The sequence below is a fragment of the Pseudoclavibacter sp. 13-3 genome (genome assembly GCF_021168475.1).
Taxonomy (GTDB): Bacteria; Actinomycetota; Actinomycetes; order Actinomycetales; family Microbacteriaceae; genus Pseudoclavibacter_A.
The window spans coordinates 114599-172269 of the sequence record NZ_JAJOZT010000002.1 but is presented as its reverse complement, the minus strand read 5'-3'; the positions used below and the strand labels follow the sequence as shown (position 1 = coordinate 172269).

Sequence of the window (57671 nt, the reverse complement as noted above, 5' to 3'; positions counted from 1 at the left end):
GAGACCACACGCATCCGTGCGCGCACACCGCTGGACGTGCCCGTGCGGTCGCAGATGCTGCATCGTGACACGCATCGTTCGATCGGCGGGGGCGGCGACTCGTGGTGCTCGCCCACGTCGCTGGTCATGCTGCAGGAATTCTGGAGAGGCTCAGCGGTCGACACCCCTTCGACTGCTCTCGAGGGATCCGCTCCTGACTTCTCCTTGAGCCCGGGTTCCAGGTGCAGCCCGGGTTCCAGCTCCAGCCTGGGTTCCAGTTCCACAGCTGGCACAGGCACAAGCTCCAGCACCGGCCCCAGCCCCAGCCCTACGGCTGTCGCAGACCCAAACTCCAGCTCCAGCTCAAGCCCCAACTCCGGCCCCAGCCCCACGGCTGTCGCAGACCCAAACTCCAGCACCTGCACCAGCACCAGCTCCACGGCTGAGCATCCAGTGCCATGGACAGCTCGCCGCACCTACGACGCCGCATACACCGGCACCGGCAACTGGTCGTTCAACGTCGCGCATGCCGGCCGCCGCACGCCTGACGGCCACGGACTCGAAGCGTTCGTCACACGATTGCGCAGCCTTCGCGAGGCGCAGGAGCTGACCGAAGCCGGGATCCCTGTGGCAGCATCCGTCTCATTCAGCCGCACGCAACTGCCCGAGGCAGGCTACTCGACTGCGGGGCACCTGCTCGTGGTCACCGGTTTCACCGCCGAGGGCGATGTCTGCGTGAACGACCCCGCGGCCGAGACCGATGACGGCGTGCGGCGAATCTACCCGCGGGAACGCTTCGATCAGGCTTGGGTCCGCAGTGGGCGCACGGTCTATCTCGTGCATGCGTTGAACGCCTCGTTGCCGTTGGCTCGTGCCGACGAGCCAAACTGGTGAGTTCGAGCCCCGACAGACGGGGCTCATGAGCAAGACCGGGCTGCAGCAGACGAGACAAGCCAGCAAGACCGGGCCATAACGAGTGGACTCAGTGCAGCCGCGCTGCATCAGCGCGTGCCCAATGAGGTCGACCCACCAAAATCACCGCAGCACCTACCAAATCACCGCAGAATCGCTGCTTCTCTGCGGGGTTTAGGCGAGAGCTGCGCAGATCTTGGCGGGGCTCTTCAGGCAGCCGACACCCGAGCATGGGCCAAACCGGTAGCCGGCCGGCTCACTTCGCCAGCAGCGCCGCCAGCAGCTCGATGCGCTGATACAGCGTCGGCAGCACGATGTGCTCGCTCACGGCATGTGCACCGCCGCCCAACGGCCCGAAGCCGTCAATCGTCGGCACACCCAATGAGCCGATCAGGTTGGTGTCCCCCGCTCCGGCGGCCGGCCGACCCGTGACCTCCAGCCCCACCGCCTCACCCGCTCGCGCGGCCCGACCGCAGAGCGCCGCGTCGGCATCCCCCGCCAGCCAGGCCGGCCGGTGACTGAGCATCTCGACCTCGACCACCGCGCCCTCGCGCACCGGCGTCAGCTGCTGCAGCGCGTCGAGCACTGTGTGCTCCGACTCTCCGTCGATGAACCGCAGCCCCAGTTCGGCCTCGGCGTGCGCCGCCACCACGTTGGCGCGCGTGCCGCCGCTGACGGTGCCCGAGTTGCAGAGCACCTCGGTGCGCTCGCTCGCCGAGGCCACGATGCTCCGCACGCGCACGAGTTGATCGACCAGCTCGTCGATCGCGCTGATGCCCTTCTTCGGGTCGAGTGCGGCGTGGGCCGCGCGCCCGGTGACCGCGATGCGCACCCGGGTGCTGCCGCGACGCCCGACTTTGAGCGCGCCGTCAGGGTGCGGCGATTCGAACCCGATCGCTCCGGCGACGCCCTGCAGCGCACGCCGCATCAGCTGCTGCGAAGTCGGCGACCCCACCTCTTCGTCGGCCACGATGATGATGCGCACCGGGCGATGCTCCCGGTCGTGCAGCACCTCGAGCGCCGTCAGCATGCAGATCAGGCCGCTCTTCATGTCGTAGACCCCCGGGCCGCGCACGATGTCGCCGTCGACGACCCAGGGCACGTCGCCCTGCAGCGTGCCGAAGGGCCAGACCGTGTCAGAATGGCCGATCAGCAGCAGCGGCCGTGAATCGCTCGCGCTCGTCGCGCCCTCAGTGACGGCTGCGTCTGCGGCGGATGCTGCAGCGGCCTCCGGCGATGAATCAGCGGTCGTCGGGGCGAAGCGGCCGGTTCCCGGCACCTCGATCAGCAGGTGCACACCGGCTTCGGCCTCGACCCGCTCGACCTGGCCGCCGACTGCCTCGAACCACTCGACGAGCAGATCGGCGATCTGTCGCGATGCCTCAACTGCGAATGAGGGAGTCTCGAGGGTCACCAGATGGCGCAGCCGCTCGAACACTCGCTCTCGCCCGTTGTGCACCCGCTCATGAATCTCACTGATCGTCGCCACCGCGTTCATCGTCGTTTCCTCTGTCTCTCGTTCTGCGATTGCCTTGCATGCTCTGCCGTGCTGCTCTGTGCCTGCTGCGTTCATGCGTGCTGCGTTCGTGCCTGCCGTTCCTGCCGAGCTTGCCGCGTCGTGCCTGCCGAGCTGTGCCGAGCCTGCCGAGCCTGCTGCGTTCATGCGTGCTGCGTCTCTGCGACTGCTGCGCCCTCGAATCGTGCACCAGCCGCATCTGCACGCTGGCGCTGCCCCGCCCTGCCCGCTGACACCAGCACCAGCACCAGCACCAGTGTGCAAGAACTGTGGTTGTTGCCGGCCTTCACCACATTGTCTGCACCTCGGCCGCGCCTTTCTCTGCGAACGCCCGACGAAGCCAGACCTGGCCGACAGCGTCTGCCGATCCATGCAGTCCGTGATATCACCCCGTCACAGACGATGTGACACATAACCAGAGGATACCCTCCCCGAAGAAATGCGACAGCCACCGTATATTTTGCTAACACGCCTGAAACATAGGATACGTATACTCGTCTCTTGTGAACACCTGCACGACTTCTCAGCCTGGTTCGGAGCCAGCCGCCGACGCCTCGGCGCCGGCCCCGCAAGATCTGGCACTCTGGAGCGGCACGCTCTCAGAGCACGCCGAGTTCATCGAGGCCAGTGAGCTCTACAACCGCGTCTTCCGCTATGGCGACAAGGGGCTGGCGCTCAACAGCAACCTGCTCAGCGCGCTGGTGCACAATGGCGGCTCAGCGGTCGGCGTGCGAGCGCCCTCCGGCGAGCTGATCGGCTTCGCCTATGGCTTTCCCGGCACCGATGGGGCTCACTCGTTCCATTACTCGCAGGCGGCCGTGGTCGACCCGGGCTTTCAGGGGCACGGCATCGGCCGCATGCTCAAAGAGCAGCAGAAGCAGGTGGCGCTGGGCTGGGGCTCCCACCGCATGCACTGGACGTTCGACCCGATGCTCTCGCGCAATGGGCACTTCAACTTCAACTCGCTCGGCGGTGTCGGCGTGCAGTTCGTCGAAGACTACTACGGGCGCGAGCGCACCGACCGCGTGCTCGTCGAGTGGATTCTCGACGATCGCCCCGACCCCTACGCCCGATACCGAGGCCTCGCCCCGCAGATCGAGCTCGGCGAGAGCGACTGGGGGCACGTGATCGCCGACGCCGAGAAGCGCTGGGTGCCGATCGACGCGGGCATCAGCGCGGGCGACGACGAGACCGAGGCGGTCAGCTGGGGCCGCGCCAACCTGCGTTCGAGCCTGCGCGATCTGTACGATCAGGGCTACGTCATCGTGAGCTGCCGACGCCTCTCAGCCGAGACCTCGGTCTACCTCGCGGTCGAGCGGGCCGATGAGCCCACGACCGGCGAGACAGCAGAGTCCCCTGCGACAGAGGAGGCCGCCAAGTGACGCCTGACACATCACAGGAGCGGGCCCAGCGCCTGCACGACCGCACGCTCTCGTCACCGCACGACCGCTTCGGCGAGCGCCTCAAGACGAATGCCACCGCCGAGGTGCTGCAGACCCGCCTGATGCAGACCGAGGTCGCCTCGCTGAACGCCACGTTCGAGCACCTGACCGAGTCCGGAGCACTGCCGGCGGCGGCGGCAGCCCTGCTCGGCGCACGCCGGCGCTATGTGATGGGCGTGGGCAAGTCGGCGACCTACGCCGCACTGCTGGCCGCAGATCTCTCGGCCGCGCTCTCGAACGTGTTCGGCGTCGACGGCCGTTCGCTGACCGAGCTCACCGTGCTCACCGACGTGCGCGCCACCGACGTGCTCGTGATCTTCTCGCTTCGTCGCTACCGCGTTGAGAGCGTGCGCTTCGGCCGTCTGTTCGCAGAGGCCGGCGGCACGCTGGTGGTCGTCACCGATTCGGCGGATGCCCCACTCGCGTCTCTGGCGTCGTGTCTCGTCATCGTGCAGACCGGCTCGGCCTCGTACGCCGACTCGCCCACGTCAGTCGCAGCCGTCTGCCATGTGCTCAGCGCGCTCACCGCCGCGAGCGCCAAGGGAGCCCGACGACGCCTGACCCTGCGCGATCGCATCAGCGCGACGCTGGGCCTGTACCATGCCGAACCATCCGCCGGCACCGCACGCACGACCCTCAGAAAGGGAGCTCCGACCGATGAAGATCACTCGCATCCAGCTGCATGAGGTGCGCCTGCCGCTCGTGCACAGCTTTCAGACCAGCTCGCACCGAAAGTCGAGCCTCGACCACATTCTGGTCGAGCTGACCGATGACGCCGGGCGCACCGGCTGGGGCGAGATCGCCTCGCCGGCAGATCCCTTCTACTGCCCCGAGACCACCGACACCGCCTGGCTGATCTCAGAACACTACCTCGTGACCCGCGCGCTCGACGCCGACTGGACGACACCTGCCGAGCTCGAGACCTCATGGGCGAAGATCCGCGGGCACGAGTTCACCAAGGCCGGCTTCGTCGGCGCGGCCTGGGATCTGTGGGCGAAGGCCGAGGGCGTCTCACTGGCATCGGCGCTGGGCGGCACCCGTCACGAGGTGCGGGCGGGTGTCTCGCTCGGCATCGAGCCGACCGTCGATGCGCTGCTCGCGCAGGTCGAGAAGCAGCTCGCCGCCGGCTACCACCGCATCAAGCTGAAGATCGCACCGGGGTGGGATCTCGAGCCTGTGCACGCCGTGCGGTCTGCGCACCCCGACATCGACCTGCACGTCGACGCCAACGGAGCCTACACCAGCGACGATCAGACGATCGACTACCTGCTGAGCCTCGACGCGGCGCACCTGACGATGATCGAGCAGCCCTTCGCGCCGCGCGACTTCGTCGGGCATTCCCGACTGCAGCAGCGCCTGCAGACCCCGGTGTGCCTCGACGAGTCGGTGGTCTCGCTCGACGATCTGCAGACCATGATCGCGCTCGACGCCGGCCGCGTGCTCAACATCAAAGTGTCGCGCATGGGGGGGCTCACCGTCGCCAAAGCCGCACACGACCTGGCGACCGAGCATGGCATCCCCGTCTGGTGCGGCGGCATGCACGAGTTCGGCGTGGGCCGCGCCGCCAACGTGGCGATCTCGTCGCTGCCCGGCTTCACGCTGCCCTCCGACGTGTCGGGCTCGGACAAGTACTATGCCCGCGACGTGATCATGCCGCCGGTCGTGGCGCATGATGGCACCGTCACCGTGCCGTCGACACCGGGCATCGGGCATGAGATCGATGTCGAGTGGGTCGCCGAGAACCGTCTGCGCCACCTCGACACTGATCTGGCTGAGTCGGCTCAGCACTGATCCGCTGAGATGCACACCGTTCCGCTGACATCGGCCTGATCTCGACGGAGCCGTGTACATCTCGACGGAATCGCGTTCAGCTCCCCCATCCACCCTGTCCTCCACCCACCAGACCCCCAGAACCCCAGCACCCGCACGAAAGAAGCACCAATGTCAGCACCAATCCTGTTCTTCGTCGACGACCTCGCCGAGGGCGTGAGCACGGCCGCCAGCGCCGGCCGCTTTCACCAGGCCGACCCTGCTGCGCCGCAGATCAATGTGATGGATCTGAGCGTCACCCGCGGTGACGGCATCTTCGAGACCGCCGGCGTGCAGCACGGCAAGCCGATGGCCATCGAGGCTCACCTGGCCCGCTTCGCGCACTCGGCGGCCCTGCTCGACCTGCCCGCACCCAAGCTCGATGTGTGGGCTGCCGCGATCGAAGCGGCCATCACCGCCCACTCGCCCGCCGCCATGCTCTCGGCGAAGTTCATCATGACCCGCGGCATCGAGGGCACCGGCGTGCCGGTCGGCTGGGTCTACGTGTTCGAGGGCGACGAGCACGAGCGCGAGCGCGAGAACGGCATCTCGGTCGTCACCCTCGACCGCGGCTACCGTCACGACGTGGCGAAGACCTCGCCGTGGCTGCTGCAGGGGGCGAAGACCCTGTCGTACGCGGTGAACAAGGCCGTGCTGCGCGAGGCCGCACGCCGCGGCGCCGACGACGTCATCTTCATCAGCAGCGACGGCTTCGTGCTCGAGGGCCCGACCTCGAGCGTCATTCTGCTGATCGACGGGCGCTTCGTCACCCCGTCGACCGACCAGGGCATCCTCGCTGGCACGACGCAGGCCGATGCCTTCGCCGCGCTCGAGTCTCTGGGACATGAGACCGAGTACCGCGAGGTCGTCGCCGACGAGCTGGGTCGCGTCGACGGCCTGTGGATGCTGTCGAGCACCCGGTGCGCGGCTCCCGTTCGCGAGCTCGACGGGCAGGCCGTGCCGATCGCGCGCGAGATCACCGACCAGCTGAACGACGCGCTGCTCACGCGCACGAAGTAGCACACGACCACGCCCCGTCGAGCACAGAGCTGCGGGCCCAGAGGAGCACCATGTCGTTCCACACCGTCGCCGACACCGCGCCGGCGACTTCACGCGCTGCGGCGGTTGAGCTGCCGCTCGTCATCGACGGGCACAACGACCTCGCGTGGGCGTGCCGCGAGCATCACGGCTACCGCGTCGACGGCGTCGGCACCGGGCTGCCCGATCTGCACACCGACCTGCCCCGGCTGCGCGCCGGTCGCGTCGGGGGCCAGTTCTGGTCGGTCTGGGTCGACGACGAGACGCTGCACGGCGCTGAACAGGTGACCGCCACGCTGGAGCAGATCGACTTCGTGCATCGGCTGGCGGCGCGATACCCCGACGATCTGCGGCTGGCCCGCACGGCGGCAGAGGCCCGCCAGGCCATGCGCAGCGGCCGCATCGCCTCGCTGATCGGCGTCGAGGGCGGAGACCAGATCGACGAGTCGCTCGGCGTGCTGCGCTCGTACGCTCGGCTGGGCGCCCGGTACATGACGCTCACCTGGGCGCAGACCATTCCCTGGGCAGACTCGTCGACCGACGAAGCGCGCAGCAACGGTCTGAGCGACTTCGGCCGCGAGGTGGTCGCCGAGATGAACCGCATCGGCATGCTGGTCGACCTGGCGCACGTCTCGGATGCCACCATGAGCGACGCGCTCGACGTCTCGACGCTGCCCGTGCTGGTGAGCCATTCAGGCGCCCGCGCGCTCTGCGACCACCCGCGCAACGTGCCTGACGAGCTGATTCGGCGCATCGGCGCAACCGGCGGCGTGCACATGGTGGCCTTCGTACCGTCGTTCGTCAGCCAGGCGCGACGCGATTGGGTCGTGGGCGGCGAGCACGGCGAACCGCCGACGGTGACCGTCGCAGACGTGGCCGATCACATCGAGCACGTTCGCGACCTCGCCGGGGTCGACGCTGTCGGGATCGGAGCCGACTACGATGGCACCGGCAGCATGCCGCACGGTCTCGACGACGTCAGCGGCTACCCGCGGCTGCTCGCCGAGCTCGCCGGCAGGGGGTGGTCGCACGCCGATCTCGACAAAGTCGCCCACGAGAACGTGCTGCGCGTGCTCGAGGCCTCCGACCCGAACCATCTCACGTTTCTCGCCGGCGAGCGCTGAGCGCATCCCGCGGCATCCGCAGCATCGCCGACCAGCATCCATCGACAGAAGAGAGAACCCCATGCCCACCACCGACCGTCTGACAGCCCGCACCGCACCCCGGGTGCTCGTCGTGGTCAACTCGGCGTCGAGTGGTCTGCGCCGTCTCGAAGAGTGGCTGCAGACGGCGGGTCTCGACCTCGATCAGCGACTCGGCAGCGAGGGGCTGCCCGAGACCCTCGAGGGGTTCGACGCGCTGGTCATGCTCGGCGGCGGTCTGATGCCCGACGACGATGATCGCGCGCCCTGGCTCGCGAGAGAGCGCCAGCTCGCCGCCGAGGCCATCGACCGCGACCTGCCCACCCTCGGCATCTGTCTGGGCGGCCAAGTGCTCGCCCAGGTGTGCGGCGGTGAGGTGAAGGCCAAGACGGGCGTGCCAGAGCGCGGCATGACTCGCATCGAGACGACGCCGGCCGGCAGAGACGACGCCGTCATCGGCGCGCTCTCTTCGGCGGCGCCGATGATCGAGAACCACGAAGACCGCATCACCGCACTGAGCGATCGGGCCGTGCTGCTGGCCAGCAGCGCCGACTGCGAGTTCCAGGCGTTCCGGCTCGGGCGGCACGTGCGCGGGCTGCAGTTTCACCCCGAGGTGAACGCCGAGCGGCTGCGCACCTGGGACGACGCCGCGCTGGCCGAGCAGAACTTCGACCTCGCCGCCCTGATCGCCGACGCCGAGCAGCACAGTGCAGAGAACACGGCGGTCAGCCGGGCGCTCGCCGACGCCTTCGCCGCCGAGGTGCGCGAGCACGCCGAGGCTGCTCGATGAGTCTGCACGTCGAGCGTCTGCGGCCCGATCGCGACGCGCTGACGGCTGCCGGTGCGGCGGCGCTCGAGCAGCGCCTCGATGCGGCCACGCTGCGTCTGGCCCCGTCATTCAGCGCTGCGGTCTTCGATGCGGATGGCGTGGTCGCCTGGGTCGGTCGAGGTCACCAGCGACGCGATGCGGCGGTGCCGACGCGTGACACGATCTATCGCATCGCATCGATGTCGAAGAGCTTTCTGGGAGCTGCCGCGCTCGTGCTGCGCGACGAGGGCCGGCTCGACATGCACGCGCCGATCACCGACTACGTGCCCGAGTTCGCAGCGGCCACCTACCGGGGGCGGCCGGTGCATGTGACGCTCGACATGCTGATGTCGAACCGGGCCGGTCTGGCTGAAGACAACCCCTGGGGCGACGATCACCTCGGCGCCTCTCGGGCCGAGATGAGCCGGGTGCTCAGCGACGGGCTTCGGCTCGCGCTGCCGCCGGATGAGGCCTACCAGTACTCCAACCTGGGCATCTCGCTGATCGGGCGAGCTGTCGAACAGGTGACCGGCCAGACTGTCGAACGGTTCGTCTCAGAGCGACTGCTGCGCCCCCTGGGCCTGCACCACACCGCCTATTCACTCGACGACATCGAGACCGGTTTGGGAGGATCGTCTCGTGCTGCGGCTGACGCAGCCGGTTCACCCGCTGCCGCAACCGTCGAAGGTGAAGCGCCCCGTGCGGCGAGCCACTCGCCCGGATCATCTCAGGCCTCAGCCGGAATCGACGCCGCAACTGGGTGGCGCAGCTTCGACTCCGGAGCGACTTGGGCTCCTGAGCCCTACGTCGGCTGCGGCGCGCTCGGCTGCATCGGGGCGCTGTTCAGCACCGTCGACGACATTGCCGCATGGGGCCGTTTTCTGCGCTCTGCCTTCACTGAGCATCCGGTGCGCGAGGATGTGCTCGCGGCCGCCTCACGCCGCGAGCTGCAGCGGGTGCACACCATCATCGCCGGCACTGACGAACGGCTGTCGAACCGGCCGCTCACCGGCGCCGGATACGGCTACGGTCTGGTCGTCGAACACCATCGACGTCTCGGGCGCATCGTGCAGCATTCAGGAGGTCTGCCCGGGTTCACCTCGCATATGCGCTGGCACGTCGACAGCGGTGTGGGCGTGGTCGTCTTCGGCAACAGCGACGCCACGAGCGCCGCAGCAATCGCGATCGACGTGCACGACCGGCTGCTCGACGAGGTCGTGCTGCGCCTCGCCGCAGACGCCTCAACCGGCCCGGTCGTCGCTGCTGCGGCGCCCGACGAGGCCCGACCCGGTGCATCGGATGCAGCCGGCGACGAGTTGGCCGGGGGTGCGGGCACAGGTACAGGTGCGGACACAGGCTCGGCGGTGCGCACAGCAGGTGCAGATTCGGCTACGGTGCTGAGCGCAGCCGGTGCGGGTGCGGCTGAGGGCGCGGGTGCGAGCCCAGGTGGTACAGGTGCGAGTGCGGCGCTGAGCACGACTACGACTACGACGCTGAGCGCAGCCGGTGCGCCAGCCAGGAGCACTGGGGTGCTCGCAGGCCAGGTGCGGCCTTGGCCAGAGACGCTCGCGGCAGCCCGAACCCTCGATGCATTCGTGTGCACCAGCACGGGTGAGACGTCGATTGCGTCATGCGCCGGGCTCTTCGCTCGCAATGTGCTCACCGACGAACCCGCTGTGGTGCGCGATCGCGCCCTCGCCGAGGCCAGAGCAGCGGTCGGAGGAGTTCCCACTCAGGCATCCCCCGTTGAAAGCCGACTGCTCGAGGCCCCGACCGAGGCCGTACTGCGCTGGATCGTACCCGGCGAATCAGGCGATCTGGTGTGCACCGTACGCATGGTCGGGCTGAGCGACCCGCTCGTCCAGGCTTTCAGCGTGGACGCCGCCGCTCGCAGCGGTCAGCAGGGACGCATGGCAGCCTTCGGCGCATAGCTGGGTCGCCTGCTCGGCACTCGGTTCGCCAGCTGGCGCCACGTTTTTGTCTACTGGTGCCCCGCTCGCCTGCCCGGCACCTCACGCACCCGCCCAGCGCCGAGATTGCCCAGCTGCGCACAAGTCGCACCCAGATTGCGCCACTGCACACGATTCGCACCCAGATTGCAGAAATTACGCGCAAACAGCCGCCCGTTCAGGCCCGCGTTCGCGCAATCTCGGCACCTCACCCGCGCGTTTGCGCAATCTCGGCACCTCACCCGCATGCTCAGACACCACGGTTTACCTGCTGCTCGTGCGCCCGGGCACCCCGGCTTGCCGAGCGCCACGCGCAGCCTGCCGAGACTGCCGGTGACGAGCAGTGACAGGGAGTGCCGGTGCCGGGAGCGCCGGGCGGGGGCTGCCGGGAGCGCCGGTGACCGGGAGTGCCGGGAGCGCAGACCGCCGAATCTGGACGGTACGGCAGCCCCAGCCCCAGCCCCCAGCGACCAGGCCAGATCAGGTCAGATCAGGCCAGCGCGCCCATGGGATCCCACGCATCGAGCACGATCGGCTCGGCACTGACCGCGGCCTGCAGATCGGCAGGCAGGCGGTCTTTGCGAACGACGACCTCGAAGACGTACTCGTCGAACCAGGAGTCGTGCATGGTGCAGAAGCCCTTGTCGAACTTCTCGATGCCCCAGCTGTTCTCGACCCGCCACCGTCGCGGCGTGCCCAGGGTCGTCGCTGACGCGGCATCTGTCTCGTCTGCGCTGAGCGTTCCCGCCGAGTCGGAGTGCTCGGCCAGGTCGACGCCGGTGAAGAGCATCGCGTGCGTCATCTCACTGTCGCCGTAGCGAATGCGGTCTTCTTTGGTCGTGCTCAGATCGACGCCGTACACGCCGGAGTAATCGAACAGGTCGGCGGCCCAGACGCCGTCTTCACGGTAGAACTGGGGGTCGACGTCACAGCCGAACCAGACCGGCTCGCCATCGGCGATCGTCGCTGCAGTGACACTCTTGATCGTGTCGATGTCTGCGTTGAGATAGAGCACCGGGTCACCGCCGACCACGTTGCCCAGGTGGGCGACGGTGAGCGTCGAGCCCTTGGGGTGCTCAGGCCGCGGGTCGTCGACGAGGCAGATGTAGTCGCGCAGGTCGACGTCGGTGTATTCCGCGAGAAACTGCTGGGGTGTGAACACGCCCGCACGATGAAACTCGTTCTTGTCGTCGTTCCACTGCCATTCGAACTCGGTCGGCGGCACGCCCAGGTGAATGGTCAGAATGGTGTGCGTGTCGGCCAGCAGGCGGTCTTTGAACGCACGGGCATCGTCGAGGCTCGCGCCGGAGCGCACGAGTTCGCGCAGCTCTTTGGCGCCCTTGCGCAGCAGGGTGCTGAGCGATGAGTTCATGCGGCTCGTATTGCCAGACGACTCGGTCTCGGGCATGACCTCTTTGGGCACCACGCCGTGTTTCAGAAAGACGCTGACCTCCATGTTCCACTGCCCGCCGTCGCTCAGCAGGTTCTTCAGCAGAAACGACATGAGGCGGTCGTCGGGCTCGCGGTCGGCCAGGGCGATGACGTCTTCGAGAAAGTAGTTGGCCCGCTCGATCTTGTCCCAGTACATCGCATGGTTCTGGCTGAACTCGAAGTTCTTCACCCCGAGCTTCTTGCGCGCATCGCTGCGCAGCAGGTTGAGCGCGGCGAAGAGCCAGCACCGCCCGCTGTTCTTCTGATTCGCCGCCTCCCAGTCGTCGAGACGGTTCGACATGCTGCGAGGCGTGTCAATCAGACGCTGCCGGTTCAGCGCGATGTCGTCGATCTTCGACTTCGTGACCGCATTCTCGGCTCGCACGCGCTCGGGGTCGGCGAGAAACTGCTGCCTCAACTCGGCGAGCCGCGCTGAGGTGAGAACACCATCGTGTGCATCTGTTGCAGACACCATTACTCCACTTCTCATTGTTCAGAGACGTCGTCTGTCACGCAGATCCGCGTGATTCACAGCCACCGCCGCCAGACATCGACATCGTATTATCTGATCGAAACTGCTCTCAGCGTACAGCGCTGCCCGCATATCGAGGTTCCATCACCTACAGCCCCGATTATTCGTCACATATCTTTAACATGTATCACCGAAGCCCCCTGAACATGCACCGCTGAAGCCCTTGAACAGTCATCGCTGACGTCACGAGCAGACCGACGCCGTCAGCCCCTCCTACAGACCGAACCGGGAGAGCGCGAACCGGGGCATCGGTCGGGCGTCGGCATCCATCGCGAGCTCGGCCAGCATCCGCCCGACGGCGGGAGTGAACTTGAAGCCGTGCCCGCTGAAGCCGGCCCCGACCACGATCGGGCCGCGCCGGTCGATGACGAAGTCTTCGTCGGGGGTGGTCGTGTATGTGCAGCTGACCGGCACCAGCCGGTCGGCGTCGGCGCCCGGCAGCCACTCGCGCACGTAACGCTGCAGCGCCGCCAGCTGGCGAGGCTCGGGAGCATACGAACGATGATCGGGGTCGACCACCGGCCCGGTGCCGTGCCAGCCGGCCTTGACGCCCTCGCCGGGGGTGAGCATGCCGTAGACGTTCGAATACCACCACTCGGTGCGGCGGTCGCCCGGGGCAGCCAGGTGGTTGAAACCGGGCCAGAGGGCTTGGGTGGCCTCGTCGGCGCCGTCGAATGCTGCGGCGCCGGCAGCAGCGCCCGCAGCAGTGAGGGCGAAGTGGGCGGGCTGCTCTTGCGTGACGCGCAGCGGCGGCAGACCGACAAGCCCGTCAAGCAGCGGATGCGCCCACGCGCCCGCCGTGACGACCAGGCTGGGTGCGGCATAGGTCGCGTCGTCGGTGCTCACACGAACGGTCTGACCGTCGGCGGCGATCTCGATCGCGCGCATCGCGGTGTCGTAGCGAAACTCGGCGTCGTGTCGGGCTGCAGCTGCCTGCAGCGCGGGAATCGCGCGATCGGGGTTGAGCCGGCCGCCGTCGGGCGTGTAGGTCACGCGGGTGTCGAAGCGGATGCCCGGCCAGCGTTCCTGCGCCTCTTCAGGGGCCAGCGTGGTCGCCGAGAAGCCGTGCAGATGCAGCAGTTCGTCGTGGTGCTCCAGCTCACCGGCGCCGTGATTGACCAGACCGACCAGGTCGAGCACACGCGTGTCTGTCTCTGCTTCGAGGGCCCGCCACAGATAACCGGCCTCTGCGACGAGATCGAGGTAGTCGGGCTCGGTGTAGGCGATGTTGAAGTTGCGGCTCGCTCCGTGAGATGCGCCGTGGTCGTGCAGCTGCGCGAAACGCTCGATCAGCAGCACCGACCTGCCGGCGCGGGCGAGCTGCCAGGCAGCCGCCGAGCCCATGGCTCCGCCGCCGATGATGATGTGGTCGTAATGTGCAGTCACTGTCGCTGATGCGCTCATCGTTTCAGCCTAACGAGGTGTCGCCACCACCTGCTGACAGTAGAAGGCGCGAGCCGCCGCAGAAGGCTTCTCTCTCGTCGATTCAACCCGTCACACGCTTGCCTTCGCCCGTGTTCCAGCACTCCAGAGCAGCATCAGGGTGATTCTGCGGGGTGAAGTCGCATGCTCCGCGTCGAGGGGCCCCGCAATTCTGACAACTTGGCGCCGCTCATTCACTGGCCTCAAGCCCGCGATTCACCCCACCACTCACCCATTGTGGGGCACCTGACGTGCGCGACCTCGGCCTCTACCATCAAAGCGCAGAGTTTCCTGCAGCATCCGCTTATGCGTATTAGCATGTGAACTTTTCACTTCAGGGAAGCTGCAGCAATCACACCGCACAGGGCCTTCCGGCCTGCGCACTCGCGACATCGAAAGGGACAAGATATTGCGACAAATCACATCACTCGGCGGAGCCCTTCGCCGAACAGGAAAGAAAGCGCTGGCGACAGGTGCCGCAACGGCGCTTCTCGTGGGCGGCAGTATCGCCGGTTTCACGGCGACTGCTTCGGCGACTGAGAGCGACGCCACGGCTGGCTGTTCATATGGCGAGGGTGGCCCCGGCGCAAACGGACTCTGCTGGATCAATTTCGCCGGCTTCGGCAGCGTCAACCCGAACGACATGCCTGTGAACAAGCCGATGACGATCAAACTCGGTGACTACGTACTGTCCTTTACCGCGATTGTCGACAAGGGCGCTGACGGCGCGAATGGTGTGACCGCCACGGCACTGCCAGCTTGGGACGGAGCTGTTCTCGGAAACACGCTCAACGGCCAGCCGTACTACACGGGAACCACCGGTCTTCCTGCGCTGTATCAGGACATCGCAAATCCTGATGTCCCGCACAATGACTCGCTGCGCGACACAGTCACCCTGTCAGACATCAAGGTCTTCGACACCAAATCACAGGCATATGTCACTTCCGGCTACGGAATCGTCATGGCTGACGCAGAGTCGTCAGGCACCGGCGAGGGCTTCACCTGGACCTCTGACCAACCGTTGAATGCTTATCAGGAAGTTGTGCCTGAAGGAGGAGAGCCCCCGTGCACGGCTGAGAAGTCAGGGCTGGGAACCAACTCGGTCACCTGCAAGTCGACTGTCAAGGTCGCCGCCGGATATCGCGGCATCATGATGGTGCAGGCGGAGAACCCGACGACGATCTCCAGCAGCTTCGTGAACGCGACAGCCAGCACCTCTCGCCAGGGCGTGGCGTTCGCAGTTGTGTTCAGCAAAGCGACCGGAACCGTCGACGTCAAGCAGGATGGTGGCTCAGACGGCCAGTTCAACATCACCATCGACAAGAATGGCGACCCACAGGGAACGTCTGAGACCACTGGAAAAGACGGGGGCAGTGAGAACACCTCGTCACCGCAGTTCATCACTGGCACAGACACCACGGTGAATTACACGGTCGACAAACCAGCGGGTAGCACTCCGATCGAGGCCTATGACATTAACTGGGTCTGCACGATCGACGGCAAAGAAGCTCCTGCTGGTACTGTGACCACTTCAGGCACAACAGCCTCTGTCAAAGTCACCGGCAACCAGGTTCCTGATTGCACAGCGACCGTCGTGGCAAAGGGCCCGAAGACCGGCCCGGGCACGGTTAAATCGAACCCGACTGACCAGGCACTCGACCTCGGCGACCTGGGCACCACACCCGGCAACGGCACGGTCAACAAGGCAGTCTTCGACAACGGTCAGACCACCAAGGAAACCGACAAGGGCACCTGGAACATCGAGCTCGTCGACGGCAAGGCCAAAGCAACCTTCACCCCGAAAGACGCCACCGTCACCGGCCAGATCCCCGTCGAGCCCTACACGATCACCGACACCAACGGCCTGACCGCAAAATCAGACCTCAACGTGTTCATCAACCTGCCGCCGACCACCGGTGACGACACGAAGACGATCAACCCTGATCAGACCGCGACGCTCACCCCGGAGACCACCAAGGGAACCGGCGACATCACCGACGTGAAGTTCGACAGCCCCAACGCCACCGACGACGGCAAGACTCTCGTCGTCCCCGGCGAAGGCAAATGGACCATCCAGGTCGTCGACGGCAAGGTCACCTCGACCTTCAAGCCCGAGACGGGCTACCACGGCTCAGTCACGGACCAGCCGTACTCCGTCACCGACAGCAACAAGCTGACCTCCAACCAGGGCACGCTCAAGGTCAACATCAACGTGCCGCCGACCACCGGTGACGACACGAAGACGATCAACCCTGATCAGACCGCGACGCTCACCCCGGAGACCACCAAGGGAACCGGCGACATCACCGACGTGAAGTTCGACAGCCCCAACGCCACCGACGACGGCAAGACTCTCGTCGTCCCCGGCGAAGGCAAATGGACCATCCAGGTCGTCGACGGCAAGGTCACCTCGACCTTCAAGCCCGAGACGGGCTACCACGGCTCAGTCACGGACCAGCCGTACTCCGTCACCGACAGCAACAAGCTGACCTCCAACCAGGGCACGCTCAAGGTCAACATCAACGTGCCGCCGCAGGCCAACCCTGATCACCAGACCATCAAGCCCGGTGAGACGGCCACGCTGAATCCTGAGACGATCCCCGGCACCGGCGAGCTGACGCAGGTCACGTTCGACAACGGCGAGACCACCAAGCACGTTCCCGGTGAGGGCACGTGGAAGATCGAGCTCGTCGACGGAAGGGTGGTCTCCACCTTCACCCCCGACGACCCGACGTACACCGGAAAGGTCACGCCGCAGGCATACACCGTCACCGATGTGAACGGTCTGACTGCAACCTCAACGCTCAGCGTCGACATCGTCACCGACCCGGTGACGCCGACGCCGAGTGACGAGCAGCCTGTTGCGCCCAATTCGCCTGACGACTCCAAGCTGGCACACACCGGCCTCGAGATTGGCGCATGGGCAGCAGGTGCCCTGGCGCTGGTGGCCGCCGGTTTGGCCGGCATCATCGCAGCACGCCGCAAACACTCATGACTCGAGCGCTGCAGCAGATGATGGTCTGACGACCATCGTCTGAGAAGGGCCGGGCCATCACCCTTGGGTGGTGTCCCGGCCCTTTCTCGTTCGAGGGCCTGTCGAAATGCCCCGGGCATGCCAAGATGCGGAATAATCAGTAAGGGGTGACCACGCCGCACGGGCCAAGTCGCGGCGTCAACGCACACCGCATGATCCACCCGCCGAACGTCCAGAAAGAACCCCACTCAGATGCCTGCATCCGCCAGCACAACATCCTCAGCCAGTGACTACGGGCGTCTGCCGTCTGACTCAGCTCGACTGCCGGAGCATCACGTGGCTCGCTCCACTCTCGTTCAACACGTCTTCGAGAGCGAACAGGTCTGCATCATCTCTGGCCCGATGGGTGCAGGAAAAACCATGCTGTTGCATGAATGGCTCACCATGCTGGCCGCATGCCCTACCTCGCCGAATACATACATCGCCGCGCCTTCATTGGCCCCTGACGAGCTAGACGGCCTCGAAGCCGCTTTGGTCGCATCGCATGCCGACTATCGAAAGGTTCATGGCACTGACGCGATTCGCCGCGATGTGGTGCTGGTCATCGACGGTTGGCCCGCCTCTCCTCGCGAACGAGCAGTCGAGTGGCTGACGATGCAGATGCGAAGGCATCCTTGGCTCGGCGCGGTCGTCACGACTCGTTCGAGCTCTCTGGCCGAGCGAGTAGCCACTCTGCTCGGGGGCTCTGTCAACGTGATCACTTCAGATCTGCTCGCCTTCAGTGAGAAAGAGAGCCGACAGCTCTACGCCAACGTGACCGGTCAGCAGCCGTTGGCGGGGTCGCGGTTCAGTGAGCTTCCCTACCTCACCCTCCAAGAGGCCAGGCGGCATACCTCGGCTTCTGACGATCAGTCTGCAGACCCTCGCCCCTTGGCGCGAGCTCTCGTGCAGAGCACGCTGATGCAGACGACGACACGACCTCTGCGAGATGAGCTCATCGTTCTGTGCGCTTTGGGAACGGTCAATGCCGCAGCGATGCAGTCAGCGCCTGACACGTCAGCGGCGTTCGCTGCCCTGCAAGGGCTCGGGCTGAGCAGGACAACCCCAGAGTCAGACCGTCTGTCACTCGTCCAGGCGTACAGCTCGGTGTTCACCGGCTATCTGCCTGGAGTCTCGAGCAAAGAGCTCAGACGCACGCTCACATGGTATGGCGAACGCTGCGCCGCCGCGCAACAAGAACTCGCAGCTTTCGAGGCGTTTCTCGCGGCTGGTGAACTCGCACGAGCGACGCGGCTGGTCACCGAGATGGCGCCTGCTCTGATCAACCGCGAGTTCGGCGAGATCACTCGACTCCTGGGGCAACTCAGCTCGGCGCAGCTCAGCGAACAGCCGCTGCTCTGTGCGCTGTATGCCAGCGGTCTCTTCTGGGCCCCGGGCAAACAGCACCAGGCCGGAGCCCTGCTGAGCCTGGCTCTGAACAAGGCTGCTCGGGCACTCGACGATGCCCAGACCCCTGACATCACCGACACGTTGTACTGGAATCTCATTCGCATGATCGCGCTGCGGCTGGGGTTTCTCGACGGCGACACGCTGACCGAGGTCGCAGCCATCAAACGCATCATCTCTCAGCATCGTGCTGAACTCATGCAGACCAAGGTGAAGATTATGGTCGAGTTTCTCGAGCGGTCGGCCGAGGCCGAGCTGCTTCGCGGCCGGCCAGATCAGGCCGTCAAGACCATTGAGCACGATGTGCCGCCATTGGATGCAGACGGAGCACGCGGCGAGACCATCGGACACGCCGTGTGCGCCAACGCGCACCTCGCGCTGGGCAACCGCAGCAGAGCAGCAGCGTGCATGCCCTCGTCGAGGGGTCTGCAACCCGTCATCGGCGACGAGCGAGAGAATTCGTTGATCGTTCTGAGCGCCTTGTACTCGGCAAACGAGCTCATCGAGGCCACCCAGTATGCCGAAGCGCAGACGGTCTTGAACGATTACTCCGACGTGATCGAGGCATACGACGGCGTGCATCTCGGAGCCCACGCCTGGGCGATGCTCGCGATCTGTCAGAATCGCGTCGCAGACGGTCTGCTCGAGCTCGAAGAGCTCAGGCTGCGAATTCAGGGCACCCGCCCGATGAACCGATACTCATTCGCCCAGTTTCGTCTCGCTGAGGCAGAGCTCACACTCGCCGATGGGCGGCCTCGCGCCGCAACGCGCATCATGCAGCAGGTCGCTGCCGATCTGCCGAGGCTCTCTCGCAATCTCTTTCTCGCCCGTGCCGCTCTCTGCCGGCGAGATCTCGACCGGGCCAACACCATTCTGAACGAGACTGCAGAGCCGCGTGCAGCCGATTCGCGGCACCGCATCGAACTCGCGCTGCTCACTGCAGCGGCACGCCTGAGCAAGCAGGGCACGCACTCTGGCAAGCAGCAGCTGCACAAGGCGGCCTTTCTGCTCGATCGCACCGATCTGACGCTTCCACTGGTCAGGCTCGACAGCCAGTCGCGGAACCGCCTGTTGGCCTTCTGCACGACCTCTGATGATCCCCTGATGTCAAAGCTGAGAGCGAGAGCCGAAGGTCTGCCTGTGCTTCTGCAGCTTGAAGGCCCGGCGGCAGACGATGACTCCTGCCCAGAGCTGACCGAACGCGAACGCATCGTGCTGACCGAGCTCGCCGAGGCGAAGGGCCCTGTTCAGATCGCAGAGAGGCTTTCCGTATCTGTGAACACCGTCAAGTCGCAGGTGCGCAGCCTGTACCGCAAGCTCGGCGTGCACGGCCGAGACGAGGCGGTCGCAGCGGCCTCACGCCTGCGACTGATCGATGTGCCCGCACGATAGCCTGAGCATATGACTGCCTCTGACCCTGCACTCACGCAACCCGATCAGATGCGCTCCCGCGACATCCGCCTGCCGGGCTTCGTGAACCTGCGCGACGTCGGCGGGCTGCCACTCGCCCACGGCGGGCAGACCCGCTCGCAGCGCCTGTATCGCAGCGCGGCGCCGGGCACGCTCAGCCCCGAGGCGTCGCAGTGGCTCGAGGCCAGCCCGATCGACACCGTGGTCGACCTGCGCACCGCTCGCGAGCGCACCGGGCTGCCCAGTGCGTTCGGCGTTCAGCGCCCCGTGCGCACGCGCAACCTGCCGCTGCTCGAGGGGTCGCTGCAGGCGAGCCTCGCCGGGCTGCCCACGCTGCCCGACCTCTACCGCGGCATGCTCGACGACGATGCGGCCGTGTTCGCCGCAGTCGCGCGTGACATCGCCGCCGATCGCGGCGCGGTGCTGGTGCACTGCACCGCGGGCAAAGACCGAACCGGCGTGACCATCGCTCTGCTGCTGCTCGCTGTGGGCGTGTCGCAGGATGCCGTCGTCGCCGACTACGCCGAGACGACGGCGAATCTGGCGGGTCGCTGGCTGCAGGGCACACTCGCGAAGGTCGAGGCCGCCGGCGCCGTGGTGACGGATTCCCTGCGCACGCTGATCGCCGAAGCCCCGCCCGCAGCGCTGGAGGCTGCGATCGACCACCTCGACACTCGGTACGGCAGCGCGGTCGAATACCTGCTGCGCAACGGCCTCACCGATGTCGAGATCGCGGCGCTGCAGAGCTCGCTGAGCGCCTGAGGGATGCTGCTGGCAGCTTCGTCTGCACCTGCGCTGAACCTGAACCTGCGCTGAACCTGAACCTGCGCCTGAACCTGCGCCTGCGCGCCCGCGCAGTCAGATGCCGCGCACGGATCCGCCCGCCAGGACACCGTTCCGCTCAAATCAGCTCAATCTCAGCGGAACGGCGCCCGCCTCAGCGGAACCGTGCACGGGCCCCGTCGCTCTCCTACCCCAGTGCGACGACGCAGGCCCCGAGCGCCCCGAAGATTCCGCCTGCAGGCCGATCGGCACGGCCTCGGCAGCGCCGAGACAAGAGACCAACCACGTCGCGCAACGCACCTCGTCGCAGCTGTCGAGACAATTCGGCGATCACTCCCAATGCACCGCGATCGCTCAAGATCAACCGACTTCGAGCGATCGGCGATGATGCCGGGCAATCCACATCAATGACGCAGTGCGCAAACGCAGCATCCGGCTTCAGGCCGGCTCACACGGGCGATGAGCGTCGAGGCCGTAGAGCTGCGGGTCGTAGCCGTCGGGCAGTTCCCCCAGCGCCAGCGTCGCCGCCCACTTGCTGAAGATCGGCGCGAACTTGAATCCGTGGCCGGAGAGCCCGGCGACGATGGTCAGTCTGCCGTCATCTGACGAGTCGATGATCGGCACACGGTCGCTCGCGTAGGCATCATGGTGCATGCTGACCCGAACCGGCTCGGGGTTGAGATCTGGCAGAAACCACGAAGCCGTCTGGGCAATGCGCTCGAGGGTCGGCAGATCGACCTCGGTAGGGGCGTCTGCGAGACGCTCGGAGTTTCCCCAGAGATCGCCCGCGCTGGCCTTGATGCTGAACCCGTCGAGCGTCGGCACGCCGAAGAGATGCGAGCTGCCCCGATCACGCAGAAAGACGGGAAATCGATCAGGGGTGAACTGATCGATGTGGTGCGGGGCGAACCAGGTGAGCGAAAGCGGCGTCACCCGCAGAAGTCCGGCGAGCTGAGGAAGCAGCTCTGCGGCCCGGCTGCCAGCGCAGACCACCACGCGATCGGCGACGATCTCACCCTCTGCGGTGATCACGGCCATGGCATCCCCACGATGCTCGATGGCGGTTGCCGGCGACCGCACCACGATCTCTGCCCCGTTCGCCGAGGCGATCTCCAAGCCGCTCAGCACGGTCAGCTCTGGGCGAAGACCGCCCCCGAGCAGGTCGAGAAAGCCGACGTCTTCTGCATCGAGGTCGTGCTGCGGGTAGCGCCGATGCAGCTCGGCGTGGTCGAGAGCCTCGTGAGGCAGGTCGAAGCGCTGTGCTTCGGATGCCGTGGTCTCGATGGCCGCAGAACCGCTGGGGCCGATCGAGAGCACGCCCGTCTCGAGCAGCAGTCTGCGCCCGACCTGCGCGCCGAGACGCTTCCAGAGTCGCCGCGCCTCGAGCAGAGCGGGCACGTAGCGCTCGCCTTCGTGCACCGCTGTGCGGAACACCCTCGACTCTCCGGTGAAGGCACCATGGCTGTGCACTGGGCCGAACCGTTCGACTCCGACGACCTTGCGCCCGGGAACGCCGCTCAACTCGGCCAGGGTCAGCGCCCCGATGGTTCCCAGGCCGACTACGACGACATCTGCACGCATCTGTCTTCGCCTCTCAATCTGTCTCAGTATCTCGGTCTTTCTCAGTCGCTCTGCCCCGCAGAGCCGTCACTCGGCCTGGTAGACGCTGACACCGTCGACGAACGTCTCGATGACCTCGACCGTCGACAGGTCTGGAGTCTCGCGAAGGTTCTGCCGCAGCAGCACGAGGTCTGCGGCCAGCCCCGGTCGCAGCGCCCCACGGTCATCGAGTCGGTTCACCCAAGCGGCACCGGTCAGGTAGGCGTCCAATGCCGCGCTGAACTCGATTCCCTCCTGCCGTTCGAGCGGATGCGTCAGCGCCTGACCTCCGATCGCGTGCACGTCGGCCGTCGGCGCGGTGCGCAGCATCCCCGTGTGCACGGCCCAGAGCGGGTTGGGGTCAGAGACCGGCCAGTCGCTGCCGGCGGCGAGGCGCGCGCCGGCTCGTCGCAGAGAGGCGAACGGAAACTGCATCGCCTCACGTGCGACGCCGAGCTGCGGCAGCTTGCGCTCGATCATCTCTTTGTCACGACGGGCCCAGAGCATCTGCACGTTGGCGGTGACGTCGAGTTCGGCGAAACGCTGCAGATCGGCTGGGTGCACGACATCGAGATGGGCGATCTGATGCCGCCGTCCCGCTCCCCCGCCAGAACGACGAACCGCTTCGACCGCGTCCAGACACTCGCGCACGGCTCGATCTCCGCAGGCGTGATAGTGGATGTCGAAGCCGAGTCGATCGAGCCGCTGCGAGATCTCGCGAAGCTCCGCAGCAGGTATGAACGAGTCGCCGCTGATCGGCTCAGTACTGTCGGCGTAGGGGGCGAGCATGGCCGCCGTGTGGTTCTCGACCATGCCGTCCTGCATGATCTTGACGGTCGACGCGCTGAGCAGGGGCTCGTCGCGCGCCTGTTCACGCCGTCTGACGAAGTCGTCGATCTGTTCCAGGCCTCGTGTTCGATCCCACCAGAGCGCCAGTGAGACGTGGCTGTGCAGCGCCCCTTCACGGGCCAGCTGCAGGTAGGCCTCGAACGGGTCGGGCCCCAGCTCGCTGACGCCGACCATGGCATCCGCCCACGCGGTCACGCCGACGGAGTTGAGCCGATGCTGCGCGGCGAGCAGCGCGGCCTTCACCCCGTCGATCGACTTGGCCGGCCGCAGGGCCGCAGCGAGATCCATCGCGGCATCGAGCAGCGTGCCCGTAGGGCGACCAGATGCGTCTCGAACGATTCGACCGCCGCGAGGGTCGGGCGTCGCCTCGGTGATTCCGGCCTCCTGCAGTGCGCGCGAGTTGCACCACATGCTGTGACCGTCGTGGCCGTTCACGATGACCGGTCGATCGTTGATCGCCTCGTCCAGAACGGCGGCGCCGGGCATGCCTCCCGGAAAGAGATCCCCATACCAGCCGTACCCCACGACGACCTCGTCCTGAGGATGCTGTTCTGCGTATTCCTGCAGCAGCCGCTGATAGTCTGTGACGTCGTGCACCGGCGCCAGATCGACGCCGAGAAGGCCGCTGCCACCGTGCTCGGGGTGCACATGCGCATCTTGGAGGCCGGGCAGCAGGCTTCCGCCGCGAGCGTCGATCACCCGCCCCTCCTGCGGTGTGCCCGAGACGTCGGAGGCATCGGCTGAAACCGAGGTGATGAGCCCGTCGCTCACGCCGACGCACCCTCTGCTCCAGCGTCCCTGCCCGAGGTAGAGATTCGCGTCGACGATCGTGAATGTGCGGTCGGTCTGCATGAGGTTCCTCTCGCTGTGAGCCGCTGATCAACGGCTGGAGTCAACCGTTCACTCACTCATTGAGCCGAATGCCGGTCGATCATTGCAAATCATCCGGGCAAGGGGAGTGAATACAAAAATCAGATATGTCATTCCTGTAAACCGTGGCGACGCTGATCCGGCTCTGCGCACGCACCACGTTGCCACCGTGTTACGCATTCATTTCTTCGTTATTACGAATGGGCTATATCAGTTATTTTGATGTTTTGGGCAATGGAAGCGCATTTGCTTGCACCCCGCCACACGTCGAATCTTGAGTCATGAAACGCACGGCAGAAGCTCGATTCCGTGCGACGAACGATCGAAGGAGCCCCTTGTTCACCATCACATCACGCCCTTCTCGGCGACGCGCCCTGGCCGCCACGGCCCTCATCACCGCTCTGTCTGCGAGCGCCCTCGTCGGCTGCAGCTCTGCGAACTCCAGCAGCTCTGACAGCGCCACCGACACCATCTCGATCGCGACGCAGCCGTGGCTCGGCTATGGGCCGTGGTACATCGCGCAGGACAAGGGCTATTTCACAGATCAGGGCGTCAACGCCAAGATCACCAGCTTCGACGACGACTCGCAGATGACCGCCGCGCTCGGTTCAGGCCAGGTCGATGTCGCGAACGCGGCCTCGCACTCTGCCCTGCAGTGGCTCGAGAACGGCCAGGACGGCTACATCGGTCTGCTGCTCGACACGTCGCTCACCGCAGATGCAGTGCTCGCATCAGATGGCATCTCGTCGATCGCCGACCTGAAGGGCAAGAAGGTCGCCTATGAAGAGGGCTCGGTCAGCAACCTGCTGCTCGACCACGCGCTGACCGAGAACGGCATGTCGATCAACGACGTCGAATCGGTGCCGATGGCCCCGTCAGACGCCGCCGTCGCGCTCTCTTCGGGCCGCGTGGATGCCGCGGTCACCTATGAGCCCTACATCACCGATTCGCTGGCTCAGAACTCGTCGATCAAGAAGCTCTACACCGCCGACAAGAAAGAGGGGCTGATCTCAGACGTGCTGTTCATCTCGAAGAAGGCCCTCGACGAGAAGCCGGAAGCGGTGCGCAAGACGATCGCAGCCTGGGGCCCCGCAGTCGACTTCTACAACTCGAACCCCGACGAGGCGCAGCAGATCATCGCCACCAACGTCGGTTCGTCGGCCGAAGATCTGAAGACCGCCTTCGCCGGCGTGAAGTTCTTCTCGCTCGACGACAACAAGACCGAGCTCGGCGGCAACTACCTCGAGAACGTGCTGCCCAGCGTGCAGGAGTCGGCCATCAGCGCCGGCATTCTGACGAAGAAGACCGACCTCTCGAAAGTCGTCGACACGCAGTTCGTGAAGTGAGACCGGCTCAGGCGAGACGGGTGAGATCGAAGAGAGAGGGCACACAGCCATGACATCGGTTGCACAGAGCAGCGGCAACAGTACCGCAGACAGCCGCAGAGCCACACGACGGTTCAATAGCGTTCTGCCGACGCCGATCGGACGAGTGAAGTACATCGGCATCGCCATCAGCTCGTTCGTCGTCGTGCTCGTCATCTGGTCGATCATCACCGGTCTCGGCCTGGTCAAAGAGATGTTCCTGCCCTCGCCGCTGGCCGTTCTCGACGTGCTCGTCAAGACGACTGAGAACGGCCAGTTGTGGGGCGACATGTCGGTGAGCATCTACCGCGTCATGATCGGCTATCTGCTCGCCAGCGTGGTCGCTCTGCCTCTGGGCATCCTGGCCGGATCAGACCCTCGCTTCGAGGCGGCCATCGAGCCCTTCGTCGACTTCATCCGGTACATGCCCGTCGTCGCCTTCGTGCCGCTGACCATTCTCTGGGTCGGCACAGACGACACGCAGAAGTTTCTGATCATCTGGCTCGGCACATTCTTCCAAGAAGTGCTGATGGTGGCCGATGCGGTGCGTCAGGTACCGCGCGCATATCAGAATCTGGGCGCCACGCTCGGCATGTCTCGATTCCAGATTCTGATTCGCATCGTGCTTCCCTCGGCCATGCCGCGCATCTGGGACACACTGCGCATCTGCCTCGGCTGGGCCTGGACGTGGCTCGTCGTCGCCGAGCTGGTGGCGGCCACCAGCGGCATGGGGTATCGCATCACGCAGGCCCAGCGGTTCCTCGCAACCGACACGATCATCGCCTACGTCATCGTGCTCGGCGTGCTCGGTCTGGTCTTCGACCAGATCATGCGCGGCGTCGGGCGCCGCATGTTCCGCTACCTGAAAGGACGCTCATGAACGCCACCATCCAGTCAACCGCCGAGCAGACCGATGTGGTCGTGCGCGTCGGCCAGGTCACCAAGCGCTTCGGCGACGTCACAGCCCTGCACGACGTGACGCTCAACCTGCACCGCAACGAGTTCGTGTCGATCGTCGGGCAGTCGGGATGCGGCAAGTCGACGCTGCTCTCGATCATCGCGGGCCTCGAACCGGCGACTGAGGGCGACGTGGCCGTCGGCGGCAGCGAGATCTCCGGCCCCGGCCGTGATCGCGGCGTCGTCTTTCAGAGCGCGACGCTGCTGCCGTGGCTGACGGTCTTCGACAACGTCATGTTCGCGCTGCGCGGAGAGCAGGGTCTGTCGAAGGCCGAGGCGAAGCAGATCACGCAGGAGCATCTGCACCTCGTCGGTCTCGACGGCTTCGAAGACAAGTTTCCCAACCAGCTCTCCGGCGGCATGCAGCAGCGCGTCGCCCTCGCTCGTTCGCTCTCGTACCGCCCCAAGGTGCTGCTCATGGACGAACCGTTCGGGGCACTCGACGCGCTCACCCGACGCAGCATGCAGGAGCTGCTCACCAGGGTCTGGGAGCAGCACAAGCTGACGGTCATGCTCATCACGCACGACATCGAAGAGGCCGTCTTCACCTCTGACCGCGTCGTCATCATGAGTTCGCGCCCCGGCACCATCAAGCGCGAAGTGCCGATCGATCTGCCGCGGCCACGCGACAAAGAGGTGATCGTCAGCGACCGGTTCCGCGCCCTCTACGCCGACATTCTGAGCGAGTTCGAATGAGCACCCGGGTCGACTCCTCGGCCACCGCCGCGGCACTCGCCTTTCGGTATCTGGACGAGCCAGCGCTGGTGCGCTGCGGTGCCAGAGACATGGCCGCCTGCATGTCGACGCTCGACGAGATGTTCCGTCTGCTGGCAGAGGGAGACTATGTCATGGCGGGCGAGCTCGGCGAGTCGCACGGGCTCGAGATGGGCTTTCCCGACAGCAGCCCCTTCGCGGGCATGCCGCTGAACGGCCCAGACCGGCGCTTCGCCGCGATGCCCGCATATCTCGGCGGCCGCTTCGACATGCTCGGGCTCAAGTGGTACGCCTCGAACGTCGACAACCGCAGCAGAGGGCTTCCTCGCTCGATTCACATGATCGCCCTGCACGACAAAGACACGGGCGCGCCGCTGTGCATCATGTCGGGCAATCTGATCAGCGCCTACCGCACGGCCGGTGTGCTCGGCGTCGGAGCACGGGTGCTCGCCCGCGAGGATGCCCGGGTGCTCGCCGTGATCGGCCCAGGCGCCATCAACATCGCCGCGTGCGAGGCCTACCTGGTCGCGCGACCCGGCATCGAGCGCATCCTCATCGTTGGACGCTCACAGGCCGGCATCGACCACTTCGCACAGGCCCTGTCAGATCGCATCAGCCCGCTTCCCGAGATCGTGGTCGTCTCGTCTGTCGCCGAGGCGCTGGCCGACGCAGACATCGTGAGCGTGGCGATCTCGAGCGATGCGCCGCCGGCCATCAGCACCTCCCAGCTCAAACCGGGAGCCCTCGTCTGCCTGCCGGCCGACGTCAGCCTGGATGATGCCGCCTGGGAGCACACGACCATCGTCGACAGCACGAGGCTCTACGAGCAGTGGATGCTCGAGGTCGCCCCGCCTCGCGAGTCGATTCGTGGGCTGTTCGGCGTGCAGCTGGCCGAGCGATACCAGGCCGATGCGACATCCGCCACGCCCGTCGCGCTCGCCGACGTCTTCTCGGGTCGCCACAGCGGGCGTCGCAGCGACGACGAGATCATCTTCTTCGGCACCGGAGGGCTGCCCGTCGAAGACGTCGCGTGGGCCACAGAGCTGTATCGGCGAGCCGCAGAGAGCGACCTCGGTGTGCGACTGCCGATCTGGGAGGCCCCGGAGCTGCGCTGAGCTGCACTGCACTGCACTGCGCACGAGGCCGGACACACGATGCGGACGAGCACGGTGAAGGCCCTGCAGGCGCTGTCGAGCGGCCCGCAGGCGAAAACAGAAGAAAGAGGAGATCACTCATGTCACATCTGCCAGAGAACTACTGCATCGTGGGCGGCGGCCCCGCCGGCCTCGTCACCGCACGCGCGTTCAAGCGCTACGGCATCGACACCGAGATCATCGAGCGGCACACGAGACCGGGCGGCATCTGGAACAAGGATCAGCCCGGCTCGCCGCTGTACTCCTCGTGCAACTTCATCTCGAGCCGCGACTTCGGCGGTTTCATCGGCTATCCGATGCCCGCCGACTACCCGATGTATCCGCGCTGGGATCAGATCCGCGACTACGTTCAGGCGTTCGCGCGCGACTTCGGGCTCGCCGATCATGCGCGCTTCGGCGTCAGCGTGACGCGGGCGTGGCCGGTGGGCACCGGCCGAGACCGCTTCTGGAAGGTGCAGACCAGCGACGGCGAGATCAGATCGTATCGTGGCGTCGTGGTGGCCTCTGGCGGCCAGTGGGTTCCCGTTCTGCCAGACATCCCCGGCCTCTCCAGCTTCACCGGCACCATCATGCACTCTTCGGCATATGAGGGGCCGCACCAGTTCGCCGGCCGTGACGTGCTCGTCGTGGGCGCCGGAAACTCCGGAGTCGACATCGTCGCCGATGCCGCATTCCATGGCCGCACGGCCTACCTGTCGACTCGACGAGGATACTGGTATCTGCCGAAGTATCTGTTTGGGCTGCCGGTTCCCGACCTGATGGCCGGCAACATCCCGCCGCAGACCTCGGGGCCGCTCGCCGGCAAGACCCCTGAGCAGATCGAGCAGATGATCGTCGACTCCGTCGGCGACTTGACCACCTACGGCCTGCCACACCCAGACCATCAGCTGGGCACCACGCACACGATCGTGAACGGGCAGGTCATCCACTGCCTCGCGCACGGCATGCTGAGCCATCGGCCCGACGTCGCAGAGGTCAGAGAACGCTCGGTGGTGTTCTGCGACGGCCGTGAAGAGACCGTCGACACAATCGTTCTCGCCACCGGCTATCGCGTGTCACTGCCCTGGCTGGCTGACGAGCTCGTGTCGTACTCGCACGGGCACCCCGACACGCACTTGGGAACCTTCTCTCCGACGCAGGCCGGTCTGTACTTCGCCGGGGCCATCCACTTCGGGGGCAGCACCTTTCCGACGTTCGACCGGATGGCCCAGCTCGCCGCAGCCGACGCCCACGCCCAGTTGACCGGCGAGAATGCCGAGAACATGGCGGCCATCCGAAACGACTACCGCCCCGATCTCACCGGCGGATTCCCCTTCCTCAGTGTCGAGCGCAACGCCAATCAGGTGCATCTGCCCGCGCTCGAGCAGGCGTTCACCACCATCTCTGAGAAGTACCAGGTGCCCATCCCCGCAGTTCGCGACGCCGACTTCTACCAGGCGGTGCAGTCGCCCGAATCGCTGGGGCTGCGGCACTCGGTCGACCGCGAACCCGCTGCAGCCTCACGGTAGTCCGACAAGAGGAGCGTGGTGCCGACCAGACGTCCAGCGCACTGGCTGGCACCACGTGCACCCCCGCCAGGCAGAGCGGCAAGCCCCTGGCATCGTTCACAGCGTTCAGGGTTCTACGCCTCAGCCTCGTCTGCTTCGCTCAGCGCAGCTCAGCGCAGCTCAGCGCAGCTCGGCCTCCAGGTCGGCATCCAGGTCAGCCGCAACCAGGTCGACCGCGCGCTCGGCGAGCATCATGATCGTGATCACGGGGTTGATCGAGGTGATGGTGGGAAACGCCGAGGCGTCAGCCACGCGCAGCCCCTGCACCCCGCGCACGCGCAGCTCGGCGTCGAGCACGCTCGCAGGGTCGTCAGCGGCGCCGATGCGGCAGGTGCCGCAGGGGTGGTAGACCGTCTGGTGCACGGCGCGCTCGGCGGCCGAGATCTCTTCATCTGTCTGCACGTGCTCGCCCGGGAACACCTCGCGCACGACTTCGTCGGCGAACGGATGCTCGGCGGCGAGCCTGCGTGCGTTGCGCACGCCGAGCACGAGCGCGGCCTCATCGTGCTGCTCGGGATCTGTGAAGTAACCGTAGTCGATCTGCAGTTCGTCGTCTGGATCGTTCGAGTCGATCCAGACTCGACCGCGACTGTGCGGCCGTGACACGTTCGGGGCGACGCCCGCGATGTGCTCGGGCAGCGGCACGCCGGCGCGCACCAGCTGTTCGACCCAGGGCACCTGCGGCACGTGCGTGGCGACGACGGGCACCGGGTCGAGATCCGACATCTCCGGGTCGTCGGCGTGCTCATCGCCGAACAGATACCCGGCGTCCCAGCCGGTGGCCGACTGCGGCTCGACCGGGCCGGTCACCTCCCAGACCACGATGCCCTCGGCGTGATCCTGCAGGTTGCCGCCGACTCCGGGCAGCGAGACCCGCACGGGCACTCCGGCAGCATCCAGCACCTCAGGGTCGCCGATGCCCGAGAGCATGAGCAGTTTCGGCGTCTCATAGGCGCCGGCGCACAGCACGACCTCGCGAGACGCCTGGATCTCTCTGGGCTCGCGGCCGGCATCTGCACCGGCTGCATCGTCTGCGGCGACGACAGCGCCGACGACGGTGTCGCCGTCGAGCACCAGCCGCAGCGCGCGATGCCCGGTCAGCACCGTGAGATTGCCGCGCAGCTCGGCGCGGGTCAGAAGGTCGCGGTAGGCGTTCGATCCGCTCGATCGCTGGTTGGTCTCGGGCACGTAGCCGATCTCGAAGAAGCCCGCACCGGGCCGGTAGTCATGGTCGTTCCACTCGGTGACCCGCTCGATGCCGAGCGCCGTGCTCGCCGTGTCGACCATGCGCGCGAGGCGCGGGTTCTGGTCGTACTCGGGAATCACCGAGATACGGGTGCGCAGCCGGCCGGCATAGGGCAGAAACGCGTCGGGCCCCCAGCCATCGGCGCCGCGCCGCTCCCATTCCTGCAGGTCGCCGCGAAACGGCACCCACGAGATCATGGTGTTCGCCGTGCTGCACCCGCCCAGAATGTGCAGTCGCGTGTGATCGATGTTGCTGTTGCCTCGCACCTGCGGCACGCTCTGGTGCTGCACGGCGTATTCGCTCTCGACCATCTCTTCCCAGCGCCGAATTGACTGAGCGCGCGGCTCGCGGGCGTCATCGGGGCCCCATTCCACGAGGGTGACGTGCGGATGCTCCGGCAGATCCGCCAGTCGGCCCGCGACGATGCATCCCGCTGTGCCTCCGCCGATCACCAGGTAGTCGGTGTGCTCCATAGCTGTCTCCTTGGGCTGCGTTCAGTCTTCGGCCGCGAACCAGGTCGTCTTCAGCGCCGTGAACTTGTCGAGGGCGTGCAGCGACAGATCTCGGCCGAAGCCCGACTGCCGCACACCACCGAACGGCACCATGACATCCAGTGCGTCGACGGTGTTGACCGAGACGGTGCCGGCGCTGAGCCGACGACTCACCCGGCGTGCGCGGTGGATGCTGTCGGTCCACACCGACGCGGCCAGACCGTACTCGCTCGCGTTCGCCACCTCGATCGCCTGCTGCTCGGTGTCGAACGGCATCACGGCCAGCACGGGGCCGAAGATCTCTTCGACGGCGATGGTGGCGTCGGGTGCGACGTCGGTGAAGACCGTGGGCTCGAGAAAGCTGCCCTCGGCGCAGTCTCCGTTGAGACCGTTCGGCCTGCCGCCGCCCGTGGCCAAGGTCGCCTCCTCTGCGCCGATGCTCACATGTCGGCCGACGCGCTGCAGCTGCTGTGTCGAGACCAGCGGCCCCATCTCGGTGCGCTCGTCGAGCGGATCGCCGACGCGCAGCGCACGTGCGTGCGCCACGACCCCCTCGACCACCCGGTCGTAGATCGACCGCTGCACCAGCAGTCGGGAGTTCGCCGAGCACACCTGACCGCTCAACGCGAATATGCCTTGCGCGGCATGTTCGATCGCGCGGTCAAGATCGGCCACGTCGTCGAAGATGATGTTGGCGCTTTTGCCGCCGCACTCCAGCCAGACCTGCTTCATGTTCGACTGACCGGCGTATTCCAGGAACATGCGGCCGACCGCCGTCGACCCGGTGAAGGTCAGGCTGTCGACGTCGGGGTGGCGCCCCAGGGCCTGCCCGGCCTCGGCGCCGAATCCGGGCACGACATTGAGCACACCGTCGGGCAGCCCGGCCTCGGTCGCGAGCTCGGCGAGCCGCAGCGCCGACAGCGGAGTCTCCTCCGCCGGTTTGAGCACGACGCTGTTGCCTGCCGCGAGCGCCGGGGCGAGCTTCCACGCCGCCATCTCAAGCGGGTAGTTCCAGGGAATCACCGCGCCGACGACGCCGAGCGGCTCCCGCGTCACGATCGCGAGGTCGTCTCCCCCGGTCGGTGCGACCTCGCCATAGACTTTGTCGAGCGCCTCGGCATACCACCGGAAGATGGCTGCGGTGCCCGGCACGTCTTCGGTCGTGGTCTGCGCGATCAGCTTGCCGCCGTCGAGGCTCTCGAGCAGGGCCAACTCGGCCGCATGCGTCTCGATGAGATCGGCCAGCGCGAGCAGGGTCTCGCGGCGTGCGCGCGGGGTCAGGTCGCTCCAGCATCCCGAGGCGAAGGCGCGGCGCGCGGATGCGACGGCGTCGTCGACCTCGTGCTGGCCGCCGCGAGCGACCCGGGCGATGACGGCTCCCGTCGCCGGGTCGCTCGTCTCGAAGGTGCGGCCGTCGTGCGCGGGCAGGAAGCGCCCGTCGATGTAGACCTGCGTGCGCGGCCGCAGCTGCGCGGCCCGCTGCCGCCAGGTGAGAGTGGTGTCGGTGTCGCTCGCGGTCATCTCGGTGCGCCTTTCTCAGTGCTTCGTCGTGCTCTTCGTCGTCAAGTCTGCGGGGTTGACGTCGGTCCCTGCTGTGTGGTCATTCGCGCCACCGCCCGCACCGCACTCGTCTGCGACGGTCAGCGCCATGAGCAGCGCCCCGTCGATGACGGCGCGTGCCCCGGCCGGGGTCATCGTGGCGTCGGCGAAGGCCGCCTGGTGGTTCACAGCGGGCAGCGATTCGATGCCCAAGTACGGGTGAATCGCTCGAATGCGGCGCGAGACGTTGCCCATGTCGGTCGAGGCGGTGTTCATTCCGCCCGGCCGCCGCTCGTGCACGTCCATGTCTCGGCCCTGGGCCGCGGCCCAAGCCACGAATCGTTCGAGCAGCCCCGGGTCGTTGCGAAACTCGCTGTAGCGCGGGCTGGTCTCTTCCGACGAGAACTCGCATCCGGTGGCGAGCGCACCGGCCTCGAAGCAGCGCATGACCTTCTCGAAGACGCCGTCGAGCTGTTCGAGTGTCTGCGCGCGCACGTACCAGTGCCCGGCCGCCGAGGCGGGAATCGCGTTCGGCGCGGTGCCGGCCTCCGAGACCACGCCGTGCACGCGCACGCCGGCGGGCAGCTGCTGCCGCAGCATCCCGATGGCGACCTGCGCGATGACCATCGCGTCGCTGGCGTTCACGCCGGCTTCGGGGTAAGCCGACGCATGCGATCCGACACCGGTGTAGCGCACGTCGAGATGGGCGACGGCGAGCGGGCGGGCCCAGGCGGAATCCGCCGGCCCGGGGTGCACCATCATCGCGAAGTCGAGGTGGTCGAAGACGCCGGCATCGAGCATGAGGATCTTGCCTCCGCCGCCCTCTTCGGCCGGGGTGCCGATCGCCTCGACGGTGATGCCCAGCTCGTCGGCGACGGATGCGAGCGCGAGCGCCGCCCCCAGCCCCGCGGCCGCGATGATGTTGTGCCCGCAGGCGTGCCCGAGCCCGGGCAGTGCATCGTATTCCAGCACGATGCCCACATGCCGCGGCCCGGTGCCGGCGACGCCGACGAAGGCGGTGGGCAGGTCTGCCACGCCGCGAGTGACGACGAAGCCGCCCTGCTCGAGGCGTTCGCTCAGCAGCTCGGCAGAGCGATGCTCCTGCCACTTCACCTCGGGGTGCGCGAAGAGGGCGTCTCGCACGCCGATGAGGTCGGGCTCGAGCGCCTCGACCGCCGCTCGGATGCGCTCTTCTGCCGCGGTCGCCTGGGTGCTCATTCGTCGCCCGGCACGCCGTAGCTCGGCGCCGCATCAGGGTGCAGCGCCCGCAGGGCGTATTGGTCGCGCTGCGGCAGCCAGAGCGTCAGCAGGCGCTGCAGCTCGGTGAGCGGAGCATCCGCATCGTCGACGCGCAGGTCGGTGAGCCGCCAGGGGCGATCATCGATCACGGAGAGCCCCGCAGAGCGCACCGGTCCGGCCTCGCCGCCCAGCGCGAGCCCGGCGGTGATGCCGTCGAGCAGGCGCTGCTCGAACTCGTCGGCGGTGCTCGCCAGAAAGCCGTCGACCATGGCCTGGGGCACACCGGGGTCGGCGAGCATATTGCCTGCGGCGACGGCTCCGGGCCCCTGTGCGAAGGCGTGCACGCCGAGTGTGCCCTCGCCGTTGAACACCGCCGAACGCCCCTGAGCGTCGAGCACGGTGACCTGGCGATACTCGATGTGCTCATCGGCATCGCGCAGCCCGGCGATGACCTCGTCGGGGGCCAGACCTTTTTCGAGCAGGTCGAGGGCGAGCGAGCCGAGACCGGGATTGGTGACGTTCTGCGACGAGACCGCGCCGACCCCGGCGCGCAGATTCACGCAGCGCGCGGCGACGGCCGGGCTCGACGAGCTGACCACGAGGCCGAACCGGCCGGTGCGTGGGTCTCGGGCGGCAAGCGAGAAGGTCATCAGGCGCCCTGCCCTGCTGCGGATGCTACGGATGCTCCGGCCTGCGCCGCGGGCGCCTGGCCGGTCACCGGGTCGCTGACGACGGCCGTGGCGTCGATCTCGACGAGCCACTCCGGGCGGGCGAGCGCACTGATGACGAGACCGGTCGAGACGGGAAAGACCCCCTTGAGCCAGCGGCCGACCACGCGGTAGACCTCCTCGCGATAGCGGATGTCGACCAGGTAGATGGTCACCTTGACGACGTCTTCGAGGCGGCTGCCCGCCTCGTCGAGCAGCATCGCGATGTTCGACATGGCCTTCTCGGCCTGCGCCTCGGCGTCACCGACGCCGACGTTCTCACGGGTGTCGAGATCCTGCCCGATCTGCCCGCGCAGGTAGACGACGCCGCCGGCGACGACCGCCTGGCACAGATCGTTGTCGAGGTGCTGCTCGGGGTAGGTGTCTTTGGTGTTGAACGGCCGGATGCGGGTGTGCGTGCTCACCGTGCGCTCACTTTCTCGAGATGTTCGGCTGGTGTAGATGGGTCGGCGCTGGATGCAGCGGCGCTGGACGCGGGCTCAGCAGGTGACGTGCCCGCCTCGGGCGAGGCGCTCTCGGACTGCTCGTCGTGTGAACGGTATTCGAGGTAGTTGTGCTGGATGACGATCTGGTCGGCGACGTACTTCGCATCGTGCCAGACGCCCCAGATGAAGCTCGAACCGCGGCTCGACTGCCAGGGCAGGCCGAGAAAGTACACTCCCGGCTCGTTCGAGACGCCGCGCTGCTGCAGCGGGCGGCCCAGTTCGTCGAAGGTGTCTGCGTGCAGCCAGCCGTAGTCGAGTCTGAAGCCGGTCGCCCAGACGATCGAGGTGACCCCTGCCGCTTCGAGGTCGAGCTCCGACAGTGGGTTCGTCACACACTCGGGCAGCGGGCCGAGCAGGCGCGCCTCCGGTTCTTCGGGCAGGTCGAGCCCGTTGCGCTCGATGTACTCGTCTGCCGCGTCGAGCACCGAGAGGTAGTTGGCGTCGCCCTTGGCGATGTTCGTCGCGAGGTCGGCGTTGAAATGCATCGACGAACCGTCGAACGACGACGTGCGCCCGACCAGGGTGATGCCGCTGGCCGCCAGGTCGCGAAAGTCGACGGTGTGACCGCCCTTGGCGCCGCTGACGACGATCGTGACGTGGTCTGCGCCTTCGGGCGGGGTGGCCTTTCCCCAGAGCCCCAGCACGCCGAGCCACCAGACGTTGTCCCGGTCGCGGTACCGGCGCGGAGGCCGGTCGTGCGGGCCGACCGAGAGATAGACCTGCCGCCCGCTGTGCTGCAGCTCGTCGGCGATCTGCACGCCTGACGCGCCTGCCCCGACGACGAGCACATTGCCCTCGGGCAGCTGCTCGGGGTTGCGGTACTGGCTGCTGTGAATCTGGGTCACCGCGGCGTCGCCCGGAATGATCGGGGGAATCGCCGGCTGCTGGAAGGCGCCGGTCGCGGCCACGACGGCACGTGCGACGATGCTTCCGCGCGTCGAGCCGTCGGTGTACTCGGCGACGAAGCCGGGCTGCCCGTCGCGCTTGGTCACCGAGGTGACTTCGACGCCGCAGCGCACCGGTGCGTCGATCTCGCGAGCGTAGTCTTCGAAGTACTGTGCCACACGCTCTTTCGGCACGAAGTCGTCAGGGTCGGCGTCGGCGAACGTGAGACCGGGGAATCGGTCGTGCCAGACGGGGCCGTTCGTGACCAGGGAGTCCCAGCGCTCGGAGCGCCAGCGCTCCGCGATGCGGCCGCGCTCCAGCACGATATGCGGCACGCCGCGAGCGCTGAGGTGCTCGCTCATCGCCACCCCTGCCTGGCCGCCTCCGACGACGAGGACTTCAGTCTCTTCTTGCTTGGGCATCCCGATCTCCATTCCAATGGGCTCGCTGGTGCCCCAAATGTAGGTATCGGCTCTGACTCAGAGCAAGTAACTGCAACTGGTGCTCTGTATCAAAATAGGTGATGATGCCATGTCTGCAATATCTCTGAAACACATTCGTAACGCACACCCCCGGATGGTCGACCATTGGGGGCTTTCACGAGATTTTCTCGGGGCCGTCACGCCCAGAACCATGCGATCCACACAATCATCGGCGCCCTGCATCAAGAACACAGATACACTTCTCATGCAATATCAATGAAACCAACTCGCAACACGGGATGCGTAGGCTCGGCCCAGCTGAGGAGGGCACATGGGTGTGAATTCGGAGATCTCGATCGCGCAGTTGGTCTACTTCGTGCACGCTGCCGAGAACGGCAGCATGACGGCCGCTGCCGACGAACTCTACGTCGCGCAGTCGGCGGTCTCGACGTCGATCAGCCTGCTCGAACGCCGACTCGGCACGACGCTGTTTCTGCGCAAGCGGGCGAAAGGTCTCGAACTCACCGCAGACGGCCGCGAACTGCTGATCCGGGCCCGCCAGATCCTGACCTCCATCCGTGACGCAGTCGACTCGGTGAATCCCAATGCCCTGAGCGGCGTGCTCGAGACGGCCTGCTTCAAGACGCTGGCCCCCTTCTATCTGCCACCGATCTGGGCGCGCCTCTCAGACGCCTGCCCCACCCTGCAGGTGAAGGTGACCGAGCTGTCGTGCCCAGAGACGCTGACCGCGCTGAAAGACCGCCGCATCGACGTGGCCCTCACCTATGACATCATCGCCGACGCGGCCGTGCACTTCGAGGTGCTGCAGGAACGACCGGCCTACATCGGCCTCGCCAGCAACCACCCGCTGGCCTCGCGCTCGGCGATCTCGCTGCGCGAACTGGCCGACGAGCCGTTCATCCTGCTCAACCTGCCCGCCAGCCGGGAGTACTTTCTCAACGCGTTCACCTCGAACGGCGTCGCGCCCAAGATCAGCTACGAGTTCGAGAGCTTCGAGACGGTGCGAGGCATGGTCGCCGGCGGGCACGGCTACACCCTGCTCAACCAGGCCCCGTCGCACGAGCTCACCTACTCGGGTCTGCCCATCGCGGCCGTGCCGGTGCTCGAGCCGGTGACTCCCCTGAATGTGGTGCTCGCCTACCGCACGGGCGAGCGCCTCACCGCGAAGGCCCAGGCGTTCACCTCGATCTGCCGCGAGGTGGTGCATCAGGCCGGCGCACTCCCTGTGCTCTAGCCCGAGCAGCGCCCGAACAGTTCCGGGCACGCTCCCAGGCCCAGACCCAGCATCCCCTCAACCCAGCATCCCCGGCCACCCACATTGCAGAAATGATCGCCGCCGCCGCCGAGTTCGCAAAAATGCGCGTCAAATAGCCGTCTCAACCCGGCATCTTCGCAATCTCGACGGCCCCGAAGGCAATATCCGCAATTTCAGTGGCCAGGAACAGCACCGCGGCCGCAATGTCATCCAGCGTGCCCGGACACCCAGTCCACGGGCCCGCCACCGCAGCACCGGCACGACGGCTAGAATCAGTGGCAGTGCAACGACTCGGCGCAGAGGATTCGTGCAACGACCCCGTGCAACGACCCCGTGCCACGACCCAACGCAACGATGAGGGAGTATCCAGTCATGTCCAAAGTTCTTTCGGCGCTTCCGGTGGGCGAGCGCGTCGGCATCGCCTTCTCAGGCGGCCTCGACACCTCGTGCGCAGTCGCGTGGATGCGCAGCAAAGGCGCGATCCCCTGCACCTACACCGCTGACATCGGTCAGTACGACGAGCCCGACATCGAAGGCGTCGCCGGTCGCGCGAAGCAGTACGGCGCCGAGATCGCGCGTCATGTGGATGCCAAGCGCGCGCTGGTCGAAGAGGGCTTCGTCGCGCTGCAGTGCGGTGCGTTCAACGTGCGCTCGGCCGGCAAGACCTACTTCAACACCACCCCGCTGGGCCGTGCCGTGACCGGTACTCTGCTGGTGCGTGCGATGAAAGAAGACAACGTCGAGATCTGGGGCGACGGGTCGACCTACAAGGGCAACGACATCGAGCGCTTCTACCGCTACGGGCTGATGGCCAACCCGGCGCTGCGCATCTACAAGCCCTGGCTCGACAAGCAGTTCGTCGCCGAGCTCGGCGGTCGCCATGAGATGAGCGAGTGGCTCGTCGCGAACGGGTATCCCTACCGCGACGCCACCGAGAAGGCCTATTCGACCGACGCGAACATCTGGGGCGCGACGCACGAGGCCAAGAAGCTGGAGTTTCTGAACGCCGGCCTCGACACCATCGAACCGATCATGGGCGTCGCCGCCTGGCGTGAGGATGTCGAGGTCCTGACCGAAGAGGTGTCGGTGCGCTTCGAGGCCGGTCGCCCGGTTGCGATCAACGGCGTCGAGTTCGACGACCCGGTGGCGCTCGTCTACGAGGCGAACACCATCGGCGGTCGCCACGGCCTGGGCGTGAGCGACCAGATCGAGAACCGCATCATCGAGGCGAAGTCGCGCGGCATCTACGAGGCGCCCGGCATGGCGCTGCTGTACGTCGCCTACGAGCGTCTCGTGAACGCCATTCACAACGAAGACACCATCGAGACCTATCACAACGACGGCCGCCGTCTGGGCCGCCTGATGTACGAGGGCCGCTGGCTCGACCCGCAGTCGCTGATGCTGCGCGAGTCGCTGCAGCGCTGGGTCGGCTCGGCGATCACCGGTGAGGTCACCCTGCGCCTGCGTCGCGGCGACGACTACACTATTCTGAACACCGAGGGCCCGAACCTCAGCTACCAGCCCGAGAAGCTCTCGATGGAGCGCACCGTCGGCGCGGCCTTCGACCCCGAAGACCGCATCGGCCAGCTCACCATGCGCAACCTCGACATCGCCGACTCGCGTCAGCGCCTCGAGCAGTATGCTCAGCTCGGCCTGGTGCAGGGCGAGACCGCAGAGCTGCTCGGCGAGCTCAAGAGCGGCGGGGCGAACGAGATCGCCAGCGCCGTCAGCGATGTCGACCCCAAGGCCGACAAGCTCGGCCTCTCGGCGGCGTTCGACACCGGCACCGACTGATCAGCACCGGCTCATCGCCAGTTACTGATCGGCGCCGGCTGATCGGCACTGTCTGATCGGCACTGCCACAGAGCGCGTGCAGCTGCGCTGAAGTGCCCAGCTGCACGCGCTGACTGTCGCCGTCGAAAGCTGCTGTCAACGCCCCGCGGCGCCTCTGCTTGTGCAGGCGCCTCGGGGCGTTCTGCATGTGCTCCCGGGTATTTGCAGCGCCGCACTGCTGCACCGCCCGGCTCAGCTTGCCGCAGCCCAGCCCAGCTCCCCCGGCCGCAGCCAGCGCCCCCGCCCGGCAGCAGTTCAGCAGCGCACCCCACCACAATCTCCTCAGCCACAACACAAACCACGCAGCAATGCCTTGATTCTGCGCAAATATGGTGCAAACCGCGGAGATTGCGGTGTCAACCCCGCCCTTACGTCGCCCCCAGCCCTACTGCTCGCTCAGATACGCATCCAGTCGGGCGAGCAGCACCTCTCGCTTGCCGTCATCGACCCAGCTGATCTCGAGCGAGTTGCGCGCCAGCAGCGCGAGGTCATCGCGGGTGAGCTGCTTCTTCTCGGCGAGCGCCAGCATGTTGTCGACGACGTAGCCGCCGAAATAGGCCGGGTCGTCAGAGGCGATCGACACCTTGACGCCGTCGTGCAGCAGCTGCACGATCTCGTCGCCCTTCATGTCTGCGGTGACGAACGAGTTCGAGACGGGGCAGCAGGTGAAGCCGATGCCGCGCTCTCTCGCTTCGGCGACCAGGGCGGGGTCTTCGACGATGTTCGTGCCGTGGTCGATGCGTTCGACCCCGATGGTGTGCAGCACGGTGCGAATGTGGTCGATCGACCCGACCTGGTCGATGTCGCAGTGCATGGTCAGGCGGTAGCCCAGCTCGCGAGCGCGGGCGAACACCTCGGCGAACTTCTCGGGCGGGTTGTCGCGCTCGTCAGAGTCGAGCCCCACGCCGACGATGCGGTCTCGGTACGGCGCCGACGCCGTGAGCGTCTCCATCGCCGACTCTGCCGACATGTCACGCAAGAAGCACATGATCAGCGCGGCGTCGACGCCGAGCGAGGGGGCATCCTGCACAGCGCGCCACAGCCCGTCGATGACGGTCTTGAACGAAACACCGCGGCTGGTGTGCGCCTGCGGGTCGAAGAAGATCTCGGCGTGCACGACGCCGTCGGCGGCGGCGCGGCGCAGGTAGTCCATGGCCAGGTCGTAGAAGTCGTCTTCGGTGACCAGCACGTTCATCGCCGGATAGTAGACGGCGAGAAAGCTCGTCAGATCGTGAAACTCATAGCTGGCCTGCACCTGCTCGACGGTCGTCTGCCCGATGTCGACCCCGTTGCGCTGCGCGAGCCGCAGCTTCAGCTCGGGTTCGAGCGTGCCCTCGATGTGCAGGTGCAGTTCGGCCTTCGGCAGCCCGGTGATGAATTCGCGTTCGGTGGATGTCATGGTTCGGTTCTCCGTCTCTGTGCGTTCTCTGCCTTGTGGTTCTCATTGCCGCGTCTGTCATGTTTCACGTGAAACCGCCTGCTGAGTGGGCGCCCAGCGCGCATCCGGTCTTGCCGTGGCGCTGGCCCCATTCGTCGCGTGCAGCACGAGCCAAATCCCCGACATTGTGACCGCTGCAGCCGCAAACCCGGTCAGGGCCCCATTGAGGCCACCGATGAGCACGCCTGCGATCGGCAGCAGAAATTGCAAGGCGGTCTCTGTCAGGCGCCCGGCCAGCAGACGTCGACCGGAGAACTGCCCCCGCGCGACAAGATACGCAAAATACGACACAGCGTTGCCGAAGACGTAGAACGCCGCTTGCAGCGCGTGTGCGGCAACGTCACCGAGCACACTGGCGGGAAACAACTGCAGTGCCGCGATGACATGAAGCAGCACATAGGCCGCTCCCGCGAGCGCGCCGGCGAAGATGCCGAGCATCAACACCCATGGCAGACGGACGACAGTTCTCGAGCTGAGGCGCGATATGCGGGGCCTGATCGGGTCGAGCAGAATCTGAACAGGCGACCCCACGCTTCCGGTGGCCCGGTAGATGCCGAACTGCGACAGAGGCAGCCAGATCAGCAGCGTGATGGGGGCGAGGCTGCCCCCGGTGTCGTACAGCGCGGTATCGCCCAAGAGCGGCAGGATGACACGTCGATGCTGTCGCCCCCAGCGCAGCGCTCGGCGAGGCCCGCCCAACGAGATCGGCAAGAAAACCATCAGACCGGCGACGTTGGCGAGGGCCCATCCGGCGAGCACCTTCTGCAGCGCGTCGTCTCTCGTGGCGTCGAAGATCACCTCGATGACGACCGTGATGAACACGACCGCTGCCACAAGGTCGCTGACGAAAACCCGCCACCCGATGCGGCCGTGCATCACCCAGGCGTAGCGGATCGCCCCGCGAAACACACCCGCGAACACCGCAACTCCAGCGCAGACCCAGATCACGGCATCCCCAGTGAGCAACGCGGCGACGATGCAGGCGAGCAGCCCGCCGATCAGGGCGACCCACGAGACGGCTGCAGTAAAGTCGCGTCGATCGACTGGGTGCGTCACGGTACTGACCCGCAGCATCACATCGCACGCGCATGACAGCGCGGCCGACCAGGTCACCAGAAAGCAGGTGTAGATGATGGTGAAGGTGCCCGACTGCGACGAGTCGAACGCCAGAAACGGCACCAGAGGCACCAGTGCTGTGCTCAACGCCCCGGTCAACGAGCTGAGCAGGTAGCGGCTTCTGGGTACGGCAGCAGCCTCCGCGGAAAGCCCGTGCACCGCCACCGGCATTGATTCGGCCATAAGCCAAGAGTCTACTGGGGCTCTGTGTGCTTTGACTGTGTCAGGCGTTCGACACGTAGCCCGCAAGCGTCATCATCTAGACTGGGCCTTTGCGGCGACCAGAGTCGCTTGATCAATTCTCGATCTCGACAATGCAGTAAGGTGCCATCTCGTGACCAGTGATTCACTCGCAGGCATGACCCGTCCGGGGCACGGGCACGGCCTCTTCGACGTCTTCCGCCGACGCCACCTACTCGCGCTGCTTGTACGCAAGGATGTGCAGATCAGGTACCGAGGCTCGATCCTCGGCTGGTTCTGGTCGTTTCTCAAACCGGCTGCTCAGTTCTTGGTCTATTTCGTAGCCATGGGCCAGTTTCTCGGACTGAACCGGGGCATGCCCAACTTCGCCATCTATCTCTTCTCGGGCCTGCTGGTGATCAACTACTTCAACGAGGCCTTCGGCAACGGCACACGCTCGATTGTCGACAACGCCGCACTGATCAAGAAGATCTACATGCCCCGGGAGCTCTTTCCCACGGCATCGTCTCTGATCGCCTTGGTGAACTTTCTGCCTCAAGTAGTCGTGCTTCTCGTCGTATGCCTGTTGGTCGGCTGGCACCCATCAGCGGCACAGATCGTCGCCCTGCTCTTCGGCATCGTGATCATCTTCGTGCTCGCACTCGGGCTCTCTCTGCTGTTCGGGGCCATCAATGTGAGCCTCCGCGACGCGCAGAGCATCGTCGAGATGATCTTGATGTTCACCACGTGGCTGTCTCCCGTGCTGTACAACACCAATCTGGTGCGCGACGCCCTGCCCGACTCTCTGTACTTCATCTACCAGCTGAACCCCATCACAAGTGCCGTCGGCATGTTCCACTACGGGTTCTGGGCGCCGACCACTGATCAGTCGCCCGAGACCATGGCGCTCATCGGCGACCACATCCTCGTGTACGGGGCCTACGGGCTCGTGGTTTCGCTCGTCTTTCTGTTCATCGGCCAGGCGGTGTTCCGCAGACTGGAGAAGAACTTTGCCCAGGATCTCTGATCTCAGCGCGATAACGCCGCGTACCGCTATCGCGTTCGACCACGTCACCAAGCAGTTTCATCTGCGCCACACACACTCGATGAAAGAGACCGTGATGGCGCGGCTCAAGGGCAAGCAGATCAGCGACGACTTTCTCGCCATCGATGATGTCAGCTTCACCATCGAGCAGGGAGAATCTGTCGCCCTGCTCGGCCTGAACGGCTCGGGCAAGTCGACTTCGCTGAAGCTCATGAGCGGCGTGCTCGTGCCCACCGGTGGCCAGGTGCTCACCAGAGGTCGAGTCGCCGGCCTGATCGAGGTCGGCGCAGGTTTCCACCCGGATCTCTCGGGCCGAGAGAACGTCTTTCTCAATGCGGCCATCCTCGGCATGTCACACGAAGAGACCGAAGCCCGCTTCGACGACATCGTGGCCTTCTCAGAGATCGGCAGATTCATCGACACCGAGGTCAAGCACTACTCGTCGGGCATGTTCGTTCGCTTGGCCTTTGCCGTCGCCATTCACACTGAGATGGATACGCTGCTGGTCGACGAGGTCCTTTCCGTCGGTGACGAGCCCTTCCAGAAGAAGTGCTTCGGCAAGTTTGAAGAGTTGAAAGAGCAGGGCAAGACGCTCGTCGTGGTGAGCCACGACTTGGAGTCGGTCAAGAAGATCTGTGCGCGCGGCTTTGTGCTTGAGCACGGCAGAGTGAGATTCGATGGTGACGTGAATGGTGCGGTCGCCAAGCTACGAGCATAACGCGAGCAGAACTGGTCGGGCGTACTCCGGGCTGACAGTTCTGAGTACCGGTGGCTGTGCATGCCGGGCGGTCAAGCGGGTAATCTGGCTTTCATGGCTCTCACGTCCCGAAAGAAGCGTTCGCTTCTCGTCTTGCTGATCGGGGTTGTTCTGCTTCTCGTCGCCTTCGCCGTGTTTATCATCGCGCAAGGGCAGGAAGATCCGAGCGTCTCCACCTCTGGGACTCCCGCTGTCAGAGCAACAGCATCAGCTTCCGAGCCTCCCACTGCCGAGGCCACAGCCTCTTCCGCGTCACCCTCGACTTCTCCCTCCAGCGACGATGGCACGCGTGGAGACGACGGACCACGCGACTCCCCCGTCCCTGCTCCTTCTCAACAGGGCGATGACGGCCGACGTATCGCGGCCGTCACGCTCACGTCTTGGGGCATGTCCAACGACCAGCTGGAGGCCTCAGGTTTCATTACCGGCGTAGTCGAGAGCTCCGGAACATGTACCCTCACAGCTTCTGACGGCTCCTCATCGTTGTCGGCTACAGGGCCCGGCAACCCGGCGGCAAGTACCACTGCATGCGCTGAAGGCCTCGCCATTCCCCCCAACAGCTTGCACTCGGGCACTTGGAAGATAACGATCACTTACTCCTCTCCAGAGTATTCCGGCACTTCTGAGCCCCAGACGATTGAGGTGGAATGAGCAACACACGAAGGTTTATGATCGCATTCATATCCTCGCTGAGCCTGGCCGTTGCTGCCGTTCAGATGATCGGCGGAGTTCCGTCGGACACCGCGTTGGCGGCGAACGCACAAGACTACGACGCAGGCAATATCATCTCCGATGCCAATTTCTATGACAGCAATGCACTGACGGCTGATCAGGTGCAGTCATTCCTGAATGAGCGCGTTCCGACCTGCCACCCCGAGTGGGACAGCAACCCCGCAGACATCACCTGTCTCAAGGATTACCGCACTGCAACCGTCACCAAGTCTGCCAACGCTTACTGTTCCGGGTACCAAGGCGGCCTCACACAGTCAGCAGCACAAATCATCGACGGCGTCGCCAGAAGCTGCGGCATCAGTCAGAAGGTGCTGCTCGTCATGCTGCAGAAGGAACAGGGGCTGGTGAACAACGTCTACCCCAGTTCGTACCGTTACCGATCGGCGATGGGCATGGGCTGCCCTGACACCGCTGCCTGCGATGCGCAGTACTACGGCTTCTTCAACCAAGTCTACGGTGCCGCACAGCAGTACAAGATCTACCAGGCGAAGCCCTCGAGCTATGCATACCAAGCTGGTCGCAACAACTACATTCAGTGGAGTCCCAATGCGAGTTGCGGCGGCTCCACCGTCTACATTCAGAACCAGGCCACGGCGGCCCTGTACATCTACACACCCTATCGTCCGAATTCCGCCGCCCTGGCAGCGGGCTACGGCTCGGGAGACGGATGCTCGACTTACGGCAATCGGAACTTCTTCCTGTACTACAGCGACTGGTTCGGCAGCCCGACACAAAGACCACCAATCGTCGGAAACGTCGACGAACTCAGCGTCCAGGACACCGATGCAGGGGCTTCCCTACGCGTGCGCGGGTGGACATATGATCCGACGACCTCGGCGAGCAGTATCCAGCTGCACGCGTACATCACCCGCATCGACGATGGCAGCCGCAGTGGCACTCCTTTCAGCGCCAACGGGGCAAGACCTGATGTGAACGCTGCCTTCAGCATCACCGGGAGCCACGGTTTCGACGTTGCTATTCCGATCACCAAGACCGGCACGTACCAGATCTGCCTGTATGGCGTAAACAGCAGCCGGAACACGCTTCTGACCTGCCAGACTCGCGCACTCACAGAGCAGGCCTCCCCCCAAGGTTCCTTTGACGAGCTGTCGCTCGGCGAGAACGGGAACACCAACGGTTTCCTGAACGTTCGGGGCTGGGCTTATGACCCGGCCACTTCTGCCACGTCAATCCCAGTGCACGTGTACGTCACCCGCCCCGACGGCACCACAGCCGGTTACTCCACGATCAACGGCACACCCTCAATAGCCAACCAGGCCAGACCCGACGTCAACGCAGCATTCACCATCACCGGCAACCACGGATACAACTTCCAGATACCCATCACCCAGACCGGAACCTACAAAGTCTGCACTTACGCAATCGGCACCAACTGGCGCAACACGGGCAACAACCCCCAAATCGGATGCAAGAACGTCACAACAGGTGCGGCGGCGGCCCCGCGAGGATCATTTGACGAGCTCTCGCTCACCTCTGACAATGCCCTGAACGTTCGGGGCTGGGCTTATGACCCGGCCACTTCTGCCACGTCAATCCCAGTGCACGTGTACGTCACCCGCCCCGACGGCACCACAGCCGGTTACTCCACGATCAACGGCACACCCACAATAGCCAACCAGGCCAGACCCGACGTCAACGCAGCATTCACCATCACCGGCAACCACGGATACAACTTCCAGATACCCATCACCCAGACCGGAACCTACAAAGTCTGCACTTACGCAATCGGCACCAACTGGCGCAACACGGGCAACAACCCCCAAATCGGATGCAAGAACATCACAACGAAGTAGATCAGTATGTCACGTTGCTTGTACCTATGAGAGGGTTGCTGCCAGCCCCTCTCCATGACATACCTATCGCGAAGACCTGCACACTGTACGTCCCGTGCTGAGTGACGGGGATCGTCAGATCCAACCCATGGTTTCCGGCTATGCCGAAGTATGTGTTTACGTCTTGGCGCTGTTGATCTGCCACAATCGCTACTGATTGAATCGTCGAGTAGCCGGTCGTCTTCCCCGCTGGATCTCTGACGTAGACATGCACCGGAATGGACTGTGATGGCAATGCAGGGTCGAATGCCCAGCCGCGAATCTGAATACCGGCTCCGTCATCTGTAGCGGCCGCCTTCACCTCATCGACTACTCCGCGTGCAGTCACCGACGCCAAGGCATTTGTCGTCGTGCATCTTGCGTCAGAGTGCGCGTCGCCGTTCACCGCTGCATAAACACAGATCTCGTAGGTGCCTGGCCGACTCACGGCGATGGTCTCATCGAAACCATGCGTGTCTCCAGGGGAGTAGCTCGTCTTGAAAGCCTTCCCCACATCGCTGCGGTCCTTGTCTGCGGTGAACCGATAGCCTGCGCGGCTTCCGTCCTCCAACCGCTTCACATAGACATCGGTATTAATCGGGCGCGACGGGTCGCTGACGTCAAATGCCCAACCTCGCACACGTATTGTTCCGCTGGCCCCTGCATCGCGAGTCGTGATCTCATCTGTCGAACTGAGAAGTCGAATTCCTCGGTCAAGAACAGCGGACGCACCTCGTGGTTGCACTTCAGTTTCTTTGCGCACGAGTGTCACCTCAAGTGACTCGATTCGCAGTGACTGACCGGTGGTGCCCGAGACTTGTCCGTTCTTGGACCATCCCATCCAGCCGACATCCTGAACGTGCACACGGTAGTACAGATCGTACTTGTCCGCTAACTCTCCGGTGACTTTCAGCTGTAAGGCTTCCACCCTCAGGCTCTTTCCGACACTCCCGACCGGTTGGCCACCATCCTGCCACCCAGTCCAACCCTGGTTCTGTACGTGTGCATTTCCTACCACAGAACCGGCGAGTGGGGATCCGGCCGTCTGAAACTTCACGGCTTCTAGCCGCAAAGACCGACCTGTGCTTCCAGACTGCATGCCATTGGTCGCCGGGAACTGCCAGCCGACATTCTGCACATGGGTCGAGTAAGTAAGCTGTGTGCTGTCTTCGACAGGAACACCGTCGGGCAGCCCATAGACTCCGTCCAGATACGCGACACGCTTGGCTATCCAGTTACTCAGGTACGTCTGACTACCACTAACTGACCGCACTCCGTCAATCGAGTATTTGCCCGCCGCAGGCCACTTCTTCTCATTCGCAGCAGCAGACTTCTTGTTCGCGGCCAAGATCACGTCGAGATTACTCGGGAGCTGCGCAAGCGCTTCACCTACTCCCCCTGCCTTATTGTAGAGTTCGCGAAGCCTGCTCTCGAACTCAGGGTGTTGCGCAAGTTGACGAAACCAAGCGTTGCCGCTCCCCACGAGTTGGGCAGCATTCTTGGCATAGTTGGTCGTCTCATCCATACCAGGTTGACTGTACAGTGACCAGTCATAGTCCCAGATCGGGCCGATGTGGAGCAGATCGTCCTTGCCATCCATATAGAAGAAGACACTCGTAGCGGTCGAATCACGATTCTCCGTCAGTTCGACGATGAAATAATAAAGTGCAAAGGAATCGATATCGATAAGCTTCTCTATGTCTGTCCATCTTGGACTCGGATCAGACAGAGCCTTGTCCAGCGCATCGACCTTGTCTTGAAAGCTCGTCCAGCCCACTTGTGTATCTGCATCGAGAGTTCCATCATCGGCACCGTTCTTTGAATCTTGGAGTACGAACAGAGTACCGCTCTTTGTCCGATGCCCATGAGGCTCACCCGAACCGCGGAGCGTGTCCAGTTCGACCAGCACCCCATCCTTGTTCTTTAGATTGACTCGATCCTTGCCAACCTCCACTTTGTCGGTCAGGAGATAGTTCCCCAGGTACTCACCATTGATCACAAGATCAACGTAGGCTGCTGGTGGCGAATACGTCATACCTAGGCGCTGGCCAAGGTCATAGATCAGCTTGTTTCGCGCCATAGATGCGTCCAAATGATTCGCCAACAACACCCACGACTTCGCCCCCTTGTCCTTGTCCAGACCGAGCAAATTGACCTTTTCCGAAAAGGAGATCTGATAGGGCTTCTTTGCACCATCCCAAGTTGAATTGCCTCGACCCCGAATCGTGACATCTGTCGCATTGAGATTATTCGAAGCAGTAATGGGGTCTTGAACAGATACGGTAGACCCCCCGAACTTTGGCCATGATCCATTTGTACGCTTGCTGGAGTTCAGATCGGCAAGTGTCTTTCCTCCACCCATGGAAATGCTCAGCAAAGGGATGTCGTTCTGTGGGGTCGCCTGGTATGCTTTCGCGGCGCTTCGCCCTTGAGGTGCCGATGGACCGTTGGACTCCGCCTGCACCTCGCGCAACTGTTCTGGCGTAAGTTCTGGGTCGCTTTCGCCCGCGGTTGATTCTGTGCGTCGATCCTCAGTGGCATCATCGCCCTCAGTCGGCAGCGAGCTCGTCTCACTTTGACTTGGTGATGACAAATCATCTGCATCATCAGGTGCGGCATGCGCGGAGATGCCGACCCCTGAGACGAAGACTGAGCACAGGACAATCACCGCGCCCAGGCGCCCAAGACGCGAAAACCTCGATGTTACGTATGGATACACGGCGCCCCCTCCGGGAAAGTCACAGATCTCGGTGTATCTTAGCGCCATATAGGCGTTACCCATGAATCTACTGTGTGCCTACGCCCGTCCAGGTTGTGTAACCTCTGCGATGTAGACGGTGGTTGTCCCTTGTGTGATCACCTGAAGCGTTCGCGCACATGGCGATTCGACAGGCACGTCGCTCAGCACAAATCGCACATTTGACTGTGCAAAATCGCTACATGCATCGAAGGTGACGTCGATGGCATCAGGCGCTGGGTTCGATACCACTGGCTCGCCTGCGCCGAGCGTCCATTTCACCTGGGCGAGCCTGTTCCACTGGTGCTCATATCGGCCCATCGGGTCAATCTCGTTCCACATCAGTGTCGGCGGATACGTCTGCATGCCGCCGTACATCGGGACGCCCGCCTCGAAGAGAATTGACATGACCTCGGGTCCGCCGACGTTCACCCAACGCGCTCCCCCATTGGCCGCGGACAGGGCAAGCACTGCCCTCCCGGCCTCTGTCTCACGCAAGTCATAGACACCTGAAGTCATTGGATTGACTCGGCCGCACAGCGCAACTGACACCAATAGGAGAGCCACCGCCGCGGGCAGTAGTCGCCGACGTACAATCCAGACGACCGCAGCAGTCAGCGCCAAAGCTACGCATATCCAAACACTTTTCGGCTCCGTCACCGTTGAATGGGCATTCCTGAGGCCTAACGCAACGACGATGACACTGAGCACCACCAGTGCCGCGACAGATGAAGCGACCCACCACGGGCCTCGCCGTTTGAGCGTATCGAGACGATGGACCAGCAATGCCACTGTGACCACGTTCAGAACGACGAAGGCAAGCCGGAGCCTGTGCTCGGTCGTCAGGAAGAGCCCCAGCGGTTTGGATATCACCGCCCAGCCAGGAATATACAGAAAAGCCAAAACGAACAGATTGGCTGCGAGTGTCGAGACGAGTGCCCAATCGAGATAGCCGGTGGTCCTACGAAAGTGCACAATCACCCAAATGACTGCTGGAACAAGAAACAGGCCGACAAGCAGAGGACTTGCAGATTCCGGGGGGTTCACACCGAGGCCGCTGAAGTCGCCTGAGTTCAGAGCACTCTGGAACGGTGCAGACATCAACGCAAGCAAATCATGGCGATCTCCTTGCCCTGGAAGCGTGTTCCTCGCTCCCGGGTACGCCGTTGAAAGCACTTGCTGCACGGATGTTCTCTGCTGGAACAGCCAAAGCCCCACCACGAAGACCGCGACAGCCCCCGCCACAAGCAATGGAGTGAGGCGTGCAAGAACCAAGCGCCAGCGTAGAGCCCCTGCACGAGCAGCTGACGCCGCCAGCCCTACAGAGACGAAAAGGACTGGTACGAAGGTCGCAACCATGTACGGAACATACAGGCTCATAGCCATAGTGACTGTGAGGTACCCGGCCACGACTGCAGCGGCCACGCGCACCCAGCGTTTGCTCACCTTTAAGGCGAGGACGACGGCCGTCAGAACAGCGAACGCCCACGCCACAGGCCACAGCGTGGAAGGAAGCATCCACCATTGAATGATCGGACTGCAGAACGCCGCAATGCTCAACGCTGCTGCTGAGAGAGGCCGAGTCGGAAGAAAGAGAACGATCAGCACGTAGCACATGCCAACGAGAGCAACGACTGGCAACCACCAGCGCACGCTCATAGCTTGGTCCAATGGCAGCACGAAGAATCCCAACAGATGCGGGCGAAAGGCCATCGACCAGTGCAGAGTCGGTGCATCGTTGTACATCAGAGAATTGACCCCACCAGGGAATGCGCCGTTCATGACGGGGAATCCGAGCTGGTACTGAGACACAACCCAGCCAGATTGAATCATCCATTCATCAGATCGAATCGGCCTCGGCTCCCCGGCAAGCACTGTCACCCCTGCTTGGTCACCAAAGTAGGACGCCCAAGCTGCAGTGGAACTCCCCGAGATCCCGAACATCACCAACACACATGCGGCACCGACCAAGAGGCCGGGAAACCACAACAGGACCAGCAGATTCGGCATCCCGCTCAGACGCGGCCTTGTCAGACGGACAATTCGTCCTTGAACGATCGCCTGGAACCGGTTGATCTTCGCCAGGGTCTCCTCTGTAAGAGACATGCACACCCTCCGGTATTAGTCAGATGACAACTCTGGGAACGGTCGCCATGTCGATCCCGAAAGAGCAAGCTGGCCCGCTCACCATCGTCTAGAGTTGGACGTATCGCGTGCAACTCCCGAGCACGCCACCACGGGGAGACATGTTTCCAGAACTCGAAATCGCAGCAATCATACCCTGCCACAATGAGGCTGCAGCCGTCGGCAAGGTGATCACCGATCTGCGTAGCGCCGTTCCGCAGCTGAGAATCTACGTCTACGACAACCTCAGTACAGATGGAACGGCTGCCGTGGCACGCGACCACGGTGCCACGGTGCGCACCGAGCTCCGCAAGGGTAAGGGCAATGTGGTCCGCCGCGCTTTCGGCGACATCGATGCAGATGTCTACGTGCTCATCGACGGCGATGACACGTATGACGCCCACGCCTTGCCCCAGATGATCCAGGCACTCCTTGACGGTCCGTTCGACCATGTCCTAGGGGTTCGACAAGAGCAATCCGACTCTGCGTACCGACCTGGCCACTCGCTTGGCAACCGGGCATTCAACAGTCTGGTCAGTTGGCTGTTCAAGGAGCCCGTCAGCGACATGCTCAGTGGTTACCGTGTGTTCTCGAAGCGATTTGTGAAGTCCTTCCCCGCGGTGTCACGCGAATTCGAGACGGAGACCGAGCTGACTGTGCACTACGCGAGTCTCCGCATACCGCACACTGAAGTCGAAGTGGGCTTTAAGGACCGCGCTGAGGGCACGGAGAGCAAACTGAACACGGTGAGTGACGGCATCAAGATACTCTCCCTCATCGTTGACCTCGTACGATTCGAGCGCCCCCTCGTCTTCCATGGCACCCTGGCGCTCATCGCTCTGGTTGCTGCTCTGTGTTTCGGGGTTCCCGTTCTGGTCGATTTCGCGCAGACGGGCCTCGTCCCTAAATTTCCGTCTGCAATCCTCGCGTCCTCTCTCGCCATCGTGGGCTTCATGAGTCTCTCGATAGGAATGACACTCGACGGCATTCGCCGCAACCGTCACGAGAACGCGCGCCTGCTGTACCTGCAGTACCCGGCAGTGGGGTCAGGCAAGGAGTTCTAGGAGTCGGCGCCCATAGCCGCTCTTCACCAGCGGTTCGGCAGCGGCACGGAGCCCGTCGTCGCTGAGGAATCCTTGCCGCCAAGCAGTCTCCTCGGGGGATCCCACAAACAGCCCCTGCCGCGCCTGCACTGTTCGGATGAAGTTGGTGGCATCGTTCAGGCTGTCAAACGTTCCGGTGTCCAACCATGCGGTGCCTCGAGGAAGAATCTCCACCTGCAGCTCTCCACGGTCAAGATAGACACGGTTCAGGTCGGTGATCTCGAGCTCACCTCGCGCTGAAGGTTTGAGCCCCTTGGCGATCTCCACGACCTGATTGTCATAGAAGTAGAGACCCGGCACGGCGTAGTTGCTCTTCGGCTGTTTGGGCTTCTCCTCAAGGCTGATGGCCTTGCCGTTCTCGTCAAACTCGACAACGCCATAGGCTGTGGGGTCAGAGACCCAGTAGCCGAAGACGGCTGCACCGTGAAGATCGTCGAATCGCTTGAGCTGAGTTCCCAGACCGGCGCCGTAGAAGATGTTGTCCCCGAGCACCAGAGCGACATCGTCATCGCCGATGTGGTCTTCGCCGAGAACGAAGGCCTGGGCCAAGCCATCCGGGGATGCTTGAACCGTATAGGTCAGGTTGATCCCGAACTGAGAGCCATCTCCGAGCAGGCGCTGAAACTGCTCAGCGTCGTGCGGCGTCGTGATGATCAGGATGTCCTGAATGCCCGCGAGGATGAGCGTTGAAAGCGGGTAGTAGATCATCGGCTTGTCGTACACAGGAACCAGCTGCTTGCTGATGCCGTAAGTGATCGGGTGCAGTCGAGAGCCGGTGCCACCGGCCAGAATGATTCCACGCATGCTGCCATTCTCCCACATACCAGCCTCACAACAGGGAGACCTCGCGCGCGCCCAGTAGGATGGGAGCCATGGCTGAAGTGATTGTGACCGGCGGCGCCGGGTTCATTGGATCGAATTTCGTGCATCATGTCGTGGCCGAGCGCCCGGACTGGCACGTGACCGTGCTCGACAAGCTGACGTACGCGGGGAATCTCGCGAACATCGCTGGCCTCCCCGAAGACCGCGTGTCTTTCGTAAAGGGTGATATCGCCGACGCTGACCTCGTCGACGCCTTAGTGGAAAAGGCAGACGCAGTAGTGCACTACGCTGCCGAGTCACACAACGACAATTCTCTCCAGAACCCACGCCCCTTCATCGATACGAATCTGATCGGCACCTACACGCTGCTCGAGGCCGTCCGCCGCCACAATGTGCGCTTCCATCACATCTCGACAGATGAGGTCTACGGCGACCTCGAGCTGGACGATCCCGCCCGGTTCACCGAGCACACTCCGTACAACCCCTCATCGCCGTACTCATCGACGAAGGCCGGCAGCGACCTCCTCGTTCGGGCATGGGTGCGTTCGTTCGGCGTGCAGGCGACGATCTCGAACTGCTCGAACAACTACGGCCCCTACCAGCACATCGAAAAGTTCATCCCTCGGCAAATCACCAATGTCGTGGCGGGCATCCGGCCGAAACTGTACGGGGCCGGTCTGAACGTGCGCGATTGGATCCACACCAACGACCATTCTTCGGCTGTGCTCAAAGTACTCGAAGAGGGGCGCATCGGCGAGACTTACCTCATCGGAGCCGACGGCGAGCAGAACAATAAGACCGTCGTAGAGCTCATCCTCGAGCTGATGGGCAAGGACCCCCATGACTACGATCATGTGAATGACCGCCCTGGTCATGACCTGCGCTACGCGATCGATTCGAGCAAGCTGCGAGCAGAACTCGGATGGCAGCCGAAGTTCACTGATTTTCGCTCTGGGCTGGCCGACACGATTGCCTGGTACACCGAGCATGAAGAGTGGTGGGCTCCCCAGAAGGCGGAAGTGGAAGCGAAGTACGCGAAGGCCGGGCAGTAAGAGGAGATGGCAAACGTGAGTGACGACCTGCACTATGAGCGTGATCTGACTGCCACGGAGACCGACATCCCCGGTCTGGTCGTGTTTGACCTCCCCGTTCATGGTGACAACCGTGGGTGGTTCAAGGAGAACTGGCAGCGAGCGAAGCAGCTGCCGCTCGGTCTCCCAGATTTCGGCCCCGTGCAGAACAACATCTCGTTCAACGCGACCCGCGGCACGACGAGAGGTATACATGCGGAGCCCTGGGACAAGTACATCTCAGTGGCGACTGGCGCAATCTTTGGCGCTTGGGTTGATCTGAGGAAGGGGCCGAGTTTCGGCGCCATCCACACGCAGGTCATCCGGCCCGACCAAGCGATCTTTGTTCCGCGCGGAGTTGGCAACGCCTTTCAAACACTCGAAGACGCCACGGCCTATTCATACCTCGTCAACGCTCACTGGTCTGCAGACAAGCTCGACCAGTACTCTTTCGTCAACCTGGCCGACCCGATACTCGCCATTGAGTGGCCGATCCCGCTCGACCGCGCGGAGCTCTCTGACAAAGACCGCAAGCATCCGATGCTTGCAGATGCGAAGCCTGTCGTTCCACGCACCACTTTGGTCCTCGGGGCCAATGGGCAGCTCGGCCGGGCGCTGCACGCAGAATATGGAGATGAAGCTGCCTACGCCGATCGTTCCGTGATCGACATGAGCAGCGACACGCTCGCCTCTGACTATGACTGGTCTAATGTCGGCGTGATCATTAACGCTTCGGCATACACGAATGTCGACGGCGCAGAAAGCCCTGAGGGTCGGCGCACTGCGTGGAAAGTCAACGTCGATGCCGTACGCCAACTGGTTGAAATCGCACGCGACAACCATGCCACCTTGGTCAACGTCTCCAGCGACTATGTCTTCGACGGCACCGAGCAGCTACACGATGAGTCCGAGGCGTTATCACCACTCGGCGTCTACGGGCAGACTAAGGCTGCAGCAGACCAGATCGTGACCACTTTACCGAGCCACTACACGATCCGCACCAGCTGGGTCATCGGCGACGGCAACAACTTCGTGCGCACGATGTGGAGTCTTGCCAAGAAGGGTGTACACCCCAGCGTTGTCGATGACCAGTACGGGCGCCTGACCTTCACCGATACGCTGGCCTCGGCGATTCGACATCTCATCGACATCAAGGCACCCTTCGGCACCTACAACGTCAGCAACACCGGGCCTACCCAAAGCTGGGCAGACGTCGCAAAGGTTCTCTTCGCAGCTGCGGGAGCAGATGCCGAAGACGTCACACCCATCACCACTGCCGCCTACTTCGAGGGGAAGACGGGGATTGCACCGAGGCCCACGCACAGCACGCTCTGCGTCAACCGCATAGAGAGCACCGGCTTCTCGATTCCGACCGCAGCGGAGGCACTCGGTGAATACGTCAGCCAGGTCTGGGGAGATCGTTGACATCACTCGGCCTCGATACCTCGCTGCCACTCGTGATCATGCCAGCATGGAACGAGTCGGCAGTCATCGGGTCGACCATTCGTGACGTTCAGCAGAATGGCCCGAGGTGCGTCGTCCTCGTAGTCGATGACGGCTCAGAGGATGCCACGCCAGACATAGCGCGTGAAGCTGGTGCTGTCGTGCTTCAGCTGCCGTTCAACATGGGCGTCGGGGCAGCCATGCGTGCCGGCTTCACATTTGCCGAGCGAATGGGATTCACCAGGGCAGTGCAGCTTGACGCTGATGGCCAACACAACCCCAAGGACGTGCAGAAGCTGCTTGACGCTGTGGATGCCGGAGCCGACATCGTTATCGGCGCACGGTTTGCCGACGTCGGCGAATATGAGGTTCATGGGCCGCGCAAGTGGGCGATGAACGTGCTCGCCGGCGTGCTGTCACGACTGGCCAAGACCAGACTGACCGATGTGACGTCCGGTTTTCGGGCTGCAAGTGAGAAGGCAATACACCAGTACGTGCGTCACTATCCTGCCGAGTACCTCGGCGACACCATCGATTCGCTGGTCGGCGCGATCCGAGCGGGGTGTATCGTGCAGCAGGTTCCTGTCGCAATGCGCCCGCGGCAAGGCGGAGTACCCAGCCATTCACCGTGGAAGGCCGCGATCTACCTGGGAAGATCAGGACTGGCCTTGGGCTTCGCACTCATCCGGCGCACGCCCGGCGCAAAGCCCAAGAGAGAAGGAGTTCGACAGTGAGAGTGCTCGCAGCGATCTTCGTTCTCGCAGTACTGGTTCTGCTCCTCGACTTAGTCAGACGGCAGAAGCTCAAGGAGAAGTACGCAATACTCTGGATGACGCTCGGGGTTGCCACGCTCATACTGGCGATCTTCCCACGGATCCTCTACTGGCTCTCCGAGCTCGTAGGTATTCAGGTTCCCTCAAACCTGTTGTTCGCCATGACCCTGGCTCTGCTCGTGGGAGTCTCCGTCCACCTTTCATGGGAGCTCTCCCGCAGCGAAGGGCGCACACGCCGACTGGCCGAGGAAGTCGCTATCCTGCGCACCCAGGTGGAACTCGTCAACCGGGCCGATGAAGGTCTCGACGCGAAGGACGAGCGTTCATGACGTCTACCGGTCTGGCAGCGGTGATCCCCACGTATCGCCCTGATGCTGGCCTGCTCGAATGTGTCCAGTCTCTGATCGAGAATGAGATCGGCGAGATCATCGTCGTTGATGACGGATCGGACCAGAACAGATCCAATGCAGCGCTGCGCGCACTCGAGAGTCGCGAAGCGGTTTCCGGCGTGAAGATCAGGATTATCCGGAAGCCGCAGAACCTCGGCATCGCAAACTCTCTGAACGTCGGAATCGATCAAGCGAGAAAGTCCCCGCTGATACGGGCGATACTCACAATTGACCAGGACTCTCGACTCCCGCGTGGCTACGCAGCTTCCGCGCTCCAGCAGCTCGCACAAGCACGTACCGATGACGTCGAAGTCGGCCT

General features: G+C 64.4%; 43 protein-coding genes (2 of these 43 running past the window's edge). 27 read left to right on the top strand and 16 right to left on the bottom strand.

Annotation, left to right across the window (positions count from 1 at the left end):
* Positions 1 to 873: the 3' portion of a C39 family peptidase gene (locus LRX77_RS10350; RefSeq protein ID WP_269453692.1), read on the top strand. Its footprint begins 816 nt before the window's first position; only the last 873 of its 1689 coding nucleotides appear in the window; the start codon falls outside the window, past its left edge; its stop codon occupies positions 871 to 873.
* Positions 874 to 1147: 274 nt separating this feature from the next.
* Here the strand turns inward: LRX77_RS10350 and LRX77_RS04325 are convergent, their stop codons facing one another.
* Entirely contained in the window at positions 1148 to 2389 is a 1242-nt protein-coding gene (locus LRX77_RS04325; protein ID WP_231831707.1) for a M20/M25/M40 family metallo-hydrolase, read from the bottom strand.
* A gap of 521 nt (positions 2390 to 2910) precedes the next feature.
* Between LRX77_RS04325 and LRX77_RS04320 the strand changes: the two genes are divergently transcribed.
* The 7 genes from LRX77_RS04320 to LRX77_RS04290 all read left to right on the top strand — a co-directional run bounded on the left by LRX77_RS04320 (position 2911) and on the right by LRX77_RS04290 (position 10577).
* Positions 2911 to 3789: a GNAT family N-acetyltransferase gene (locus LRX77_RS04320; RefSeq protein WP_231831706.1), complete on the top strand. Its 879-nt coding sequence runs from the start codon at positions 2911 to 2913 to the stop codon at positions 3787 to 3789.
* Entirely contained in the window at positions 3786 to 4535 is a 750-nt protein-coding gene (locus tag LRX77_RS04315; RefSeq protein WP_231831705.1) for an SIS domain-containing protein, read from the top strand. Before LRX77_RS04320 ends, LRX77_RS04315 begins: the two co-directional genes overlap by 4 nt.
* Positions 4507 to 5640 carry an o-succinylbenzoate synthase gene (menC, locus tag LRX77_RS04310; RefSeq protein ID WP_231831704.1) on the top strand — a complete coding sequence of 378 codons (1134 nt, stop codon included), beginning with the start codon at positions 4507 to 4509 and terminating at the stop codon, positions 5638 to 5640. Before LRX77_RS04315 ends, menC begins: the two co-directional genes overlap by 29 nt.
* Positions 5641 to 5790: 150 nt before the next feature.
* Complete coding sequence (locus LRX77_RS04305) at positions 5791 to 6678, top strand: aminodeoxychorismate lyase (RefSeq protein ID WP_231831703.1); 888 nt, start codon at positions 5791 to 5793, stop codon at positions 6676 to 6678.
* A 50-nt stretch (positions 6679 to 6728) separates the two neighbouring features.
* On the top strand, positions 6729 to 7820 hold the full coding sequence (locus tag LRX77_RS04300; protein WP_231831702.1) for a dipeptidase: 1092 nt from the start codon (positions 6729 to 6731) through the stop codon (positions 7818 to 7820).
* A 61-nt stretch (positions 7821 to 7881) separates the two neighbouring features.
* Positions 7882 to 8628, top strand: a complete 747-nt coding sequence (locus LRX77_RS04295) for a type 1 glutamine amidotransferase (protein WP_231831701.1) — start codon at positions 7882 to 7884, stop codon at positions 8626 to 8628.
* Positions 8625 to 10577 carry a serine hydrolase domain-containing protein gene (locus LRX77_RS04290; protein ID WP_231831700.1) on the top strand — a complete coding sequence of 651 codons (1953 nt, stop codon included), beginning with the start codon at positions 8625 to 8627 and terminating at the stop codon, positions 10575 to 10577. The genes LRX77_RS04295 and LRX77_RS04290 overlap by 4 nt, the downstream gene beginning before the upstream one ends.
* A gap of 508 nt (positions 10578 to 11085) precedes the next feature.
* Here LRX77_RS04290 and LRX77_RS04285 read toward each other — a convergent pair.
* Positions 11086 to 12501: an aminopeptidase C gene (locus LRX77_RS04285; RefSeq protein WP_231831699.1), complete on the bottom strand. Its 1416-nt coding sequence runs from the start codon at positions 12499 to 12501 to the stop codon at positions 11086 to 11088.
* Positions 12502 to 12771: 270 nt separating this feature from the next.
* Positions 12772 to 13962 carry an FAD-dependent oxidoreductase gene (locus LRX77_RS04280; RefSeq protein ID WP_231831698.1) on the bottom strand — a complete coding sequence of 397 codons (1191 nt, stop codon included), beginning with the start codon at positions 13960 to 13962 and terminating at the stop codon, positions 12772 to 12774.
* A gap of 511 nt (positions 13963 to 14473) precedes the next feature.
* Here LRX77_RS04280 and LRX77_RS04275 point away from each other — a divergent pair.
* The 3 genes from LRX77_RS04275 to LRX77_RS04265 all read left to right on the top strand — a co-directional run bounded on the left by LRX77_RS04275 (position 14474) and on the right by LRX77_RS04265 (position 20572).
* Positions 14474 to 16975 carry a hypothetical protein gene (locus LRX77_RS04275; protein ID WP_231831697.1) on the top strand — a complete coding sequence of 834 codons (2502 nt, stop codon included), beginning with the start codon at positions 14474 to 14476 and terminating at the stop codon, positions 16973 to 16975.
* 399 nt (positions 16976 to 17374) lie between these two features.
* Positions 17375 to 19792, top strand: a complete 2418-nt coding sequence (locus LRX77_RS04270; RefSeq protein ID WP_231831696.1) for a helix-turn-helix transcriptional regulator — start codon at positions 17375 to 17377, stop codon at positions 19790 to 19792.
* Positions 19793 to 19801: 9 nt separating this feature from the next.
* Positions 19802 to 20572, top strand: a complete 771-nt coding sequence (locus LRX77_RS04265; RefSeq protein ID WP_231831695.1) for a tyrosine-protein phosphatase — start codon at positions 19802 to 19804, stop codon at positions 20570 to 20572.
* A gap of 459 nt (positions 20573 to 21031) precedes the next feature.
* Here LRX77_RS04265 and solA read toward each other — a convergent pair whose 3' ends face one another.
* Both solA and LRX77_RS04255 read right to left on the bottom strand, forming a co-directional pair.
* Positions 21032 to 22174: an N-methyl-L-tryptophan oxidase gene (gene solA, locus LRX77_RS04260; RefSeq protein WP_231831694.1), complete on the bottom strand. Its 1143-nt coding sequence runs from the start codon at positions 22172 to 22174 to the stop codon at positions 21032 to 21034.
* Between the two features lie 66 nt (positions 22175 to 22240).
* A complete protein-coding gene (locus LRX77_RS04255) occupies positions 22241 to 23893 on the bottom strand; it encodes an amidohydrolase (protein ID WP_231831693.1) in 1653 nt (550 codons plus the stop codon).
* 353 nt (positions 23894 to 24246) lie between these two features.
* On the opposite strand from LRX77_RS04255, the gene LRX77_RS04250 reads away from it, so the two are divergent.
* The 5 genes from LRX77_RS04250 to LRX77_RS04230 all read left to right on the top strand — a co-directional run bounded on the left by LRX77_RS04250 (position 24247) and on the right by LRX77_RS04230 (position 29608).
* Positions 24247 to 25257: an aliphatic sulfonate ABC transporter substrate-binding protein gene (locus tag LRX77_RS04250; RefSeq protein ID WP_231831692.1), complete on the top strand. Its 1011-nt coding sequence runs from the start codon at positions 24247 to 24249 to the stop codon at positions 25255 to 25257.
* 49 nt (positions 25258 to 25306) lie between these two features.
* Complete coding sequence (locus LRX77_RS04245; RefSeq protein WP_231831691.1) at positions 25307 to 26155, top strand: ABC transporter permease; 849 nt, start codon at positions 25307 to 25309, stop codon at positions 26153 to 26155.
* Positions 26152 to 26928: an ABC transporter ATP-binding protein gene (locus tag LRX77_RS04240; protein ID WP_231831690.1), complete on the top strand. Its 777-nt coding sequence runs from the start codon at positions 26152 to 26154 to the stop codon at positions 26926 to 26928. Before LRX77_RS04245 ends, LRX77_RS04240 begins: the two co-directional genes overlap by 4 nt.
* Positions 26925 to 28061: a tyramine oxidase subunit B gene (locus LRX77_RS04235; RefSeq protein WP_231831688.1), complete on the top strand. Its 1137-nt coding sequence runs from the start codon at positions 26925 to 26927 to the stop codon at positions 28059 to 28061. The genes LRX77_RS04240 and LRX77_RS04235 overlap by 4 nt, the downstream gene beginning before the upstream one ends.
* 119 nt (positions 28062 to 28180) lie before the next feature.
* The gene (locus tag LRX77_RS04230) at positions 28181 to 29608 is read left to right on the top strand and encodes a flavin-containing monooxygenase (protein ID WP_231831686.1); all 1428 of its coding nucleotides are present in this window, start codon (positions 28181 to 28183) and stop codon (positions 29606 to 29608) included.
* Positions 29609 to 29767: 159 nt separating this feature from the next.
* On the opposite strand, the gene LRX77_RS04225 is transcribed toward LRX77_RS04230, so the two are convergent.
* Genes LRX77_RS04225 through LRX77_RS04200 form a run of 6 tightly spaced genes read right to left on the bottom strand, consistent with a single transcriptional unit; the run spans position 29768 to position 36682 of the window.
* A complete protein-coding gene (locus LRX77_RS04225; protein WP_231831684.1) occupies positions 29768 to 31366 on the bottom strand; it encodes a GMC family oxidoreductase in 1599 nt (532 codons plus the stop codon).
* Positions 31367 to 31387: 21 nt separating this feature from the next.
* Positions 31388 to 32905 carry an aldehyde dehydrogenase gene (locus tag LRX77_RS04220; protein ID WP_231831682.1) on the bottom strand — a complete coding sequence of 506 codons (1518 nt, stop codon included), beginning with the start codon at positions 32903 to 32905 and terminating at the stop codon, positions 31388 to 31390.
* Positions 32906 to 32920: 15 nt separating this feature from the next.
* Entirely contained in the window at positions 32921 to 34141 is a 1221-nt protein-coding gene (locus tag LRX77_RS04215) for an amidohydrolase (RefSeq protein WP_231831674.1), read from the bottom strand.
* Complete coding sequence (locus tag LRX77_RS04210; protein ID WP_231831673.1) at positions 34138 to 34812, bottom strand: DUF1028 domain-containing protein; 675 nt, start codon at positions 34810 to 34812, stop codon at positions 34138 to 34140. Before LRX77_RS04210 ends, LRX77_RS04215 begins: the two co-directional genes overlap by 4 nt.
* Positions 34812 to 35294 (bottom strand): RidA family protein, encoded by a 483-nt coding sequence (locus tag LRX77_RS04205; protein ID WP_231831672.1) that lies wholly within the window; start codon positions 35292 to 35294, stop codon positions 34812 to 34814. The genes LRX77_RS04210 and LRX77_RS04205 overlap by 1 nt, the downstream gene beginning before the upstream one ends.
* Complete coding sequence (locus tag LRX77_RS04200; protein WP_231831671.1) at positions 35291 to 36682, bottom strand: flavin-containing monooxygenase; 1392 nt, start codon at positions 36680 to 36682, stop codon at positions 35291 to 35293. Before LRX77_RS04200 ends, LRX77_RS04205 begins: the two co-directional genes overlap by 4 nt.
* A 331-nt stretch (positions 36683 to 37013) precedes the next feature.
* On the opposite strand from LRX77_RS04200, the gene LRX77_RS04195 reads away from it, so the two are divergent.
* A complete protein-coding gene (locus tag LRX77_RS04195) occupies positions 37014 to 37937 on the top strand; it encodes a LysR family transcriptional regulator (RefSeq protein ID WP_231831670.1) in 924 nt (307 codons plus the stop codon).
* 393 nt (positions 37938 to 38330) lie between these two features.
* Positions 38331 to 39752: an argininosuccinate synthase gene (gene argG / locus LRX77_RS04190; protein ID WP_231831669.1), complete on the top strand. Its 1422-nt coding sequence runs from the start codon at positions 38331 to 38333 to the stop codon at positions 39750 to 39752.
* Between the two features lie 424 nt (positions 39753 to 40176).
* Here the strand turns inward: argG and add are convergent, their stop codons facing one another.
* Positions 40177 to 41190, bottom strand: coding sequence for an adenosine deaminase (add, locus tag LRX77_RS04185; protein WP_231831668.1), 1014 nt, complete (start codon positions 41188 to 41190; stop codon positions 40177 to 40179).
* Between the two features lie 57 nt (positions 41191 to 41247).
* Positions 41248 to 42528 carry a hypothetical protein gene (locus tag LRX77_RS04180; protein WP_231831666.1) on the bottom strand — a complete coding sequence of 427 codons (1281 nt, stop codon included), beginning with the start codon at positions 42526 to 42528 and terminating at the stop codon, positions 41248 to 41250.
* A 151-nt stretch (positions 42529 to 42679) separates the two neighbouring features.
* On the opposite strand from LRX77_RS04180, the gene LRX77_RS04175 reads away from it, so the two are divergent.
* The 3 genes from LRX77_RS04175 to LRX77_RS04165 all read left to right on the top strand — a co-directional run bounded on the left by LRX77_RS04175 (position 42680) and on the right by LRX77_RS04165 (position 46873).
* Positions 42680 to 43552: an ABC transporter permease gene (locus LRX77_RS04175; protein ID WP_331716132.1), complete on the top strand. Its 873-nt coding sequence runs from the start codon at positions 42680 to 42682 to the stop codon at positions 43550 to 43552.
* Entirely contained in the window at positions 43536 to 44288 is a 753-nt protein-coding gene (locus LRX77_RS04170; RefSeq protein WP_231831664.1) for an ABC transporter ATP-binding protein, read from the top strand. The genes LRX77_RS04175 and LRX77_RS04170 overlap by 17 nt, the downstream gene beginning before the upstream one ends.
* A 686-nt stretch (positions 44289 to 44974) precedes the next feature.
* The gene (locus tag LRX77_RS04165) at positions 44975 to 46873 is read left to right on the top strand and encodes a hypothetical protein (RefSeq protein WP_231831663.1); all 1899 of its coding nucleotides are present in this window, start codon (positions 44975 to 44977) and stop codon (positions 46871 to 46873) included.
* 1 nt (position 46874) lies between these two features.
* On the opposite strand, the gene LRX77_RS04160 is transcribed toward LRX77_RS04165, so the two are convergent.
* Positions 46875 to 49673, bottom strand: a complete 2799-nt coding sequence (locus tag LRX77_RS04160) for a CotH kinase family protein (RefSeq protein WP_231831661.1) — start codon at positions 49671 to 49673, stop codon at positions 46875 to 46877.
* Positions 49674 to 49688: 15 nt separating this feature from the next.
* Positions 49689 to 51734 carry a DUF7657 domain-containing protein gene (locus LRX77_RS04155; protein WP_231831659.1) on the bottom strand — a complete coding sequence of 682 codons (2046 nt, stop codon included), beginning with the start codon at positions 51732 to 51734 and terminating at the stop codon, positions 49689 to 49691.
* 140 nt (positions 51735 to 51874) lie between these two features.
* Between LRX77_RS04155 and LRX77_RS04150 the strand changes: the two genes are divergently transcribed.
* Positions 51875 to 52816: a glycosyltransferase gene (locus LRX77_RS04150; RefSeq protein ID WP_231831658.1), complete on the top strand. Its 942-nt coding sequence runs from the start codon at positions 51875 to 51877 to the stop codon at positions 52814 to 52816.
* Here the strand turns inward: LRX77_RS04150 and rfbA are convergent.
* Positions 52799 to 53659, bottom strand: a complete 861-nt coding sequence (gene rfbA / locus LRX77_RS04145) for a glucose-1-phosphate thymidylyltransferase RfbA (RefSeq protein ID WP_231832000.1) — start codon at positions 53657 to 53659, stop codon at positions 52799 to 52801. The genes LRX77_RS04150 and rfbA overlap by 18 nt on opposite strands.
* Positions 53660 to 53727: 68 nt before the next feature.
* On the opposite strand from rfbA, the gene rfbB reads away from it, so the two are divergent.
* The 5 genes in view from rfbB to LRX77_RS04120 are tightly spaced (at most 38 nt apart) and all read left to right on the top strand, a layout consistent with a single transcriptional unit that may run on beyond the window.
* Entirely contained in the window at positions 53728 to 54729 is a 1002-nt protein-coding gene (rfbB, locus tag LRX77_RS04140; protein ID WP_231831656.1) for a dTDP-glucose 4,6-dehydratase, read from the top strand.
* A 15-nt stretch (positions 54730 to 54744) separates the two neighbouring features.
* Entirely contained in the window at positions 54745 to 56172 is a 1428-nt protein-coding gene (locus LRX77_RS04135; protein ID WP_231831654.1) for a sugar nucleotide-binding protein, read from the top strand.
* A 38-nt stretch (positions 56173 to 56210) separates the two neighbouring features.
* Positions 56211 to 56924 (top strand): glycosyltransferase family 2 protein, encoded by a 714-nt coding sequence (locus LRX77_RS04130; RefSeq protein ID WP_231831652.1) that lies wholly within the window; start codon positions 56211 to 56213, stop codon positions 56922 to 56924.
* Complete coding sequence (locus LRX77_RS04125) at positions 56921 to 57292, top strand: DUF2304 domain-containing protein (protein WP_231831650.1); 372 nt, start codon at positions 56921 to 56923, stop codon at positions 57290 to 57292. The genes LRX77_RS04130 and LRX77_RS04125 overlap by 4 nt, the downstream gene beginning before the upstream one ends.
* Positions 57289 to 57671, top strand: partial view of a glycosyltransferase gene (locus tag LRX77_RS04120; RefSeq protein ID WP_231831648.1) — the beginning only. The gene runs 556 nt beyond the window's last position; 383 of the gene's 939 nt are visible here — the first part of the coding sequence; its start codon is at positions 57289 to 57291; its stop codon lies beyond the right edge, outside the window. Before LRX77_RS04125 ends, LRX77_RS04120 begins: the two co-directional genes overlap by 4 nt.

Bases quoted from the DNA above. Each gene is read 5' to 3' on its own strand.
- LRX77_RS04265 (WP_231831695.1), top strand. From the start codon at position 19,802: ATGACTGCCTCTGACCCTGCACTCACGCAACCCGATCAGATGCGCTCC.
- LRX77_RS04150 (WP_231831658.1), top strand. From the start codon at position 51,875: ATGTTTCCAGAACTCGAAATCGCAGCAATCATACCCTGCCACAATGAG.
- LRX77_RS04210 (WP_231831673.1), bottom strand. From the start codon at position 34,812: ATGACCTTCTCGCTTGCCGCCCGAGACCCACGCACCGGCCGGTTCGGC.
- rfbB (WP_231831656.1), top strand. From the start codon at position 53,728: ATGGCTGAAGTGATTGTGACCGGCGGCGCCGGGTTCATTGGATCGAAT.
- LRX77_RS04220 (WP_231831682.1), bottom strand. From the start codon at position 32,905: ATGACCGCGAGCGACACCGACACCACTCTCACCTGGCGGCAGCGGGCC.
- argG (WP_231831669.1), top strand. From the start codon at position 38,331: ATGTCCAAAGTTCTTTCGGCGCTTCCGGTGGGCGAGCGCGTCGGCATC.
- LRX77_RS04180 (WP_231831666.1), bottom strand. From the start codon at position 42,528: ATGGCCGAATCAATGCCGGTGGCGGTGCACGGGCTTTCCGCGGAGGCT.
- LRX77_RS04305 (WP_231831703.1), top strand. From the start codon at position 5,791: ATGTCAGCACCAATCCTGTTCTTCGTCGACGACCTCGCCGAGGGCGTG.
- LRX77_RS04285 (WP_231831699.1), bottom strand. From the start codon at position 12,501: ATGGTGTCTGCAACAGATGCACACGATGGTGTTCTCACCTCAGCGCGG.
- LRX77_RS04165 (WP_231831663.1), top strand. From the start codon at position 44,975: ATGAGCAACACACGAAGGTTTATGATCGCATTCATATCCTCGCTGAGC.
- LRX77_RS04240 (WP_231831690.1), top strand. From the start codon at position 26,152: ATGAACGCCACCATCCAGTCAACCGCCGAGCAGACCGATGTGGTCGTG.
- LRX77_RS04295 (WP_231831701.1), top strand. From the start codon at position 7,882: ATGCCCACCACCGACCGTCTGACAGCCCGCACCGCACCCCGGGTGCTC.
- LRX77_RS04225 (WP_231831684.1), bottom strand. From the start codon at position 31,366: ATGGAGCACACCGACTACCTGGTGATCGGCGGAGGCACAGCGGGATGC.
- LRX77_RS04230 (WP_231831686.1), top strand. From the start codon at position 28,181: ATGTCACATCTGCCAGAGAACTACTGCATCGTGGGCGGCGGCCCCGCC.
- LRX77_RS04245 (WP_231831691.1), top strand. From the start codon at position 25,307: ATGACATCGGTTGCACAGAGCAGCGGCAACAGTACCGCAGACAGCCGC.
- LRX77_RS04255 (WP_231831693.1), bottom strand. From the start codon at position 23,893: ATGCAGACCGACCGCACATTCACGATCGTCGACGCGAATCTCTACCTC.
- menC (WP_231831704.1), top strand. From the start codon at position 4,507: ATGAAGATCACTCGCATCCAGCTGCATGAGGTGCGCCTGCCGCTCGTG.
- LRX77_RS04300 (WP_231831702.1), top strand. From the start codon at position 6,729: ATGTCGTTCCACACCGTCGCCGACACCGCGCCGGCGACTTCACGCGCT.
- LRX77_RS04325 (WP_231831707.1), bottom strand. From the start codon at position 2,389: ATGAACGCGGTGGCGACGATCAGTGAGATTCATGAGCGGGTGCACAAC.
- solA (WP_231831694.1), bottom strand. From the start codon at position 22,174: ATGCGTGCAGATGTCGTCGTAGTCGGCCTGGGAACCATCGGGGCGCTG.
- rfbA (WP_231832000.1), bottom strand. From the start codon at position 53,659: ATGCGTGGAATCATTCTGGCCGGTGGCACCGGCTCTCGACTGCACCCG.
- LRX77_RS04130 (WP_231831652.1), top strand. From the start codon at position 56,211: ATGCCAGCATGGAACGAGTCGGCAGTCATCGGGTCGACCATTCGTGAC.
- add (WP_231831668.1), bottom strand. From the start codon at position 41,190: ATGACATCCACCGAACGCGAATTCATCACCGGGCTGCCGAAGGCCGAA.
- LRX77_RS04280 (WP_231831698.1), bottom strand. From the start codon at position 13,962: ATGAGCGCATCAGCGACAGTGACTGCACATTACGACCACATCATCATC.
- LRX77_RS04200 (WP_231831671.1), bottom strand. From the start codon at position 36,682: ATGCCCAAGCAAGAAGAGACTGAAGTCCTCGTCGTCGGAGGCGGCCAG.
- LRX77_RS04160 (WP_231831661.1), bottom strand. From the start codon at position 49,673: ATGGGTAACGCCTATATGGCGCTAAGATACACCGAGATCTGTGACTTT.
- LRX77_RS04215 (WP_231831674.1), bottom strand. From the start codon at position 34,141: ATGAGCACCCAGGCGACCGCGGCAGAAGAGCGCATCCGAGCGGCGGTC.
- LRX77_RS04195 (WP_231831670.1), top strand. From the start codon at position 37,014: ATGGGTGTGAATTCGGAGATCTCGATCGCGCAGTTGGTCTACTTCGTG.
- LRX77_RS04270 (WP_231831696.1), top strand. From the start codon at position 17,375: ATGCTGTTGCATGAATGGCTCACCATGCTGGCCGCATGCCCTACCTCG.
- LRX77_RS04290 (WP_231831700.1), top strand. From the start codon at position 8,625: ATGAGTCTGCACGTCGAGCGTCTGCGGCCCGATCGCGACGCGCTGACG.
- LRX77_RS04155 (WP_231831659.1), bottom strand. From the start codon at position 51,734: ATGTCTCTTACAGAGGAGACCCTGGCGAAGATCAACCGGTTCCAGGCG.
- LRX77_RS04235 (WP_231831688.1), top strand. From the start codon at position 26,925: ATGAGCACCCGGGTCGACTCCTCGGCCACCGCCGCGGCACTCGCCTTT.